Annotated in this window: 48 protein-coding genes and 2 pseudogenes (1 of these 50 running past the window's edge); 16 read left to right on the plus strand and 34 right to left on the minus strand. The window is 59.1% G+C overall.

What is annotated here, in order from left to right:
• Positions 1-68: 68 nt before the first annotated feature.
• Positions 69-2,000 (plus strand): annotated as a pseudogene (locus tag OKC28_RS13890) (HD domain-containing phosphohydrolase); the annotation flags it as partial.
• Positions 2,001-2,132: 132 nt separating this feature from the next.
• Complete coding sequence (locus tag OKC28_RS13895; RefSeq protein WP_256687510.1) at positions 2,133-2,483, plus strand: hypothetical protein; 351 nt, start codon at positions 2,133-2,135, stop codon at positions 2,481-2,483.
• A 63-nt stretch (positions 2,484-2,546) separates the two neighbouring features.
• Here OKC28_RS13895 and OKC28_RS13900 read toward each other — a convergent pair whose 3' ends face one another.
• From OKC28_RS13900 to rplU, 5 genes are all read right to left on the minus strand, one after another.
• The gene (locus OKC28_RS13900; protein WP_270689821.1) at positions 2,547-4,241 is read right to left on the minus strand and encodes an AMP-binding protein; all 1,695 of its coding nucleotides are present in this window, start codon (positions 4,239-4,241) and stop codon (positions 2,547-2,549) included.
• A gap of 173 nt (positions 4,242-4,414) precedes the next feature.
• Positions 4,415-5,785 (minus strand): YjiH family protein, encoded by a 1,371-nt coding sequence (locus OKC28_RS13905; RefSeq protein ID WP_096120093.1) that lies wholly within the window; start codon positions 5,783-5,785, stop codon positions 4,415-4,417.
• A gap of 408 nt (positions 5,786-6,193) precedes the next feature.
• Positions 6,194-7,396, minus strand: coding sequence for an Obg family GTPase CgtA (gene cgtA / locus OKC28_RS13910; RefSeq protein WP_005311680.1), 1,203 nt, complete (start codon positions 7,394-7,396; stop codon positions 6,194-6,196).
• 192 nt (positions 7,397-7,588) lie between these two features.
• Positions 7,589-7,846 (minus strand): 50S ribosomal protein L27, encoded by a 258-nt coding sequence (gene rpmA / locus OKC28_RS13915; RefSeq protein WP_005311678.1) that lies wholly within the window; start codon positions 7,844-7,846, stop codon positions 7,589-7,591.
• Positions 7,847-7,863: 17 nt separating this feature from the next.
• Positions 7,864-8,175 carry a 50S ribosomal protein L21 gene (gene rplU, locus OKC28_RS13920; RefSeq protein WP_005304210.1) on the minus strand — a complete coding sequence of 104 codons (312 nt, stop codon included), beginning with the start codon at positions 8,173-8,175 and terminating at the stop codon, positions 7,864-7,866.
• 242 nt (positions 8,176-8,417) lie between these two features.
• Here rplU and ispB point away from each other — a divergent pair, with 242 nt between their 5' ends.
• Positions 8,418-9,389, plus strand: coding sequence for an octaprenyl diphosphate synthase (gene ispB / locus OKC28_RS13925; protein WP_219593453.1), 972 nt, complete (start codon positions 8,418-8,420; stop codon positions 9,387-9,389).
• A 92-nt stretch (positions 9,390-9,481) separates the two neighbouring features.
• On the opposite strand, the gene OKC28_RS13930 is transcribed toward ispB, so the two are convergent.
• The 10 genes from OKC28_RS13930 to OKC28_RS13975 form a co-directional block, all read right to left on the minus strand.
• Positions 9,482-9,670, minus strand: coding sequence for a DUF2065 domain-containing protein (locus OKC28_RS13930; protein WP_005311672.1), 189 nt, complete (start codon positions 9,668-9,670; stop codon positions 9,482-9,484).
• A gap of 102 nt (positions 9,671-9,772) precedes the next feature.
• On the minus strand, positions 9,773-10,657 hold the full coding sequence (gene hflC, locus OKC28_RS13935) for a protease modulator HflC (protein WP_270689826.1): 885 nt from the start codon (positions 10,655-10,657) through the stop codon (positions 9,773-9,775).
• 3 nt (positions 10,658-10,660) lie between these two features.
• On the minus strand, positions 10,661-11,812 hold the full coding sequence (gene hflK, locus OKC28_RS13940; protein WP_270689828.1) for an FtsH protease activity modulator HflK: 1,152 nt from the start codon (positions 11,810-11,812) through the stop codon (positions 10,661-10,663).
• A 92-nt stretch (positions 11,813-11,904) separates the two neighbouring features.
• Positions 11,905-13,191, minus strand: coding sequence for a ribosome rescue GTPase HflX (hflX, locus tag OKC28_RS13945; protein ID WP_021138373.1), 1,287 nt, complete (start codon positions 13,189-13,191; stop codon positions 11,905-11,907).
• Positions 13,192-13,254: 63 nt separating this feature from the next.
• Positions 13,255-13,518, minus strand: a complete 264-nt coding sequence (gene hfq, locus OKC28_RS13950; protein ID WP_005311664.1) for an RNA chaperone Hfq — start codon at positions 13,516-13,518, stop codon at positions 13,255-13,257.
• 70 nt (positions 13,519-13,588) lie between these two features.
• Positions 13,589-14,506 carry a tRNA (adenosine(37)-N6)-dimethylallyltransferase MiaA gene (gene miaA / locus OKC28_RS13955; RefSeq protein WP_080697378.1) on the minus strand — a complete coding sequence of 306 codons (918 nt, stop codon included), beginning with the start codon at positions 14,504-14,506 and terminating at the stop codon, positions 13,589-13,591.
• A gap of 98 nt (positions 14,507-14,604) precedes the next feature.
• Positions 14,605-16,488, minus strand: a complete 1,884-nt coding sequence (gene mutL / locus OKC28_RS13960) for a DNA mismatch repair endonuclease MutL (protein WP_270689832.1) — start codon at positions 16,486-16,488, stop codon at positions 14,605-14,607.
• A 72-nt stretch (positions 16,489-16,560) separates the two neighbouring features.
• Entirely contained in the window at positions 16,561-18,285 is a 1,725-nt protein-coding gene (locus tag OKC28_RS13965; RefSeq protein WP_270689834.1) for an N-acetylmuramoyl-L-alanine amidase, read from the minus strand.
• Positions 18,276-18,749: a tRNA (adenosine(37)-N6)-threonylcarbamoyltransferase complex ATPase subunit type 1 TsaE gene (gene tsaE / locus OKC28_RS13970; RefSeq protein WP_005311656.1), complete on the minus strand. Its 474-nt coding sequence runs from the start codon at positions 18,747-18,749 to the stop codon at positions 18,276-18,278. The genes OKC28_RS13965 and tsaE overlap by 10 nt, the downstream gene beginning before the upstream one ends.
• An 8-nt stretch (positions 18,750-18,757) precedes the next feature.
• A complete protein-coding gene (locus OKC28_RS13975; RefSeq protein ID WP_270689837.1) occupies positions 18,758-20,269 on the minus strand; it encodes an NAD(P)H-hydrate dehydratase in 1,512 nt (503 codons plus the stop codon).
• 190 nt (positions 20,270-20,459) lie between these two features.
• On the opposite strand from OKC28_RS13975, the gene queG reads away from it, so the two are divergent.
• Both queG and ppgK read left to right on the plus strand, forming a co-directional pair.
• Positions 20,460-21,614, plus strand: a complete 1,155-nt coding sequence (gene queG, locus OKC28_RS13980) for a tRNA epoxyqueuosine(34) reductase QueG (RefSeq protein ID WP_265456383.1) — start codon at positions 20,460-20,462, stop codon at positions 21,612-21,614.
• A 92-nt stretch (positions 21,615-21,706) separates the two neighbouring features.
• Positions 21,707-22,456, plus strand: a complete 750-nt coding sequence (ppgK, locus tag OKC28_RS13985) for a polyphosphate--glucose phosphotransferase (RefSeq protein ID WP_005311650.1) — start codon at positions 21,707-21,709, stop codon at positions 22,454-22,456.
• Between the two features lie 80 nt (positions 22,457-22,536).
• Here ppgK and OKC28_RS13990 read toward each other — a convergent pair whose 3' ends face one another.
• On the minus strand, positions 22,537-22,992 hold the full coding sequence (locus tag OKC28_RS13990; RefSeq protein WP_270689841.1) for a hypothetical protein: 456 nt from the start codon (positions 22,990-22,992) through the stop codon (positions 22,537-22,539).
• Between the two features lie 474 nt (positions 22,993-23,466).
• Between OKC28_RS13990 and metN the strand changes: the two genes are divergently transcribed.
• The 4 genes from metN (at position 23,467) to rfaH (ending at position 26,660) form a co-directional block, all read left to right on the plus strand.
• Positions 23,467-24,510, plus strand: coding sequence for a methionine ABC transporter ATP-binding protein MetN (gene metN, locus OKC28_RS13995; RefSeq protein WP_270689843.1), 1,044 nt, complete (start codon positions 23,467-23,469; stop codon positions 24,508-24,510).
• A 76-nt stretch (positions 24,511-24,586) separates the two neighbouring features.
• Positions 24,587-25,240 carry a methionine ABC transporter permease gene (locus OKC28_RS14000; protein ID WP_017411745.1) on the plus strand — a complete coding sequence of 218 codons (654 nt, stop codon included), beginning with the start codon at positions 24,587-24,589 and terminating at the stop codon, positions 25,238-25,240.
• 26 nt (positions 25,241-25,266) lie between these two features.
• Entirely contained in the window at positions 25,267-26,067 is an 801-nt protein-coding gene (metQ, locus tag OKC28_RS14005; RefSeq protein WP_005311642.1) for a methionine ABC transporter substrate-binding lipoprotein MetQ, read from the plus strand.
• A gap of 95 nt (positions 26,068-26,162) precedes the next feature.
• The gene (gene rfaH / locus OKC28_RS14010; RefSeq protein ID WP_005311640.1) at positions 26,163-26,660 is read left to right on the plus strand and encodes a transcription/translation regulatory transformer protein RfaH; all 498 of its coding nucleotides are present in this window, start codon (positions 26,163-26,165) and stop codon (positions 26,658-26,660) included.
• A gap of 151 nt (positions 26,661-26,811) precedes the next feature.
• Here the strand turns inward: rfaH and OKC28_RS14015 are convergent, their stop codons facing one another.
• From OKC28_RS14015 to arcB, 6 genes are all read right to left on the minus strand, one after another.
• A complete protein-coding gene (locus OKC28_RS14015; protein ID WP_270689847.1) occupies positions 26,812-28,788 on the minus strand; it encodes a methyl-accepting chemotaxis protein in 1,977 nt (658 codons plus the stop codon).
• A gap of 38 nt (positions 28,789-28,826) precedes the next feature.
• Entirely contained in the window at positions 28,827-30,038 is a 1,212-nt protein-coding gene (locus OKC28_RS14020; protein ID WP_270689849.1) for an EAL domain-containing response regulator, read from the minus strand.
• Entirely contained in the window at positions 30,019-34,299 is a 4,281-nt protein-coding gene (locus OKC28_RS14025) for an ATP-binding protein (protein WP_270689851.1), read from the minus strand. Before OKC28_RS14025 ends, OKC28_RS14020 begins: the two co-directional genes overlap by 20 nt.
• A gap of 147 nt (positions 34,300-34,446) precedes the next feature.
• On the minus strand, positions 34,447-34,650 hold the full coding sequence (locus OKC28_RS14030) for a hypothetical protein (RefSeq protein WP_005311635.1): 204 nt from the start codon (positions 34,648-34,650) through the stop codon (positions 34,447-34,449).
• A 322-nt stretch (positions 34,651-34,972) separates the two neighbouring features.
• Positions 34,973-36,337: a dGTPase gene (gene dgt, locus OKC28_RS14035; protein ID WP_270689853.1), complete on the minus strand. Its 1,365-nt coding sequence runs from the start codon at positions 36,335-36,337 to the stop codon at positions 34,973-34,975.
• A 55-nt stretch (positions 36,338-36,392) separates the two neighbouring features.
• Positions 36,393-38,705: an aerobic respiration two-component sensor histidine kinase ArcB gene (gene arcB / locus OKC28_RS14040; protein WP_270689855.1), complete on the minus strand. Its 2,313-nt coding sequence runs from the start codon at positions 38,703-38,705 to the stop codon at positions 36,393-36,395.
• A 207-nt stretch (positions 38,706-38,912) separates the two neighbouring features.
• Here arcB and OKC28_RS14045 point away from each other — a divergent pair, with 207 nt between their 5' ends.
• On the plus strand, positions 38,913-39,911 hold the full coding sequence (locus OKC28_RS14045) for a DUF2860 family protein (RefSeq protein ID WP_270689857.1): 999 nt from the start codon (positions 38,913-38,915) through the stop codon (positions 39,909-39,911).
• Between the two features lie 69 nt (positions 39,912-39,980).
• On the opposite strand, the gene OKC28_RS14050 is transcribed toward OKC28_RS14045, so the two are convergent.
• The 4 genes and pseudogenes from OKC28_RS14050 to OKC28_RS14065 form a co-directional block, all read right to left on the minus strand.
• The gene (locus OKC28_RS14050; RefSeq protein ID WP_005311626.1) at positions 39,981-40,679 is read right to left on the minus strand and encodes a DUF3334 family protein; all 699 of its coding nucleotides are present in this window, start codon (positions 40,677-40,679) and stop codon (positions 39,981-39,983) included.
• Positions 40,680-40,777: 98 nt separating this feature from the next.
• Positions 40,778-41,215, minus strand: coding sequence for an HIT domain-containing protein (locus tag OKC28_RS14055; RefSeq protein ID WP_270689859.1), 438 nt, complete (start codon positions 41,213-41,215; stop codon positions 40,778-40,780).
• Positions 41,216-41,286: 71 nt separating this feature from the next.
• The gene (locus OKC28_RS14060) at positions 41,287-41,919 is read right to left on the minus strand and encodes a DUF2057 domain-containing protein (protein ID WP_270689861.1); all 633 of its coding nucleotides are present in this window, start codon (positions 41,917-41,919) and stop codon (positions 41,287-41,289) included.
• A gap of 71 nt (positions 41,920-41,990) precedes the next feature.
• Positions 41,991-42,901: pseudogene (locus OKC28_RS14065) on the minus strand (LysR family transcriptional regulator).
• 97 nt (positions 42,902-42,998) lie between these two features.
• Between OKC28_RS14065 and OKC28_RS14070 the strand changes: the two are divergent.
• Positions 42,999-43,601 carry a short chain dehydrogenase gene (locus tag OKC28_RS14070; RefSeq protein ID WP_096120109.1) on the plus strand — a complete coding sequence of 201 codons (603 nt, stop codon included), beginning with the start codon at positions 42,999-43,001 and terminating at the stop codon, positions 43,599-43,601.
• Between the two features lie 128 nt (positions 43,602-43,729).
• Here OKC28_RS14070 and OKC28_RS14075 read toward each other — a convergent pair whose 3' ends face one another.
• The 3 genes from OKC28_RS14075 to dapA all read right to left on the minus strand — a co-directional run bounded on the left by OKC28_RS14075 (position 43,730) and on the right by dapA (position 46,981).
• A complete protein-coding gene (locus OKC28_RS14075) occupies positions 43,730-44,833 on the minus strand; it encodes a phosphoribosylaminoimidazolesuccinocarboxamide synthase (protein ID WP_265456404.1) in 1,104 nt (367 codons plus the stop codon).
• A 143-nt stretch (positions 44,834-44,976) separates the two neighbouring features.
• Positions 44,977-46,101, minus strand: a complete 1,125-nt coding sequence (bamC, locus tag OKC28_RS14080) for an outer membrane protein assembly factor BamC (RefSeq protein ID WP_088814160.1) — start codon at positions 46,099-46,101, stop codon at positions 44,977-44,979.
• Positions 46,094-46,981 (minus strand): 4-hydroxy-tetrahydrodipicolinate synthase, encoded by an 888-nt coding sequence (gene dapA, locus OKC28_RS14085; protein ID WP_265433118.1) that lies wholly within the window; start codon positions 46,979-46,981, stop codon positions 46,094-46,096. The genes bamC and dapA overlap by 8 nt, the downstream gene beginning before the upstream one ends.
• 267 nt (positions 46,982-47,248) lie before the next feature.
• Here dapA and OKC28_RS14090 point away from each other — a divergent pair, with 267 nt between their 5' ends.
• The 3 genes from OKC28_RS14090 to OKC28_RS14100 all read left to right on the plus strand — a co-directional run bounded on the left by OKC28_RS14090 (position 47,249) and on the right by OKC28_RS14100 (position 49,214).
• Positions 47,249-47,782 (plus strand): glycine cleavage system protein R, encoded by a 534-nt coding sequence (locus tag OKC28_RS14090; RefSeq protein ID WP_005311611.1) that lies wholly within the window; start codon positions 47,249-47,251, stop codon positions 47,780-47,782.
• Between the two features lie 22 nt (positions 47,783-47,804).
• Positions 47,805-48,269, plus strand: a complete 465-nt coding sequence (gene bcp, locus OKC28_RS14095) for a thioredoxin-dependent thiol peroxidase (RefSeq protein WP_131731243.1) — start codon at positions 47,805-47,807, stop codon at positions 48,267-48,269.
• 444 nt (positions 48,270-48,713) lie between these two features.
• A complete protein-coding gene (locus OKC28_RS14100) occupies positions 48,714-49,214 on the plus strand; it encodes a YfbU family protein (RefSeq protein WP_017412149.1) in 501 nt (166 codons plus the stop codon).
• A gap of 60 nt (positions 49,215-49,274) precedes the next feature.
• Here OKC28_RS14100 and yfbV read toward each other — a convergent pair whose 3' ends face one another.
• Positions 49,275-49,715 carry a terminus macrodomain insulation protein YfbV gene (yfbV, locus tag OKC28_RS14105; RefSeq protein WP_011899053.1) on the minus strand — a complete coding sequence of 147 codons (441 nt, stop codon included), beginning with the start codon at positions 49,713-49,715 and terminating at the stop codon, positions 49,275-49,277.
• 302 nt (positions 49,716-50,017) lie between these two features.
• Between yfbV and OKC28_RS14110 the strand changes: the two genes are divergently transcribed.
• Together OKC28_RS14110 and pta are read left to right on the plus strand one after the other, a co-directional pair.
• Positions 50,018-51,220, plus strand: coding sequence for an acetate kinase (locus OKC28_RS14110; protein WP_005311607.1), 1,203 nt, complete (start codon positions 50,018-50,020; stop codon positions 51,218-51,220).
• A 70-nt stretch (positions 51,221-51,290) separates the two neighbouring features.
• Complete coding sequence (pta, locus tag OKC28_RS14115) at positions 51,291-53,444, plus strand: phosphate acetyltransferase (protein WP_042467240.1); 2,154 nt, start codon at positions 51,291-51,293, stop codon at positions 53,442-53,444.
• Between the two features lie 405 nt (positions 53,445-53,849).
• Here the strand turns inward: pta and ilvN are convergent, their stop codons facing one another.
• The 4 genes from ilvN to OKC28_RS14135 form a co-directional block, all read right to left on the minus strand.
• Entirely contained in the window at positions 53,850-54,344 is a 495-nt protein-coding gene (ilvN, locus tag OKC28_RS14120; protein WP_005311605.1) for an acetolactate synthase small subunit, read from the minus strand.
• 91 nt (positions 54,345-54,435) lie between these two features.
• Positions 54,436-56,154, minus strand: a complete 1,719-nt coding sequence (locus OKC28_RS14125; RefSeq protein ID WP_096120112.1) for an acetolactate synthase 3 large subunit — start codon at positions 56,152-56,154, stop codon at positions 54,436-54,438.
• A gap of 390 nt (positions 56,155-56,544) precedes the next feature.
• The gene (locus OKC28_RS14130; protein ID WP_010673158.1) at positions 56,545-56,697 is read right to left on the minus strand and encodes a hypothetical protein; all 153 of its coding nucleotides are present in this window, start codon (positions 56,695-56,697) and stop codon (positions 56,545-56,547) included.
• Positions 56,698-56,733: 36 nt separating this feature from the next.
• Positions 56,734-57,671: the 3' portion of an MJ1255/VC2487 family glycosyltransferase gene (locus tag OKC28_RS14135; protein WP_256687449.1), read on the minus strand. It continues 172 nt past the right edge of the window; 938 of the gene's 1,110 nt are visible here — the last part of the coding sequence; its start codon lies beyond the right edge, outside the window — the gene reads right to left on this strand; its stop codon occupies positions 56,734-56,736.

The raw sequence follows: 57,671 nt of genomic DNA on the forward strand, positions 1-57,671 counted from the left end.
GGAAGGGGTGTGAATATCAAAGCGTGTTTGCATGAGGCGCTGGGGCACCCCATGCAACACGTAATTGGGACATAGCCTTTTATATCGCCTTGCTGGTCTCGGCCGACCTGCTCTACCAGCAGGCTCGCAACGAAGCGCTGATCAACCTCGGCTGGGCACTGGCAGGCTTGCTGCTGCTGTTGCCGGTGATCTGGCTGGTCTCCCGCCGCACCGCGACCCCCCTGCTGGCCCTGACTCAAGAGGCGGAACGGATCCAGCACTTCGACTTCGGCGAGAGCCGGGTGCCGGAATCGGCGATCCGCGAGATCGACGATCTGGCCCGTACCATGTCCGGCATGCGACTGACCCTGGGCAACTTCATGAACATGGGCCGGGCACTGGCGGCGGAACACCGCTTCGACTCCCTGCTCAGTCGCATACTGCACGAGACCATAGCCGCCGTGCAGGCCGAAGGGGGCTGCCTCTACCTGGCGCAAGAGCAGAGCATGGTGGCCGTCCAGGCGCTCTGGCGGCAACAGTCTCTGCCCGCCGAGCAGGCTCCCTGGCAGGAGGCGCTGCTCGGCAAGCTGGCTCATGGCGAGCGGCTCACCCTGGCCGTCGACGAACGGGGCTGGCAGCAACATCTGGCGAGCTGGGGCCCCTTCCCCGGCCCTTGCCAGCTGGTCGCCGAGCCACTGTGCAATCATAGACAGGAGCTGATCGGCTGCCTGCTGTTGATCCTGCCCGGCTGCTCTGCCCGCGAACTGGCCTCGCGCATCAGCCTGATCGAGGCGCTGGCAGGCACGTCTGCTTCCGCCATCGAGAACCAGCGCCTGCTGGAGGAGCAGAAACAGCTGCTGGAGTCCTTCATCGAGCTGATGGCAGGGGCCATCGATGCCAAGAGTCCCTACACGGGTGGCCACTGCCAGCGGGTACCCGAATTGACCCGGATGCTGACCGAAGCGGCCTGTGCCCAGCAGCAGGGCCCCTTCGCCGACTTTCGGCTCAATGAAGAGGAGTGGGAGGCCATTCACATCGCGAGCTGGCTGCACGACTGCGGCAAGGTCACCACGCCGGAGTTTGTGGTCGACAAGGCCACCAAGCTGGAGACTATCTACGATCGGATCCACGAGATCCGTACCCGCTTCGAAGTGCTCAAACGCGACGCCTATATCGAGGTGCTGGCGGCCCGTCTGCCGGCGTCAGAACAGGAAGCGGCAAGAGCGGAGGTGGTACCACTCTGGAGCACCCTGGATCAGGAGTTCGCCTTCGTCGCCGAGTGCAACCTGGGCGGGGAATGGATGGCACCGGAGAAGCTGACACGGCTCGATGCCATCGCCAACCGCACCTGGTTGCGCACCCTGGATGACAGGCTCGGCATCAGCCGGGAGGAGCTCAAGCTGCACCAGAACGAACCGGCCCCCCATTTGCCCTGTATCGAGCCACTGCTGGCTGACAAGACAGTCCACCTCATACCCCGCCCCGTCCACGACAGCCTGGATGAACGCAATCCCTGGGGCTTCAAGGTCAGGGTGCCGACCTATCTCTACAACCGGGGGGAGCGCTATAACCTGGCCATCGGCCGCGGCACCCTCACAGAAGAGGAGCGCTACAAGATCAACGAGCACATCATCCAGACCATCCGCATGCTGGAGCGGCTCCCCTTCCCGCGCCATTTGCGCAATGTGCCCGAGATCGCCGGTGGACATCATGAACGCATGGACGGCAAGGGTTACCCCCGCCAGTTGCTGGGGCAACAGATGAGCATCCCGGCCCGCATCATGGCCATCGCCGACATCTTCGAGGCGCTGACCGCCAGCGATCGCCCCTACAAGTCGGGCAAGACGGTGGCTCAATCCCTGGCCATCATGCAGAACATGGTGCGTGAGCAGCACATAGACCCGGCACTGTTTGCCCTGTTCGTCAGCAGCGGTATCTGGCGCGACTATGCCCAGCGTTTTCTGGCGCCGGAACAGCTGGATCAGGTGGATGAAGAGGCTCTGCTGGCCACACAGGCATAGACAGGGTTCATATTTTCTTACATTTGTATGCTGGTTTGAGCAGGCCCGCTTGGTTATAACTGTGCCCTACAGCGAAGGGGGAGCAAAAGACTCCCCCTCACTCTTTATCACACCACATGGTTCAGGTTATTTATGTCAAAACATCTCATCATGCTGGGCGCGCTGGCGCTGTCCGGCTGCGCCCTGTTGTCGCCACCCCCGCCCACCGTCACCCCTGTCAATCTGGCCGATGCCAGCCAGCGGGGTTTCTATATCGAATGCAGCAGCATGACGGCCTGCTTCCAGCAGGCCAACCAGACCTGCCCCCAGGGATACAAAGAGACGGATCGTCGTCAGAAGACGCTCTACTCCACCCAGTACACAACGGGCAGCTATGACGAAGAGAAGAAAATATACAAGGCGGGCACACCCCACCGCATCGCCAATACTGTCCATTCGTTGACCATTCAGTGCCCAAAGGATGTGAGCATCACGCCGCGCTAGTAGCCTGTTGGCAACAACGAACAAAGGGCCCGAGGGCCCTTTTCTCATCGCGGTAACACCACCTCAGCGCGTTGCCTCGGCATGCTGGCGGGCCAGCTCGCGGCTCATGGCCTCCCGCATCTTGAACTTCTGCAGCTTGCCGGTCACCGTCATGGGGTACTCCTCCACGAAACGTATGTATCTTGGCACCTTGAAGTAGGCGATGCGGGCCGAGAGGAAGTGCTTGATCTCCTCCTCGCTGACCATCTGATCCGGCCTCAGCTTGACCCAGGCACACACCTCCTCCCCGTAACGCTCGCTGTCGACACCAAACACGGCGGCATCCTGCACCGCAGGATGATCGTAGAGCCGATCCTCTATCTCGCGGGGATAGATGTTCTCGCCACCGCGGATGATCAGCTCCTTGCTGCGCCCCACTATCTGCACATAACCCTCTTCATCCATGATGCCGATATCACCCGAGTGCAACCAGCCTTCATCATCTATGGTTTCCGCTGTCTTGACCGGGTCCTGCCAGTAACCCTGCATGACCCCCTTGCTGCGGCAGCAGATCTCACCCCGCTCGCCAATGGGCACCAATTCACCGCTCGGGTCAATCAGTTTGATCTCGGTGTGGTCGAGGGCGCGGCCCACAGTGGTGACCCGCTTGTCCAGCGCCGCATCGATGGCGGTCATGTGATTGATGGGGCTGCACTCGGTCTGACCGTAGGCAATGGTCACCTCTGTCATGTGCATCAGGGTCTGCACCTTGCGCATCAAGGGCTCGGGGCAAATCGCCCCTGCCATAATGCCGGTGCGCAAAGAGGAGAGATCAAACTCACCAAAACCGGGCAACTCCAGCTCGGCGATGAACATGGTCGGCACGCCATGCAAGGCAGTGCAACGCTCCTCGCTCACCGTCTGCAGGGTCGCCACAGGATCGAACGCTTCCGACGGAAACAGGGCGCAGGCCCCCACGCTGATGCACACCAGATTGCCAAGCACCATGCCAAAGCAATGGTAGAGCGGCACGGGTATGCAGAGCCTGTCCTGCTCGCTGAACGCCATGCCCCGCGCCACCTGCCGGCCATTGTTGAGAATGTTGCCATGGCTCAGGGTGGCGCCCTTGGGGCTGCCCGTGGTACCCGAGGTGAACTGGATGTTGATGGCATCATCCGGTTTGAGGGTCGCCGCCACCCGGGCAAGCCAGGCCGGATCCTGCACATCCCCCAGGGCCTGCACGGCGCTGAAGTTCAGCATACCCGGCGTTTGCGCCTCCCCGAGCCGGATCACCATCTCCAGGCTCGGCAAGCGGGCGCTGGCCAGCTGCCCCGGCGGCGAGCTTGCCAGCTCGGGGGCCAGCTCATTGAGCATTGCGAGGTAGTCGCTTCCCTTGAAGGCACTGGCACAGATGAGGGCGCGGCAACCCACATTGTTGATGGCAAACTCAAGCTCGTAGTTGCGATAGGCTGGGTTGATGCAGACCATGATGGCGCCGATGCGGGCCGTGGCGAACTGCACCAGGCACCACTCTATGTTGTTTGGCGACCAGATGCCGACCCTGTCCCCCGGCTGGATACCGAGCGCCAGCAAGCCCAGTGCCAGCCTGTCTATCTGGATGAGGTATTCACGGTAGCTCCAGCGGATCTGCTGGTGACGCACTACAACGGCGGGGCGGTCGGGGAAACGTTCGGCTATCTCTTGCAGATATTCGCCAATGGTCTGGTGAAGCAAGGGCTGGTCGCAAGGACCGGTCCGGTAGCTGAGCAGTGAGGTCATGGGGTGACTCCTGGCCACATTCGATGGGTATTGCCTACTGCTCGGCTGGCACGCTTTTTTCAGCTTGTTACGTTAATGTAAAAACCACCCATTAAAAAGACTCACTTTGGTCTAATACTCACCATAAAAAACGGCCAACCCAAGTTGACCGTTTTAAATCCCAGACTCTTGCCTTAGAACAGCAGATGCGCCACACCGGCAATGACCGGCAGGGTCACCAGGGTGCGCAGCAGGAAGATGACAAACAGCTCCCACAGCTTGACCGGGATCTTGCTGCCCAGCAGCAGGGCGCCCACTTCCGACATATAGATGAGCTGGGTGACCGACATGGCGGCAATCACGAAGCGGGTGATGTCGCTCTCTATGGTCGAGGCCAGCACGGCCGGGATGAACATGTCGGCAAAACCAACCATGATGGTCCTGGAGGCGGCCTCGGCCTCCGGCAGTTGCAGCAGCTCCAGCAAGGGAACAAATGGCGCACCCAGCCAGTTGAAGATGGGGGTATGCTCGGCCAGCATCAGGGCACAGGTGCCGATCGCCATCACCACCGGCAACACGCCAAACACCATGTCCAATGCATTCTTCACCCCTTCCCGCGCGACCGCACCAAGATCGGTGACACTCTCCGCCTTGGTCAGCGCACGCTCGTAGCCATAGCTCATCACGCTGTGCTGATGGGGTACTGACTCCTGCTTGCGGCACAGGGGCGTGCCATCGGCATAGATGTCCTTCTTCCAGGAGAGCGGCGGCAGGCGCGGCACCACTATGGCGGCGACCACACCCGCCAGACAGACAGTCAGGTAGAAGGGCACGAACATATGCTCCAGCTTCACCTGGGAGATCACCACCAGGCAGAAGGTGATGGAGACAGCTGAGAAGGTGGTGCCGATGACGGCGGCCTCACGCTGGGTATAGAACTTGCCCTCGTACTGTTTGCTGGTCAGCAAGATGCCAACGCTGCCATCCCCCAACCAGGAGGCGAAGCAATCCACGGCGGAGCGCCCCGGCAAACGAAACACAGGGCGCATGATGCGGGTCATCATGGTGCCAACAAACTCCAGCAGACCGAAATCCAGCAGCAGAGGCAACAACAGACCTGCGAAGATGAACACCGAGAACAGCACAGGCAGCAGATCGTGCAGCACCAGACCGCCGGTAGCACCGGAACGCAGCACCTCTGGCCCCGCATTGAAGAAGGTCAGCAGCACGAACACGCCACCCAGTACCCGCACACTGGCCCAGAAAGGGGAGACGTTGAACAGGCTGTTGAGGAAGGGGCGACGCACCAGGATCGCTGGCTTGAACAGCCAGGCGATCAGCGTCATCAGCATGGTAGTGGTAATGATGGCACTGACCATGGCCACCAGATAATCGGCAAATACCGTTTGCACCAGCTTCGCCAGCACGGCAACCGGAATGGTGACGTTCTCGTCATAGATGACGGGGGTCATGAACAGCAGGATCCCGATGAGTGACGGGACCAGGAACATCAGCACGTTGCGACGAGTATTGAGCGCAGGCGCTTGCAGAGTCTTTTCCAGCATGGTCTACAGCCTTAATGTTACTTTTCCTTAGCCAGGTCAACTTGCATATTCATGCTCTCGCCCGACAAAACGGGCGCAAGAATACTCCAAAAAAATGCACAAACAAGCCCTTAATGGATCATTTCAAGCATAAATATTTTTGCAGGCGAACCTTCCATAAGAACGACCTCAAACAGATACGCATATCAATTCATTACGAATGGTTAGCATATTGTTTCAGCAAGGTTACATTCAGGTGCGCAGTATAATCCGTTGCGGTTGGCAGGCAATAAGTGACATAAGAAATATATCTATGTGGTGATCCGATCGATCCAGATGCGCCCCATAAAAAACCGGAGCCTGTTGCCAGGCTCCGGTTTTTCTCATCGGTGGGCAGAGGTGCTGCACCGATCAGGCAGGACAGAGTGATCAGTCACGAACATAGATGACTTCAACGCCATCATCTTCGTCATCATCCCAGTCTTCCTCATCGAGCCCCTCATCGAAGGCCATGGAGGCGGCCAGCGCTTCGGCTTCAGCTTGGGCCAACTGGTTCTTGTGGTAGTCATCCCACTTGAACTCCACCTTCTCGATGGCGTCCCTGGCATCTTCCGCCAGTTGACGAGGCATGGTATCCAGCAGATCCAGGATGTCGTAGCACACCTTCTTGGTGCCTTCCTTGCTGATGGCGGAGATCTGGTAGACGGGGCCTTCGTAGGCCAGCGCCGTCTTGACGCGCTCCATCACCTCGACCGCCTCTTCTTCCAGGATCAGATCCATCTTGTTGAACACCAACCAGCGCGGCTTGCCAGCCAGCTCGGGGCTGTACTTTTCCAGCTCCTTGACGATAGTCACGGCGTTCTCGGCAGGATCCGAGTCATCGACCGGGCAGATATCGACCAGGTGGATCAAGACCCGGCAGCGCTCGAGATGCTTGAGGAAGCGAATACCGAGGCCTGCGCCCTCGGCGGCACCTTCGATCAGACCCGGAATGTCGGCTATCACGAAGGAGCGGGAGTTCTCGCCACGCACCACCCCCAGGTTCGGCACCAGAGTAGTGAAGGGGTAATCGGCTACCTTGGGACGAGCGGCGGACACGGCACGGATAAAGGTGGACTTGCCAGCATTGGGCAGACCCAGCATGCCGACATCGGCCAGCAGCAGCAGTTCCAGCTTCAGAGTACGCACTTCACCCGGCGTACCGCTGCTCTTCTGGCGCGGCGCCCGGTTGACGGAGCTCTTGAAACGGGTGTTGCCCAGACCGTGGAAGCCACCTTTGGCGACCAGCAGCTTCTGACCATGGTGGGTCAGATCACCCAGCAGTTCGCCTGTGTCTTCATCGCTGGCACGGGTACCGACCGGCACACGCAGTATCCTGTCCTTGCCGCGACGGCCGGTACAGTTGGCACTCTGGCCATTCTCACCGCGCTCGGCCGCGTGAAAACGCTCGAAACGGTAGTCGATCAGGGTATTCAGGTTTTCGTCGGCAATCAGATAGACATCGCCACCGTCGCCACCGTCACCGCCATCCGGGCCGCCGTTCGGGATGTACTTTTCACGGCGAAAGCTCACACAACCGTTACCACCGTCACCGGCATCGACTCGAATCTGGACTTCATCAACAAACTTCATAGGTAACCGTCACCTTAATTCGAAAAACCGATACGCAATTATAGTGGTACAGGCCCCTGCGGGCGATACGCATCTTAGCGATGAATGCCCCGCGCAACACCAGGCACATCTACGTTCCGTTTTTTCGTAAACTGCGTCAGAAAAACAAAAGCCCCGCCTGTTGGCGGGGCTTCGGATCCTTGCGGTCCGTAATTACTCAGCAACGATGCTAACGTACTTACGATTCAGCGGACCTTTAACTTCGAACAGGATCTTGCCAGTCGCTTTCGCGTACAGGGTGTGATCCGTGCCCAGACCAACGTTGGTGCCAGCGTGGAACTTGGTGCCACGTTGACGAACGATGATGCTGCCTGCCAGAACTGTTTCGCCGCCGAAACGCTTAACGCCAAGGCGTTTAGCTTCAGAATCGCGACCGTTGCGGGATGAACCGCCAGCTTTTTTGTGTGCCATTTATCGGACTCCTCTAATTAAGCGCTGATGCCAGTGATTTTGACTTCAGTGAACCACTGACGGTGGCCCGCTTGCTTACGATGGTGCTTACGACGACGGAACTTGACGATAGTCACTTTCTCGCCACGGCCGTGAGCCACAACTTCAGCTACAACCTTGCCACCTTCAACGAAAGGAGCACCTACTTTAAAAGTGTCGCCTGCAGCAACCATCAGAACTTCATTGAAGTCGATAGTAGCGCCAGTCTCAACGTTCAGCTTTTCCAGACGAACGATTTGACCTTCGGCCACACGGTGTTGTTTTCCGCCGCTTTGGAATACCGCGTACATTTGATTAACTCCGTAAAGGCGTGTCTTTTGCTCAAGGCCAGACACGCGCAAAAACCTATAACAATGGGCCGGCATTCTACGCAAATCGATTTGCTCAGGCAAGGCCAATTTAGCAAAAAGTTTATTTTGTGCGCATATCTGCCGCCGTGAATAAACGCTTAACTGTAACCCATTGTGAAATCGTGTAGAATCCCCGCCATTACTAAAACCGCAGTTATTGCTGCCGTCACGTTACGAGACTTATGGACCAACAGACTATCCGTGCGCTCTGTGCTGCCGACATGACGGCGGTGAATGAACTGATCCTGGCGAGACTTCAGTCCGATGTCAGCCTGATCAACCAGCTGGGTTTCTATATTGTCAGTGCAGGCGGGAAACGGATGCGCCCCATGCTGACAGTGATGGCCGCCCGCGCACTGGGATACGAAGGTCAGGATCATCTCAAACTCGCCGCCATCATCGAATTCATTCATACCTCTACCCTACTGCACGATGACGTGGTCGACGAATCCGACCTGCGCCGTGGCCGGGAGACCGCCAATGCGCTGTTTGGCAATGCTGCCAGCGTGCTGGTCGGCGACTACCTCTACAGCCGCTCCTTCCAGATGATGAGCGAGCTTTCCAACCTGCGAGTGATGGAAATCCTGTCGGATGCCACCAATACCATCGCAGAGGGGGAAGTGTTGCAGCTGATGAACTGCAACGATCCGGACACCACGGAACAGAGCTACATGACGGTCATCTACTGCAAGACCGCCAAACTGTTCGAGGCCGCCACCCGCCTCGCGGCCGTGCTGACCCATCAGCCCGAGCCCGTCGAGCAAGCCATGACCGACTACGGCAAGTATCTTGGCACAGCCTTCCAGATCATCGATGACGTCATGGACTACTGCTCCCAGAGCGATGAGATGGGCAAGAACGTCGGTGACGATCTGGCCGAAGGCAAACCGACCCTGCCGCTGCTGCGGGCCATGGAAGTGGGCTCACCCGAAGAGCGCCAGCTGGTGCGTGATGCCATCGAGCATCGCAACGGCATGGAGCATCTCGACCAGATCTTGGCCATTCTGGATCGTACCGGTGCGCTGGAATACTCCCGCATGCGGGCCCGAGAAGAGGCTGACAAGGCGATTGCCGCCCTCGCCATCCTGCCGGACTCCCAGCACAAGCAGGCGCTGGAAACCCTGGCCCAGATGGCGGTACAACGCAGCGCCTGAGTCAACGACTCCTGCTTGCTGAATAAAAAAGAGGCCTCGGGCCTCTTTTTTATTGTCTGCGCTGCAATGGAACTCAGAGCCAGCCACATGATTCAGTGACCCAGCATCCAGAGGATGACGGCGCCCGCCACCACCAGAGATCCACCGATACGGCGCAGTTGTTCCGGTGGCTGTTCGCTCAGCAGCCGCAGCATCTGTTGCCAGGCTTTGGGCATCAGCAAGGGGCCAAGCCCTTCAAACAGCAATAGCAGCCCCAATCCCATTAAAATGGATGTCAGCATCCCCTCTCCTCGCGCAAAAAAGCCGCCAGTATCGGCGGTTGGTCTCATGCCATAAAGCAAAAGGGCCTGAATCATCAGGCCCTTTGGTCTTATGCTTGTCTCTTACTGCTTGGCGCCGTGAGGAGACTTGAGGTAGCGGAAGAACTCGCTGTCTGGTTTGAGCACCATCAGGTCGTTACCACCGGCAAAACTCTTGCGATAGGCCTCCATGCTACGCACGAAGCTGAAAAACTCGGGGTCTTTCTTGTAGCTGTCGGCATAGATTTTGGCGGCTTCGGCATCCCCTTCACCACGCAGCTGACGCGAATTACTCTCGGCATCGGCGATCATGACGGTCACTTTGCGGTCGATGTCAGCTCGCAGGATTTCGGCCTGCTCGCGACCCTGGGAGCGATGCTCACGGGCTACCGCATTACGTTCGGCACGCATCCGCTGATAGATGGAGTTGGAGACCTCGACCGGCAGGTTGATCTGCTTGATCCGCACGTCTACCACTCTGATGCCAAGCTCGGAGGAGCGCGCCATCTTCATCAGGGCATCTTCCATCACGGTACTGCGCTCACCGGAGACGATGTCCTTGATGGTGCGGTTACCGATCTCGGAACGCAGACCGTTGTTGATCTTGCGCTTGAGCAGGTCTTCAGCCTGGATCTTGTTGCCACCACCCGTTGCCAGGTAGTACCGGGAGAAATCCTCGATCTTCCACTTCACGTAGGAGTCGATGATGAGATCTTTCTTCTCGGAGGTCACGAAACGGTCAGCCTGGCTGTCGATAGTCTGGATGCGAGCATCCATCTTGCGAACCTGATCGATGAAGGGCACCTTGAAGTGCAGGCCCGGCTCATAGAGCCGAGCTTCACCGGATTCAACTCGCTTCACCTTGCCAAACTGCACCACTATTCCTTTCTGCCCTTCATCAACAACAAAGATGGAGGAGAAGCAGACCATGGCAGCCACAGCGATGACACCAATAGCTATTTTTTTCATCTATTAGTTTCTCCCTGAGCTGAAACGATCACCGCTACGCAGCGGAGTCGGAGTGGAGTTTGCACCGTCATTGGTGACCGGTGCCGCATCGGCGGCAGTCACTGCACTGGCAGATCGCGCAGGCGAGACGGCATTGGCTTGACCAGACAGCTTGTCGAGAGGCAGATAGATCATGCTGTTGTTGCCATCAGGCATGTCGACCAGCACCTTGTTGGCCTGTTGATAGAGCTCTTCCATGGTTTCCAGGTAGATACGCTCACGAGTCAAGTCAGGCGCGGCCTGGTACTGGGGCAACAGCTCGTTGAAACGGGCAACTTCACCCTTGGCCTTCAGCACAATCTGGGACTTGTAACCTTCGGCTTCCTGTTCCAGCCGCTTGACAGTACCACGTGCTTTTGGCTCGACTTCACGGGCATAGGCTTCCGCTTCACGAATGAAGCGCTGCTCATCTTCCTGGGCGGAGATGGCATCATCGAAGGCGTCTTTAACCTCTTCTGGCGGACGAGCCGGCAAGAAGTTGACGTCGACAATCTGCAAACCCATTTGATAAGGCGTGACTATTTTTTCGATGCCATCCCAGGTTTCACGACGAACTTGCTCACGCCCTGTGGTCAAAATATCATCCATACGGGTATGGCCGATGACATAGCGCAGTGAACTGTCGGTAGCCTGGCCCAGACTCTCTTCAGCATTGGTCACGCTGAACAGATACTGTTCGGGATCGACGACACGGTACTGCACGTCCATCTCGACCCGCACCACGTTTTCATCCTGAGTCAGCATAAAACCTGAAGCAGGCAGAGAACGCACTGACTCCACATCCACCGGGATCACCCGATCAATGAAGGTCGGCTTCCAGCGCAAGCCGGGCTCTACGTTGTGAGAGTACTCGCCAAAACGCAGAATAACCCCTCGTTCAGCTTCGCGAATGGTGTAGAAGCCGCTGACGACCCACACCACCACAGCGATCACCAAAGCGATAGAGAGACCAAAACGGCCCATCTCGCCACCTGACTTGCCACCACCCAGCAAACCACCAAAACGGCGGCTTACCTTGCGCAACATCTCGTCCAGATCAGGGGGTCCCTGATTCTTGCCGTTGTTCCCCCAAGGGTCACGGTCTTTGCCGTTGTTTCCAGGCTCATTCCAAGCCATCAGCATCTCCATTAATACAAGCGGATGGATATCACCTCTATCTGATCATCGATCGTTGATGAAGCCTGTAAGCATTCATCTTCATCCACGACTCAATGCCTGATAAAGCGTTGTAAATTCTCGCCTTCCTGTTTCACGAGGCGGTTCCAGTCGGCCAATTGCAGCCGAACTTGCAACACAAAATCCCCCTCCTCGCTAAAACCTTCCTGCTCAATGCCTTTGAGACGATAGAGCGCACTTCGCAATCTGGCGGCCGAAGGGGGCAACTGCAAGGTGTGATGCACCATGGATCCGGCCAGCAACTCGGTCAGGGCCGTAAACAGGTATTCACAGCCTTCACCGCTCTGGGCAGACAACCAGAGTCGCACCGGGCGCCCCTCATCATCCCGCTCCAGACCTGCCGGACGATCCGCCAGCTTGTCTATCTTGTTACAGATCATCAACTGGGGTCGGTCATCGGCCTCAATTTCAGCCAACACTTGCTGCACCGAATCGATATTCTCTTGCATCTGTTCGTCGGCACAATCCACCACGTGCAGCAACAAGTCCGCTTCGCGGGTCTCCTGCAGCGTCGCTTTGAAGGCCGCGACCAGATCATGGGGCAAGTGTCGAATAAATCCAACTGTATCCGCCAGAATCACATCACCCACATCCCGGATCACCAATTTACGCAAGGTGGGATCCAGTGTTGCGAACAATTGGTCGGCAGCATACACGCTGGCAGCTGTAAGTTGGTTGAACAAAGTGGACTTTCCGGCGTTGGTGTAACCAACCAGTGATACGGTCGGCACCTCATTGCGGTTACGGGCACGACGGCCCTGTTCCCGCTGTTTGGCCACTTTGTCGAGCCGACGCAAAATCGCCTTGATGCGCTCACGCAACAGGCGACGGTCGGTTTCCAGCTGGGTTTCACCCGGGCCGCGCAGACCGATCCCGCCCTTCTGACGTTCAAGGTGGGTCCAGCCTCGCACCAGGCGAGTAGAAAGATGGCGTAACTGGGCAAGTTCGACCTGCAACTTGCCTTCGTGGGTTCGGGCGCGCTGGGCAAAGATATCCAGGATCAGGCCGGTTCTGTCCACGACACGGCACTGGAACAGGCGTTCCAGATTGCGTTCCTGGGCAGGGGTCAGGGCATGGTTGAAGATCACCACGTCTGCGCCCAGCATCTGCACCTGGGACGCGATCTCTTCAGCCTTGCCGCTGCCGACAAAGAGTTTGGCGCTGGGGGCACTGCGGTTGGTGGTCACCACCCCCAATGCATTGACGCCGGCCGAGCTCACCAACATCTTGAGCTCTTCCAGATCCTCCCGCTCACCCTCATCACTGAAGTTGACGTGCACCAGAACGGCCTGTTCGCCGGCTTCATAACGGTCAAACAAGCGCTTGCTCCTTGACAGGAATCATGACGAATCTGAATTGGCGAGTCGTCTCGCCTCGAGATATCACGCTTCAGCTTCACCCTGTTCTTCGCCAGCTGCGCCAGGGACGTGCTGGTGATGGTTGACGGCGCGGGCCGGCACCACGGTGGAAATGGCGTGCTTGTAGACCATCTGGCTCACGGTGTTCTTCAGCAAAATGACAAACTGGTCAAACGATTCGATCTGACCCTGCAGTTTGATGCCGTTCACCAAATAAATAGAAACAGGAATCCGCTCACGGCGCAGCGCATTCAAAAACGGGTCTTGGAGAGATTGCCCCTTAGCCATCTTCTTTTCCTTATAGTTTGTTGTTTTTAAACACCGGATATCAATATAACAACCTGATTATACAGGAGTGTCAAGCCACTCCGGCACGGGCAACGACCCTTGCCAGATTGCCAGACTCACCAGATTCCAGCCAGGTGACTTCAGGCCAACCGCGCAACCAGGTCATTTGACGCTTGGCCAACTGGCGGGTGGCAACAATACCGCGATAGCGCATCTCATCATACTCCACTTCCCCTGCCAGGTAGTCCCACATTTGGCGGTAGCCAACGCAGCGAATAGCTGGCAGGTCGGGGGTGAGATCGCCTCGTTCATAAAGCGCACGCACCTCTTGCTCGAAGCCGCTTTGCAACATCTTGTCAAAGCGCTGTTCGATGCGCTTGTGCAACAGGGCGCGATCACTCGGGGCAATGGCAAACTGGTGCACCCGATATGGCAACCCTTCCCCCTGCACCTGGGTAAGCTCGGTCAGGGTTTTGCCACTGATGCGATACACCTCCAAGGCCCGGCTAAGACGCTGCGGATCATTGGGATGAATGCGCGCGCCGGCGACCGGATCGATCCGCACCAGCTCATCGTGCAGCGCCTGCCAGCCGAGGCGTGCCGCCTCCTCTTCCAGCTCGGCGCGAATGGCCGGATCGGCGGATGGCAGCGGAGAAAGCCCCTCCAGCAGTGCCTTGAAATAGAGCATTGTGCCCCCCACCAGCAGCGGAATGCGGCCGCGGGCGACAATATCGTTCATCTCCCGCAGGGCATCGCGGCAAAAGTCGGCGGCCGAATAGCTCAAGGCAGGATCGATAATATCGATCAACTTGTGGGGAGCCAGAGCCAACTCTTGCGCCGTCGGCTTGGCAGTTCCTATATCCATGCCGCGATAGATGAGCGCAGAGTCCACGCTGATGATGTCGCAAGGCAGGGTTTGGCACAGGGCGATGGCGAGATCCGTCTTGCCGGAGGCCGTTGGCCCCATCAAAAAAATTGCATTCGGCAACTCAGCCACGTTCAAATTCCTCGATCAGATTTACCAGTGACAGCGAGCACATCACGGGCTTATTGCCAGATTGTGTGTTGGAACAAGCACTCGGCAACTCAGCCACCATCTGCAAACGCCTCCAGTACTGTCGTCAGCGACACGGAGCGCACCATGCGAATATCTGCCAATTGGTCACTGAAATCGGCCACAAGTTCCGTCAGCAAGCGATTGGCTGTTGAAAAATCGTATATTTTTTCGTGGCTTATCCCCTGCTCAACCAGCCATTGGCATAATACTTCAGCCAGCTGGCTCGCATCACTGTCAGATCCGCTCTCGATAATTTGCAACAATTCGGGTAATAGCCGCACCAGATCGGTCTGGCGCAGCAAGGCTGGCACCCGAGTCAGGATCATGGTGTCACGCCCCCCGCTTTTCAACTCCAGCCCCATCCGTTTGAGCAAACGTTCCTGCGCTTCAACCAGCGCTATCAGGTTTTTCGGCAGCTTGAACGAAACTGGCAGCAACAGGGGTTGCGCAGCCAGCCCCTGGCCCCAGGCTTCCAGCAACCAGTTGCGCAGCAGCAGGCGTTCGGCCCGCACCAGGGAGAGCAGCGCCAGCTGGCCATCTCGCACCAGCAACAGATAGGCCTGCTCCACCAGAGTGAGTGCCTGCCAGACTCCGGGTGTGGTCTGAGCTGCTGCACTGGGCACCATTGCAGCGGTACCGGATACAGCAGACGCGGGCCCGGCACCGGGCAAGGTGGTGAGCAGTGCGCCCATGCCCCGCATCGCCTCCCGGCTGGGTGGCTCGGGCAGTTGGTAGTTGCCGGCACGCGCCGCGCCCCCTTCTCGCACTTCATTCGTCGAGGCAGGAGCCCGATAGCTGTGCTCGGCGCCATACCACTCGGGACGAGGCGCCTGCCCTGGGTATTCAATCTGCCCGCTGACAGGCAGCTCGACCAGGGTTTCGGCCAGCGGCTCTTCCTGATGAGCGGCGCTGACCCCTTCGCGGCGCAGCGCAGTAAACAGCGCCTGAAAGATAAAGTCGTGGATCAGCCGCGCCTGATGAAAGCGCACCTCGTGCTTGGCAGGATGGACGTTCACATCCACCTGGTGTGGATCCAGCTCGATATAGAGCACATAGGCGGCGAAGCGGTCGGTGGGCAGCAGCTCGTCATAGGCCTGGCGGATGGCATGATTGATGAGCTTGTCGCGCATCATGCGACCGTTGACATAGGTGTATTGCAAGTCGTTCTGCGGTCTGGCCCCCTCAGGCAGCGCCAGCCACCCCCACAGACGTACGTCGCTATGTTCGCTCTCCACCGCCAGCGCATGGTGCATGAAGGGGGTGCCACAAACGGCGGCGAGCCGGCGCTCCTGCTCAGGCACCGTATTGGCAGCCTTGTACTGGCGCATTACCTTGCCGTTGTGACGCAGGATCAGGGTGACATCGAAACGGGAGAGCGCAATGCGGCGTACCAGCTCATCGATATGGGCAAATTCGGTCTTTTCACTGCGCATGAACTTGCGCCGCGCCGGGGTATTGAAGAAGAGATCCACCACTTCCACTGTGGTGCCCACCGGGTGGGCCGCTGGTTTGACGGTAACGTCCATCTCTCGCCCTTCCGCCTGTGCCTGCCAGGCTTCGGACTGCTCCTGGGTGCGGGAGGTAAATGTGAGGCGAGAAACAGAGCTGATGGAGGCGAGCGCCTCGCCGCGAAACCCCAGGCTGCAGATCCCTTCCAGATCATCCAGGGTCGCCACCTTGGAGGTGGCGTGGCGCGACAGCGCCAGCACCAGCTCGTCTTTGGCGACGCCGCAGCCGTTGTCACGGATGCGAATAAGCTTGGCACCGCCCTTGTCGATGTCGATCTCGACCCGGTCGGCGCCCGCATCCAGGCTGTTTTCCACCAGCTCTTTCACCACAGAAGAGGGCCGCTCCACCACCTCTCCGGCTGCAATCTGGTTGGCCAGGATAGGGGGTAATATACGGATCGGCATCACTTACTCCTGAGTTTCAATCTTGCGATGGTGTACGCCAACACGGGGAGCGGCATCACCAGCTCCCGCGCGTCAGTTTTGGGGAATGTAGAGCACCTGCCCTACCTGGATATCCCGCGACTTGAGCTTGTTGATCTCCACCAGCCGCGCCTGACTCACCCCATTCTTCTCGGCAAGGCGGGAGAGACTTTCGCCCCGCTTGACCACATGGCGGATCATCTGCGACTTGTCGTCACTGCGAACGGGGGCGGCACTGCGGCTCTGTCCCTGCTGGGGGATATAGATTGTCTGACCAATCTGAATATCCCGGCTGCGCAGCTGGTTGATTTCAACCAATGTGGACTGACTCACCCCATGCCTCTCGGCAAGGCGGGAGAGGCTCTCGCCCCGTTTGACCACATGGCGGAGCATCCGCGATTTGTCATAGTCGCCCACATTACTGACCGGCGCACCAGTCTCTTGCGCTGCCGCCGAGTAAGGCTTGATCACCCCGGCTCCGGAGCTGGTCGCAGCACCACCGTCGCGGGCAGTGGCGGGCATCTTGTTGGTCACGACCGGCTGCGACTGTACTTGCCTGGGCTGGCTCACCGACTGCTGGGCCACAGGCGCAGGGCGAGTGGTAGCTGCCGGCCGACTGGCCTGTCCCTTGCCAGTCAGCATGGCGCCCTTGGTCGGATGAGCACGGTAGTAATTGCGGATCCCCTCGAAGATGGCGCGGGCCAGCTTGTCTTGATAGGCGGGGGTAGCCAGCAGCTTCTCTTCAGCATGGTTGGAGATAAAACCTGTCTCTACCAGCACGGAGGGAATGTCCGGGGCTTTCAGTACGGCCAGACTGGCATGCTCCGGCGCCTTTTTGTGCAATCTGGCCACCTTGCCCATGGAGCGCAGGATCTGGCGGCTGACGTCATAGCCCTCGGCACGGGACTTGTCCATGGAGAGATCGAGGAAGGTCTGTGCCAGATAGGGATTCGGGTCGGATTCGGCCAATACCTTGCCTACCCCGCCCAGCAGTTCCCCCTGTTTCTCCTGCTTCTCCAGCCAGCTGCCCATCTCGCGGTTGGCTCGGTTGGTAGACAGCACCCAGACAGAAGCGCCGCGCGGCGTCGAGTTGTGGAAGCTGTCCGCGTGGACGGAGACCAGCAGATCCGCCTTGGCCTTGCGGGCAATTTCGGAGCGCTTGTTCAGATCCACGAAGTAGTCCCCGCGGCGAGTCAGCACGGCGCGCATGCCGGGTTCCCTGTCAATGAGTGCCGCCAGCTTCTGGGATACCGCCAAGGTAACTCGCTTCTCATAGGTGCGACGGGGGCCGATGGAGCCCGGATCTTCCCCGCCATGGCCCGGATCGATGGCGATCACCACCCCCTTGCCCTTGCCCCCCACAGGAGTGGCTTGCACGGCGGCGGCAGAGCGTTTCTCTTCATAAGGCAGGTCTATCACCAACCGGTGGCCATAGGGGCCTGCCGGCGCCAGCGGAAATACCACGGGTTTGATGGTGGAACTGAGATCCAGCACCAGCCGCAGTCCACCCTTCTCCAACGGCGAGCTCTCGCGGATCTTGCGCACCAGCTCGCTGTTGTTCCCGATACTGGCCAGATTGGCGACGTTGTTCGCCCCTTTGAGGTCGATCACCAGTCGATCCGGGCCGGTCAGGGTGAAGTAGTTGTAATTGGGAGCACTGCTCATGTCGAGCACCACCCGGGTGTTATCCGGCGATGGCCATACCCGCACACTCTTGAGCTGATTCGCCCAGGAGGGTAAGGCCATCAGAGAGAGGGCAATAACAAGGATCAAGCGCACGTAGATGACAACCGTTCCAGAATGGCTTCGCCAATAGCAGTGCGGGCTTCTATCAGAGCCTCACGCTGCTCGTTTACATAAGTCAGGGTAATGTCCAGATCGGGCGCCGGCAGCCAGCCTTCCCCCTTCTCCGGCCACTCCACCAGGCAGAGGGTATTGGCAGCAAAGTAGTCCCGGATCCCCATGAACTCCAGCTCTTCCGGATCAGCCAGACGATAGAGATCAAAGTGATAAACCTGCCAATCGGCCAGTTCATAGGGTTCAACCAGTGTATAGGTCGGGCTCTTGACCTTGCCCTGATGCCCCAGCCCTTGCACCCAGCCACGGGTCAGGGTGGTTTTTCCGGCCCCGAGGGAGCCGTGCAAGAACACCGTGGTCGCCTGCAGGCAGGCATGTGCCAAACGGCCACCCAGTGCCACTGTTGCTGCCTCATCCGGCAGTGTCATCATCAACTGTTTTGCCATGTTCTTCTTTAACTTGTTATGGAGTCGGGATTAACCAGTCGACGGATAAAGGGCAGCAGGTCTGATGCCAGCATACCTCTCTCTCCGTCTGCGGCGGCCAGATCGGCCGCTTCCCCGTGGATCACGGCTCCCAGCCGGGTTGCCTCGACGGCAGACCAGCCCTGAGCCAACAGGGCGGCGATTATACCAGACAAGAGATCGCCCATGCCGCCACTGGCCATGCCGGGATTGCCCTCATCACAGAGCGCGATTTGCTTGCCGTCATCAATGAGCGACCCCGCGCCCTTGAGCAGCACTACGCCGCCAAAGCGTTGCTGCAGGCGCCGCACAGCGGCAAAACGATCCGCTGCAATGTCAGCAATGGAGCAGCCCAGCAGGCGTGCCGCCTCACCCGGGTGAGGCGTGAGCACCCAATTATCCTGATGACGGGGACATAGCGCCAGCCAATTCAATTCATCGGCGTCCAATACCAGCGGTAACCTGTCATTGACCAATAATTCAAAATGGCGCCGCCCCCATTCGTCCTGACCGAGTCCCGGCCCCACCAGCCGCACCGTGGCCCACTGCTCATCCGGATCAATCACTGAGTTCATCAACTCGGCTTGATAGAGGCTGACGGGCCCATGACTCGGATGCTGGCACACCCGTACCAGACCCGCTCCCGCCCGCAGGCAGGCAAGACCCGCCAGTACTATGGCTCCCTGCATGCCCACATTGCCCCCGGCCAGCAGCACCTTGCCGTGGGAGCCCTTGTGAGCCGAGCGCTGGCGCGGGGTAAGCAGGTGTTTGAGGCCGGGATAATCAATCCGCTCAGCCGCCGCTTGCAGCGTCTCCTCTGGCATGACTCCGAGGGGATCGCAGTCGAGCTGGCCCACCCCATCCACACCATCGCAGGTAAGCATGCCCTGCTTGATGCCAATGAAGGTGAGGGTGCGAGTGGCGCGCACCAGCGCCCCCATGGCGCAGCCGGTATCGGCATTGAGGCCGGAGGGCAGATCCACCGCCAATACAGGCGCGCCCAAGCTATTGATTGTTGCGACGATCTTTGTCAGAAGCGGCGAGAGGGGGGTATGGACACCCGTGCCAAGCAGTGCATCTATCACCAGGTCCGGCGGCGGCAGTGAATCCAGCTCGCTGGCGCCTGCCATCAGCACAGTCTCCCCCAGCGCCAGCCAGTCATCGGCGGCTCGCCTGGCATCCCCTTTCAGCTCGTCAGGCGCCCTGGCGGCGATCACCCGGGGTTCAAGGCCTATCTGTCTGGCGAGACGCGCCAGCACATAGCCATCTCCGCCGTTGTTGCCCGGGCCGACAAAGATCCACCAGCGGCAGCTCCGTGGCCAATGATGGGTGGCGTAGGTACGCAGCGCCGCACCGGCACGCTCCATCAGGGCGTAGAGTTCCTGCCCTTCTCGCTCGGCCCAGCGCTGCTCCAGCGCGCGGATCTGTTCAGTCCGCCACAGTGATTGTGGTAAACTGCGCACCTCTTTCCCGCTGATAGCATCCCCGATGACCTTTACCATGACGGCTCCTGACTTTCATCCATTAGCCCTGGCTGAGACGCTTCGGGCACGCGATGCGACATGACCACATCTGATTTTCACTGCCGGTTGACCCAGGACATCAAGCCTTTCGGACCAGATGCAGCATGACCATACCTGATTTTCACCGTCGATTGACTCTGGATATCAAGCCTGTGGGGCTCGATGCCGCATGACTACGCCTGATTTTCAGCAGTTGGCTCACGATATCAAGCTATGGGCAGGCGAGCTAGGATTTGACCAGGTCGGTATCACGGACACGGACCTTACCCTCGAGGAGCCCAGGCTGCAGGCCTGGCTGGATGCAGGCCATCACGGCAGCATGGACTACATGGCCCGACACGGCATGATGCGGGCCCGCCCCCATGAGCTGCTGCCGGGCACACTGCGGGTAGTGTCGGTGCGCATGAACTACCTCCCCTTCGAGGCGGGTTTTGCCGCCACCCTGCGCGATCCGACCCTCGGGTACATCAGCCGCTACGCTCTCGGCCGCGACTACCACAAGGTGCTGCGCAACCGCCTCAAGCAACTGGGGGAGCGGATCGAACAGCGTTGTCAGGCGCTGTTTCAAACCACCCAGGACACAATGGGAGAGTGGCGCCCCTTCGTCGACTCGGCCCCCATACTGGAGCGGCCGCTGGCCGCCAAGGCGGGACTGGGCTGGGTCGGCAAGCATTCGCTACTGCTCAACGAATCGGCCGGTTCTTTCTTTTTTCTGGGGGAGCTGCTCCTCGGCCTGCCCCTGCCCATCGATGCCCCGGTGGAAAAAGAGCAGTGCGGCAAGTGCGTGGCCTGCATCAATATTTGCCCGACCGGTGCCATAGTCGCGCCCTATGTGGTGGATGGGCGCCGCTGCATCTCCTACCTCACCATAGAGAACGACGGTCCCATCCCGGAAGAGTTCAGGCCGCTCATGGGCAATCGCATCTATGGTTGTGACGACTGCCAGCTCATCTGCCCCTGGAATCGCTATGCAGATGCAAGCCCGGAACCCGACTTCAAAGCGCGTCCCAACCTGCACCGCCCGCCCCTGCTGGAGCTGTGGCGCTGGGCCGAGAGCGAATTTCTCAAGCACACTGAGGGGAGCCCGATCCGGCGCATCGGCTATCAACGCTGGCGCCGCAACCTGGCGGTGGCGCTTGGCAACGGCCCGGCTACGCCAGAGGTGATCGCCGCCCTGCAACTGGCGCTCACCAGCGCCGAGCCCATGGTGGCCGAACACATAGCGTGGGCACTGACGACCCTGGCCAAACGCCAGCAGGATGACAACAAAAAGACACGCTTGCTGATCCGTTGTATCGAAAAAGGTCTGCCGGATCACGCATAAGCGATCTGCCCCTTGCCGGATGCACACCATTTTTTCATGCTCTGTCGGCGGTTAACCGTCGGCACCATAAGCACTATAAAAGGAACAATCTGATGCAGATGTTGGGAGTGGATATCGGTGGCTCAGGGATCAAGGGATGCCTGGTCGATACCGAAACAGGCGAGCTGATTGGCGAACGCCACCGTCTGGCAACACCGCAACCGGCGACCCCGGCGGCCGTGGCACATACCCTCAAGGCACTGGTAGAACACTTCCAATGGAAGGGCCCTGTGGGTTGCGGCTTTCCCGCCACCATCCACAACGGCATTGCCAAGAGCGCGGCCAACATCGACAAGAGCTGGATCGAGACCGATGCAGCACACCTGTTTTCGGATGTGACCGGCCTGCCCTGCCATGTGCTCAACGATGCCGATGCGGCGGGTCTGGCCGAGATGCGCTTTGGTGCCGGCAAGGATCGCAAGGGGATCATCATCCTCATCACTGTTGGTACCGGCATAGGTACAGCCGTGTTCGTCAACGGCCAGCTGCTGCCCAACACCGAGCTGGGTCACCTGATGCTGGAAGGCATGGTTGCCGAGCACTACTGCTCGGATGCGGTGCGCAAGCGGGAGGATCTCTCCTGGAGCCGCTGGGGAAAACGCTTCAACAAGTATTTGGCCAGACTGGAGTTTCTGTTCTCCCCCGACCTCTTTATCCTGGGGGGCGGCAGCTCAGCCAAGCTCGACAAATTCATCGATCGCATCGAAACCCGGGCTCCGCTGGTGGCAGCCGCCAGTCTCAATCAGGCTGGCATCATAGGGGCTGCCCTTCATGCGGCCGAACGCAGCGCCGAACAGCAGTAAGGCGGCATCCCCTCTTTGGGTCGATGATAGAAAAGAGGCCCGGCAAATGCCGGGCCTCTTTCGTTGCACCTTTACCGCGGCTAGATGTCGTCGAGCCGATGCACACCGTGTACCAGTCGGGTCAAGCGGGTTTGTTCCAGCGACGCCAGCGAAGTCAGCAAGGCAGCCGTCTCGTCGGTCGGGCACTCGCGGGCCAGATGGCTCAGCTCGCCGATGAGTTTTTCTTCCTGACGACACACCTGCTGCACTATGTCCTGAGTCTGGGCACTGGCAGGTAGTGCCAACCGCTGGATCTCGGGCAGCAGATCCTCGCTGAAGCCCCGCTCCAGCCAGGTTTCCTTGACCCCCTGACTCAGCTGTCCCTGATAATCGTGCAGATGGGCACTCGCTTCATCCTCCCGCCCTTGCAGATACGCCAGCAACATGCGGCTGCGCTCGCCATCCACTTCTGCCATCCATCGCCCATAACAGAGTCCGAGCTGGTGATGAACCTGTTCGAGGTAAGACAGCAAATCCTTGATCTGTTGAAATCGCATCACTCACTCCTCCTGCCACGCCACACCTGTTGAGTATAAAAAACAACCACACATATCCCAAACCAAAGGAGGTCGCTTTTTGTGCTGCATCAAGGGGATGGATAACAAAAGAGATAAAGGAACAAAGTGGAACGATTTGTGCCATCTTGGTGGCAGCCAAAGAGTGCGAACAGCACTCCTGCCTTCATGACCAACAAAACAGATAATTAAAGCAGATTATCCAGGCTATATTCGGAAAAAATCAACAATAGCCAAATACAATATTGCGGCCTGATAAACCACTGTCGTCGTTAGTCATCCAGCGGGAATCCTTATCAGTTTTTTAGACGTCTAGACGTAGAAACATGCGTTGACATAGCCATCCAGACATCTTAGCATCATCCTCCATGATGACAGAGTAACCCAGTGGAACCTCTGCCCAATTCACCCGCCTGTAGCGCCCTGTGCTTTAAGGCTGTTAGCACGGAAGAATCCATGATTAAGTTGATCGGTCTCAACAAAGTCTACGGTAAAGGCAGTGATGCCGTGCACGCCCTGCGTGACGTGAGCCTGCATGTGCCACAAGGCAAAATTTTCGGGGTGATCGGTGCCTCCGGTGCCGGCAAGAGTACCCTCATCCGTTGTGTCAACCTGCTGGAGCGCCCGACAGAGGGGCAGGTCATCGTCGACGGCCAGGACCTGACAGCGCTGCCGGAGCGGGAGCTGACCCAGGCCCGCCGCCAGATCGGCATGATTTTTCAGCACTTCAACCTGCTATCCTCCCGCACAGTGTTCGCCAATATCGCGTTCCCGCTGGAACTGGCAGGCTGGAGCAAGGCCCAAATCCAGACCCGGGTCGGCGAGTTGCTGGCGCTGGTCGGGCTGGAAGCCCGCGCCCACGCCTATCCGTCCGAACTGTCTGGCGGCCAGAAGCAACGTGTCGCCATCGCCCGCGCCCTGGCACCGGCTCCCAAGGTATTGCTGTGTGACGAAGCCACCTCGGCCCTCGACCCGCAGACCACACGTTCGATCCTGAGCCTGCTCAAGGAGATCAACGTCAAGCTGGGGCTCACCATACTGCTCATCACCCACGAGATGGATGTGGTGAAGGGGATCTGTGATGACGTGGCCATCATCAGCGACGGCAGTCTGATCGAGCAGGGCGAGGTCGCCTGGTTCTTCAGCAATGCCAAGACCCAACTGGCCCGTGATTTCATCCACTCCACCATCCATCTGGAGGTGCCGCAGGAGTATCAGGACCGCATGAGTAGCGAGCGGGTGACAGGCAGCTATCCGCTGGTGAAACTCGGCTTTACCGGCAGCACCGTCGATACACCGCTGATTTCAGAGGCGAGTCGTCGCTTCAACATCGATATCAGCATACTGAGCGCCGATATCGAGTACGCCGGGGGCGTCAAGTTCGGCTTCCTGCTGGCAGAACTGTTCGGGGATGAGGCCCAGTGCGAGGCGACTCAGCAGTTCCTGATAAACAACCATATTCAGCTGGAGGTCATGGGTTATGTCCGCAGCAACGACTGATCTGCTCATCACTGCCCTCAAGGGCTGCCAGACGCAGTCCCTGATCACAATCGCATTCAGCTGGAGGTAATGGGTTATGTCCGAAGCCATGATTAATCTGCTGGTCACCGCCCTCGGTGATACCCTGCTGATGGTGTTTGCCTCCGCCCTGTTTGGCTGCCTGCTTGGCCTGCCCCTTGGGGTAGCATTGCACGTCACCAAGGCGGGCCAGATCCTGGCAAACCCGGCCCTGAACAAGCTGCTCGGCATCCTTGTCAACATTGGCCGCTCCGTGCCCTTCATCATTCTGCTGGTGGCCATCATTCCGCTGACCCGGCTGATCGTCGGCACCAGCATAGGCACCATAGCCGCCATAGTACCGCTGACCATAGGAGCCGTGCCCTTCATCGCCCGTCTGGTGGAAGGTGCTCTGATGGAGGTGCCGGACGGCTTGCTGGAAGCGGCCAAGGCCATGGGTGCCAAACCTTTGCAAATCATCACCAAGGTGCTGCTGCCAGAAGCCCTGCCCGGCATCATCAACAGCGTCACCATTACCCTGGTCACACTGGTGAACTACTCCGCCATGGCCGGTGCCATCGGAGGGGGTGGCCTGGGCGATGTGGGTATTCGCTACGGTTATCAGCGCTTTGACCCCACAGTCATGCTGGCAACCGTTGTGATTCTGGTTTTACTGGTTCAAATCATCCAGAGCGCGGGTGAGCGCCTGGTCAACACATGTGATCATCGTTAATCGTCGATTTCTGACAGGAGGTTTTTATGAAATTTGGCATTAAATCCGTTGCGGCTGCCTTGTTGGCTGGCCTGGTACTGGCCGGTTGCGGTCAAAAAGAAGAGAGCAAGACCCTGAAAGTAGGCGCCATTGCCGGGGCGGAATCCCAGCTGGTGGAAGCCGCGGCCAAGGTCGCCAAAGACAAGTTCGGTCTGGATGTCGAAGTGGTCACCTTCTCCGACTTTGCCACCCCGAACGTGGCCCTGAACGATGGCAGCATCGATCTGAACGCTTTCCAGCACAAACCGTATCTAGATAGCCAGGTCAAGGATCGCGGCTTCGATCTGGTACCGGTTGGCAACACCTTCGTCTACCCCATCGCTGGCTACTCCAAGAAGATCAAGGCCCTGGCCGATCTGAAAGAGGGCGCGCAAATCGCCGTGCCGAACGACCCGACCAACCTGGGCCGCTCTCTGATCCTGCTGCAAAAGCAGGGCCTGCTGACCCTGAAAGAAGGCACAGGTCTGGAAGCGACAGTGCTCGACATCGCCAGCAACCCGAAAAAGCTGAAGATTGTTGAACTGGAAGCGGCACAGCTGCCACGCTCCCTGGAAGATGTGGACCTGGCCATCATCAATACCGTGTATGCCTCCCAGATCGATCTGCTGCCAGGCCGTGACGGTCTGTTCGTGGAAGACAAGGATTCTCCCTATGTCAACCTGCTCGTCTCCCGTGGCAACAACAAGGATGACGCCAAGGTGAAGGAGTTCGTCCAGGCCTTCCAGAGCGACGAAGTGTACAAAACTGCTGACGAATTGTTCAAAGGCGGCATCGTCAAAGGTTGGTAATCACTCACTCAGCAAAAAAGGCCACGCCAAGCGTGGCCTTTTTTATTGCCGCGGTTATCATAACCGGGAGCACGGCAACACGAACGTAACAGAACATGAAAAAATGGTATCTGGCCTACTGCAAGCCAAAGGAAGAGGCCCGCGCACGCGCCCATCTCGAAGCCCAGGGGATTGAGTCCTATTACCCCATGGTCGAGATCGAGAAGCTGCGACGGGGCAAGCGTGTCCCTGTGCGGGAACCCATGTTTCCCAACTATCTGTTTATCTATGTGGATCTGGAGGAGGTCACGCCGGTCACCCTGAAGTCGACCCGTGGCATCAGCCGCATCATCCACTTCGGCAAGGAGTGGACCGCCATCAGCAGCCAGCTGGTTTATCAGTTGATGAGCCGTGACGACAGCGACGAGGCGAGAGCCAGCTACGCCAACCTGCCGACCCAGGGCGACAAGGTATTGATCGAATCGGGCCCATTGGCCGGATTCGAGGCGATTTATCTGGAACCGGATGGGGAGAAACGCGCCATCCTGCTGGTCAGCCTGCTCAACCAGGAGACCTCCAGCAGCTTCGACAATCAGGCTTTTCGCCGCCTGTAATGACCCTCATCAAGCAGGCGTTCATGACAAGCAACGCCTCATTCCTTCAGCAGCTTCGATAATCAGGCTGCCTGCCGCCTGTACCAATGCTGAGGCGGGCCATCTGGCCCGCCTCATTTATTTATCCAGATCATCCGCCTTGGCGGCGTTATCAGGCTCCCAGTTCGAAGCGACTGATGACGGACGTCAAACGACCCGTATCCTGTGCCAGTCTGGCCACTATCTCTTCCCCCTGCTGGCTGCGCTGGCTCGATTGCCGGCTCAGCCCGGCGATCTCTTCCACTGTGCCCGCCACCTCCTGGGCAACCCGCGACTGCTGCTCGGTAGCGGTAGCAATAGCCCCCAGCTGACCGGACAGATCCTGCACCAGCTGCAGCATGGTATCCAGGGTCTGCGTCACAGAGGCAACGGCGTTGCGGCCCTGTTCGACCAATTGGGTACCGCTGCCGACCGTGCTCACCGTCTGGCGGGTCTGTTGCTGAATGCTGGCGATGGTCTGACTGATCTCCTCGGTTGATTGACTGGTGCGACTGGCAAGCAGACGCACCTCATCGGCCACCACGGCAAAGCCACGCCCCTGCTCCCCGGCCCGCGCCGCCTCGATGGCAGCATTGAGCGCCAGCAGATTGGTCTGCTCGGCTATGGTAGCGATCACCTCGGTCACCCGGCCGACCTGTTCGCTCTGGGCACTGAGCAGCCCCATGGCCTGATTGGCCTGAGCTATCATGGCGGCAATCTCCTGCATTGTGGTGGTCATGCGACCGAGGGCACTGCCCCCTTGCTGTGTCTGTCCCTCAGCCTGGTGGGCCACTCGAGCCGCCTCGGCTATGTTCCCCGCCACATCACGTGTGCTGACCGACATCTGTTCGATCGCCGCCGCCACCGTATCCACCCGCTGATTCTGACTCGCCAGATCGTCGACGATGGCCCTGGTGGTGTTACCCACCTCGACACACGCCCCCTCCACCTGCCCCACGGCGCCCTGGATCTCGCCGACCAGCTGACGCAGCTGCAGCGACATCTGGTTGATGGATCCCGTCAATCCACCCAGCTCATCCTGACTCTGCACCGGCAGAGGGCGGGACGGCAGACGGCCATTGGCTACCTGATCGGCCCGCACCACCAGACTTGCGATGTCCCGGGTCAGACGGCGACTGAACAGCAGGGCGACCAGGGTGCCCAGCACTATGACGGTCAGGGTAGCCAGCAACAGGGTACGGTTGATGGTCTGACCGGCACTGGCCATCTTCTCCCCCATGCTGTCCACTTCAGAGCGAGTCTGGGTCACCTGGGCGGCCAGCTGACTGGCCAGCTGGGTCAACGCAGGTTCTATGTCGGTTGCCATCAGATGATTGGCCTGATCCCAGTCCGGGGCCTGACGCTTGCTTATCACCTGACCGACCAGTTCGGCAAAGGGCGCTGACATCTCTTCAAACAGCGACCAGAGGCTCTTCTGAGCCTCGGAGAAATGGGCCTTCTGCTGTTTCAGTTCGGCAACCCGCTGCTGATGGAACTGGTAGTAATCCTGATACTTGGTGCCATATTCGGGGTCACCCGAGATGAGGAAGTCGCGCAGGGCTGAGAGGGCATTGGAGAGGCTGTTATACGCATCCCCCACCTGCTTGAGCAGCAGACGGCGATCCCCTGGCAACTGATCCTGCGGGGTGGCCACCTCTTCATTGGCGAATGACTGCAACTGATCGAGGGCCGCTTCTGCCAGCGGACCCGCCTCCAGCAGCATGAGCGTGTGGGCGGGCAGGTTCTCCTCTGTGTGGGCGATGGCCCATACCTGCTCCTGGCGTCCTTTGAAGGCCTTGAGCGACTGGGCAAGCGCGGGAGTGAACTGCTGCTGCTCGATGGCATGCCAGGCCTCTTCCCACTCCTGTTTGAGGCGGGAGGCCTGGGCCGGATCCTTGCCGAGGATGAGATAACCACGCAGGGAGGAGACGGTGGCCACCAACGCCTTCTGGCTCGCCTCATCCCGTTGCAGGGCAGGCAGCGCCTGCTCCAGCAGCGCTGTCTCGACCTCGCCGATCCGGCCGAGCTGGTGATAGACAAGGCCGGAGGAGAGGATCACCAACAGATTGATAAAACAGAAACTAAACAACAACTTGCTTGAAATTTTCATGAACGTCCTTGTTCAACTGCGGGCATGCCGCCTGGCGATCAGTCCCCGATCAGGCCGGGTAACCGTTCGCGCCAGGTGTCGTGCCACCCCATCAATTCATCCCGCGGCATGGGCCGGGCGGAGAAGAAGCCCTGACACACATCGCACCCCAATCTGGCCAGCAGCCGCCAGGTCAATTCATCCTCCACCCCTTCGGCGACCGACTTGAGTCCCAACTTGCGGGCCAGTTCGATACTTGACTCTATTATGGCCAAGCGGGAGGGGTCCTCATAGCAGCGATCGACGAAAGAGCGATCCAGTTTGAGCTCGGTGAAGGGCAGCAGCGCCAGCTGCTGCATGGAGGAGTAGCCAGTCCCGAAGTCATCGATGGAGAGGCCAAAGCCGTGCATCCGCAGCCGGGTCAGCACTTCCAGAGACTTGCCCAGATCCTTGACGAACGAGCTTTCGGTCACCTCCAGGGTGATGAGCTCGGGGTTGATGCTCCAGCGCTGGCACTGGTTGATCAGGGTATTGCAGAGATCCCCCTCGATGAGGGAGGTGGTTGAGAGGTTCATCGACAGATTGAGGGAGAGGCCTATCTGCTCCCACAGGTGACCGTCACGCAACGACTTGCTGATGATCACCTCGGTCAGTTGATCGATGAGGCCGTTGTTCTCCGCCAGGGGAATGAAGCGCACCGGCGAGATGAGGCCGTAGTCCGGGTGCTGCCAACGGGCAAGCGCCTCCATGCCGACCCAGTGCCCCGAGCCAAAACTCACCTTGGGCTGATACCAGGGCAGCAGTTGATCCTGCTCCAATGCCCGGCTCAGCTCATCCAGCGTCAGGCTGTGGCCATCTTCCTCCTGGGCCCGCTCCTGCTGTGGGCGCCAGGCGCCGATCAACTGGCTGATCTGCTGCTGGCTGGAGGGCTTTTCGATGCGCCCAAGCACCTGCAGGCCATAGGCGGCACTCATCCGCAACACGGCCTCGACCACGTCATCTTCCAGTGCACTGGAAAGGATGATACCGCCACGAAAGCCCCCGAGGGACAGACGGCGCAGCAACGCCATGCCATCCATGCCGGGCATGCGCAGATCGCAAAACAGAATGTCGACCTGATGGCGCTGACACATTGCCAGTGCCTCCACGCCATCCTGAGCCTCCAGCAGCGAGGTATAACCGAGCCCACGGATCTGGTGCATCAGTGCCTTGCGCTGAAACGCGTGGTCTTCCACCACCATGATCGCCAACTCATGCTGTGTCTTGTTCATCGAGCCATAGTCCAATTTCGCGTGTTATAGAGTTCATCAGCGCCTGTACTGTCTGGCTCAACTCGGTGAGTTCTTCCAGCTGTTTCAGTCGGGCCGCCGCTTCGAGTCGGGCAGCTTCCTCTGCCAATGGTAGCTGTCCTACCATGCGGGCAGCCCCCTTGATGCGGTGCGCAGTCTCTACCAGAGCATACGTATCCTGACGGGCCAATGCCTGCATCATGTCATCACTATCCTGGCGGTTGGAATCCAGATACTCCCGCGCCATGCTGCGGGCCACCGCCTCATCGCCAAACAGCGAGATCCAGCATGCCCCCAGATCCGCAGCGGGTTCGGCAGGCACCGGTATCACCTCGGCGACCGGTGCAACGACCGGCAACCAGTCCTCCAGCATCTGGCGCAAGGTATCCAGGGTGTAAGGCTTGAACAGCATGTCGTTCATGCCGGCCTCCTGCATCTGCAGACTGGCTTCTTCTGACGTATCCGCCGTGACGCCAATGATGGGCGCCGGTTCCCCCTGCCCTCGCAGGGTCCGCGTCAGGGTATAGCCATCCATCACCGGCATGTGGCAATCGGTGAGCAGCAAGGCAAAATCTTGCCCCTGCCAGGTGCGCAGCGCCTTCTCACCATCATCCACCACCTCGGCATCCACCCCCAGAATGGCGAGCTGACGGGCCAGCAGGGCCCGATTGATGGGATGATCATCGGCCACCAGCACGCGTCCTTGCAACTTGGCCGTATGGGCCTCGACCGGATTGATCGCTTTCTCTCCCAGCAGCTGATGGCAGGTTTCCAGCAACAGATCCGGATAGAGCGGAGATTGCCCCAGGCGCCACCAGGCATCCGATCCCATGCGGCCGCGCAGAGCCTCCAGCGGGGAGAGCACTATGCCCTTGAGCGCGGATTGCTGTAAACGTGTCAGCCAGTCACTGCCCAGGGCCTGTTCCAGCCAGCCCTCCTCCGCGAACAGCAAGCCACTCAGTGGCTGTTGCCACTGCTGAGGATCCAGACGATTCAGCCTGGCCCCCAGCCGCTGCATGGCAGACTGCAAAGCGGCATCCTCGCCAAACAGCCACCATTCCTGACCCGCCAGCGCAGGTGCATCCCATCGACTCTCGGTCAACGGAAAGCTGAACGTCAGGCGGGTTCCCTGGCCGGGTTTGCTCTCAAGGGCCAGGCTGCCTCCCATTTTCTGCGCCAGCTGATGACAGATGGCCAGCCCCAGCCCTGTGCCGCCAAAGCGTCGATTTATGTCGGATTCTACCTGCTCGAACGGGGTAAACAGGCGATCCTGCTTCGCTTCGGCAATGCCGATACCGGTATCACTGACGGCGATGAGCAGTTGCTCGGCGCGATAACTGACCTGGATGCGGATCTCCCCCCGCTCGGTGAACTTGACCGCATTGTTGAGCAGATTGGAGAGCACCTGTCCCATCCGCACAGCGTCGATACGCGCCTGGTCCGGCACATCTGGCGCCCAATCCAGTGTCACTTTGAGCCCCTTGCCATGGGCCAGAGTGGCATGACCACGGATCACGTCACAGATCACGGAGGCGAGGCGGCAGGCTTGATAATGCAGTTGCAGCTGGCCCGCCTCTATCTTGGAAAAGTCGAGCACATCGTTGACCAGATAGAGCAAGTTGTTGGTTGAGGTGATGACGTTGCGCAGCATGTAACGCTGATCTTCATTCAATTCGCTCATCTGCAGCAGCTCCAGCATGCCGTGCATGCCGGAGATGGGGGTTCTGAGTTCGTGGCTCATGGTGGCGAGGAAACGGCTGCGCACCTGCATCGCCTGCTCCGCATAGGCGCGCGCCTCCCTCAGCTCATGCTCCTGACGCTTGAGGGCAGTGATGTCCTGGATCACGCCGTTGAGGATCAGATTCCCCTCTTCCTGCGGCACGAAACTGCCGCGCACCTGCAGGTAGCGATCACCCTCAGGGCGCTCTACCTTTACCTCCAGGTCGAGCGGTGCCAGTGTCTCGGCGTGGTTGGCGACCTTGCTGACAAAATCCTGCAGCGCCTCTTCGGTAAAGCCGAACACCTCGCCCCCTGACTCCGCCGACAGCATCTCCTGCTGGCTGGCCCCCAGGATCTCGTTCGCCCCTTGCGAGGCATAGAGGAAGCGCCCCTGGCCCGGCCCCTGCCACAGGTACTGATATACGATACCTGGCATGCTGTCGGTGATCTGGGTGAGCCGGGTCTCCGCTTTGCGGGCCCGCGCCTCGGCTTCCTTGATACGGGTCACATCGGTGAGCACCGTCAGTACACCCAGCATATCGCCACTCGGTGAGCGGTAGGGGCGCTTGGCATAGATGACGTGAAACAGGGTGCCATCCTGGCGGCGACTGTAACCAGCCCCTTCCAGCTGCTTACCGCTGTGCCACACATCCTGCTCCTCTTTGAGCACCCGCTCACGCTCCTGGGGCGGCATGCCATCAAGATCGATACACTCATCGCCCACGCAGGCACCAAGGAAAGCATCCCGATAGGCCTGGTTGCACAGCGTGATGCTCTGCTCCCGGTCACGCAGTGCCACCATGTTGGGTAGGGAGTTGAGCAGGGTCTGCACAAAGGTCAGCTGCTCGTTCAATTTGCGCTCGGCCAGCTGGCGCTGGACTATCTGGCGACGCAGCGTGCGGTTCCAGCCCATGAACAACAGCACGCAGAGTAGAAAGGCCCCCATACCGAAAGAGGACCAGAGCAGCACGGTCGCCGGGTTGATGCCGGTCTGGATGGTGAGGGAGAGCCACTTCTGCTCCAGCCTCGACAACTCGTCAGGCCGGATGGAGAGCAAGACCTTGGTCAGGATCTGCTGCAACATGGGATCTTGCTGATGGGCCGCCATGGCGATGGGCACTCGCAACTCGTTGCCGGAGAAAACTACCTGATAGCGGTTGTTGAACCCTTTCTGCAACGCCAGTTGCAGCGTCGTCATGCTCATCAGCACATAATCGACCTCATTCTGATCGAGCAGGGGAAGCAATTGGGTGTCACTGCTGGCCGTCACCGGATAAGCTCCCACCTCCTTGAGCACCAGCTCCTCCACAGAACCACCGACTATGCCGACCTTGCGCCCTTTGAGCTGATTGAGATCCTCAAGCTCGGCCACCCCCTGTCTGGCCGCGATCACTCTGTGGATGAAGGCGTACTCAGGGGTAAACAGAGAGAATTGGCGGCGCTCGGGCGTCGGCGTCATGGCCGGAATGAAATCCAGTTTGCGCGCCTGGAACAGCGCCTGGGTTTCGGTCCAGCTGCTGGTCGGTACCAGAGTGAACTTGAGACCGGACCGGGTGCTCATCACATTGAGCAGGTCGGCGATGAACCCCTTGAGCTGACCCGCACCGTCGATCTCGCTCACCGCTGGCCAGTCAGGTGCAACGCCGAACTTGAGCGAGGGATGCAAGGCCAGCCAATTCAGCTCGCTCTGGTTGAAGACAATCTGGCGAGGGCCATGAGCCAGTTCATAGTCGACTATGCCCCCCGTCTCCAGAATGCGGCGCCGATCCTCAAGGGGGATGTCGTTGAGCGCCAGCTCCAGCAGTTCCAGCAGTCCCTGATTATTGGGTCCCACTGCCATGGCCAGCGAGGTATCCGTCACCCAGTCCGGGGTGATCACTTTCAGGCCGGCCTGCTGCTGCAGGCGTTGCAAGCGTACCAGGGCAGGCAGATCGGCCAGATAGGCGTCTGCCAACCCTTTTTTCACCATGAAGACGGCCTCGTCGCTGCTGTCTGCCTGTGCCAGCTGGTCCATGCCCAGCTTCTCAAGGTCCTCACAGGAGCTGAATCCCTGTTCACACACCCAGCGTAATTGACGAGCCTCCGCCAGGGAGAGGGTGTCGTTCCCCTTCGCCAGCAGCACACCGCGAGGCAACCCCATGAGATCCGAGGTAAACCGCATTTTCTGTTGCCGTGAGGCACTGGGGGTCACGCCGATCAGCATGTCGACCTCGCCATCAAGCAGCGCTTGCTGGGCACCAGCGTAGTAGGGATAGGTCTTGTAGCGCAGCGTCAGTCCCAGCCGACCTGCAACCAGAGAGGCAAAATCATCCAGCGGACCACTGAACCCCCCCCGGCTATTGGCATAGACGTAAGGGGGCCAGGCCACAGAGGGCATGCCGACAACCAGATCGCTGCGCGAGGCGAGCCACAGGCGCTCAGACAGCCCCAGCCGGTCCTTGTCCAGACTGGTTTGTGCCACAGCCAAATGGCCCCAGCAGGCAAGCCAGCACAGCAGGAAGGCGCGATAGCAAAGACGCAACATGGATAACTCCTGAACAGATCGGAGAGCGATAATAGGGATTTTGGCAAAATGTGCGAATGAAAATTCGTAATCAAACTCAACCGGATACAAAAATGGCAGGCCCAAGCCTGCCATTTTCCTGCAAGAAGGGGGCCAAGCCCCTTCTTGTCAGGTTATTCGATTCCCAAGTCGGAAGCCGGTTTGATATTCCTGCTCACGGATGTGGGCGATCTGCACATTTTGCCCTTCCAGGCCGATATCTTTCAGCAAGGCAGGTGAGAGATGCAGGTAGCTGATGCGGCGTTCCAGCCGGGTGATCCGTTTCTGAACCAGGGATTCGACAGTGCGCAGCAGAGCCAGTTCGATAGACATAATATTCTCCAGTTGAACGTGCGGTTCTCCCGGAGAGAAGAGATCACCCTGCGGGACAACCGCGGGTGATAAAAAGACAGGGGTTACCTGTTTCCTCCACGCGGTAAAAAAAGAGCACGAGTCTTCGCGCTGCCAATGCAGCGATCGGACGCAACGTTTAGCATTGAATGTTGCATATTCGTCTCCTTACCAAGTGAAAGTTGAACAAGTTGCCACAGTCTAAAAAAAGACCGAATTTTATACAACAACCTCACCCCCATATGGGTGGTGAGTCATCTATCAATGCCTGTGCGCGTTCATTCCTGCCCTTCTCGCGGGCGTATCAGATCCCGGACAGCAAGCGGAACTCTTCCAGCGCATAGGTATCCGTCATGCCGCTGACATAGTCGAGCAGCAGCCGCACCCTGTAGTACCACTCCTGCTCTGCACCGCTGTCGAAACGGGGATCCCTGCTGGCCACAGCCAGCCGGTATGCCTTGAGATGACGGGCCGACAAGCGGTGAAACAGGCGACGGGCGAAGAAGAGCTCGCTGCCCCCCTGCCCGGCCAGCAGGCGCTCGAATTGACTGGCGGGCAATGCCAGCAGGCAGGCATAGGTAGAGAGCACACCGCGCAAGGCGGCATAGCCTTCGAGCTCCAGCGCCTCGACCTCGGGGCGCATGAAAACCTGCTCGCGAGCAACCTGCTTGAGAGTTTCGAGCACCATGGCAGCCGGAGCCTGACCGTGCAGCAGGGCCTGGGGATAGGCACCGCTCAGTATGATCTCGTGCTCGCTCACATAGGTGTGGGCGGCCAGCGCGATCAAGTCGTGAGTCAGATGCTGGCGAAAATGGGGGAAGAAGCCTCTGTCCGAGGCGGTGGCATCAGTCAGCAGTCCGGCCATGTAGCTGCCTTCATCGGCCAGACGCAGCGCCTGTTGCAGCTCGCTCAGGCTGAGAATGCGTCTGTCCACCGCATCTTCGAGATCGGCGATGCAGTAAGAGATGTCGTCAGCCGCCTCCATGATGTAGACCAGCGGGTGGCGGCAACCGGGTGCCAGCCCCAGGCTCTGGCTCAGGGAACGGTAGAGAGGTTGCTCACTGAAGAAGATGCCGCGCTTGCTGGTCCAGCCGTGATGCTGGCCGTAATGAAGCCCCGGTAGGGGTTGCTGCGGATACTTGCACAGGGCGGCCAGCTGCCCCAGGGTCAGGTTCAGCTCATGCAGACTGTGCACCAACCGCAGGCTCTGGGCATTGCCGTCAAACACCAGCAGATCCTGGCGCAGCTCAGCCCACTGCGGACTGGGCGCTTGGCCAAGGGCTGCAGCGAACAGGGTATCCAGCTCCTGTGCCAGCCACTGGCTCATCACCTGTTCGCCAAAGTGGCCGAACGGCGGGTTGCCGACATCGTGCAGCAGGCAGGACATCTCCACCAGATTGATGAAGGCCCCCTCGCACACCGCACCCGCAGGCAGCGCCGCCAGAATGCGGCGGCTGATCTGGCGGCCTGTCTCCTGCACCTCCAGCGAATGGGTCAGACGGCTGCGTACCGAGGCCTTCACATCGAGCGGGAAAACCTGGGTCTTCTGTTGCAGCCGGCGCACCGGTGCCGCCTGTACGATGCGGGCACGATCCAGCTCTGTCGCCTCAAGCAAGTCTTCCTCACCCCAGGGGTGACTGCGCAGTGACGGGATCAGGCGCTGATACATATTATTCATCTCCTTTTGTGCCTGAAGCGGCAACGTAATGAGGCGGCAGACAGGCTCAGGAGAGCAGCCAGCGCTTCAGCCGGGCTATGTCACCCGGGCACTCGCGGCGCAGCGACTCTATCCAGTCCTCCACGTTCTCCCACCAGGCGGGGTGATCCGGACTCTGGATCAGCTGGGCCAGCTGTTGCAGCCGGCGCAGACCGATGGAACCGGCCGCGCCCTTGATCTTGTGCGCCTCTTCCACCACGCCTGCCTGATCCTTGGCAATCATGTTGGAGTCGAGCACAGCCATGTAGTCCGGCATCATTTTCTCGAACAGTTCGACGCTGGAGAGCAACACCGGCTTGCCCACCGTATCGGCGTAATCGGTGAGGAAGGGCAGGTCAAGCAGCGCATCCTGATTGCCTGCATCGGCTTGCTCGTCGGCCTCATCGTCGGCCAGATCCGCAAACAGGTGACCAATCACTTCGCGCACCGCCCGGGAGCCCAGCGGCTTGCTGATCACATCCTGCAGGCCGCGATCCCGATAATACTGGCGATCGCCGGTGGCATTGGCGGTGAGCGCCACCATGGGCGGCAAACTGTCGCCGTAGCGCGCCAGCAACTGGGCCGCCACATCGAAGCCGGTCATGTCCGGCAACTGAATGTCGAGCAGGATCAGGTCAAAGTCATCGGGATTGGCCATGGCCAGCGCCTGGGCGCCGTCCCGGGCCACCTTGACCTCATGCCCCAACTTGTTGAGCAGGGCGCAGGCCACTGTCACATTCAGCTCCACGTCTTCCACCAGCAGGATATCGAGGGTCGGCATCTCCTGCTCGGAAGTGGCCACCTGAGGTTCGACGCAATCCACCTCCAGCTCGGCGGTGAAGCAGGATCCTTCACCCGGGTCGCTGTCCACATAGAGCTGACCACCCATGGCCTGCACCAGCTGGCGGGAGACGGCCAGACCTATGCCGGTGCCGGTGGCGTGCTTCTTGCCTTGCACCTGATAGTACATGGCAAAAATTTTCTCCTGCTGGGCGCGAGGTATGCCGACACCGGTATCCTCCACCTCGAAGTGCAATGCCAACTTGCCCGGCACATCGGCCGCATGGGAGAGGCAACGCACAGTCACGCCGCCCTCATCGGTAAATTTGACCGCATTGCCCACCAGATTCCACAGCACCTGGCGCAGGCGGGTGCCATCGGCCATCACGAACTGCGGCATGTCGCCATCCCGATCGAAATGCAGATAAAGCCCCTTCTGCTCCGCCTGGATGCGCGACAGCGTCTCCAGCTCGTCCAGGAAGGCGGGCAGATCGATGGGGGTCGGCGCTATCTCCAACCGGCGCCGGTCCAGCTTGTCCAGATCGATGATGTCATTGAAGATATTGCCCAGGGTCACGGCACTCAGGTGGATGGTCTTGAGCTGCTGATGCTGCCGGGGATCGAGGGGAGTATCCATCAGCATGCGACTGAGGCCCACTATGCCGTTGAGCGGAGTGCGCAGCTCATGGCTGATGGTGGAGATGAACGTGGTCTTGTCGCGGCTCGCCTTCTCCAGCTTGTCCTGATATTGCTTGCGCTCTGTGATGTCGCGGCCAAAGCCTAGCAGGCCGAGCCGTTTGCCAAAGCGATCGAAGAAAGGCACCTTGCGCAGCTCGAAGTAGGCCTTGCGACCATCCGGGTATTCCAGCCACTGCTCATAGGTGAGCGGCTCGTTGCTGGTAAAGACCTGCTTGTCGGTCTCCACCACCTTGTTGGCAATCTCCTGCTTGTAGACATCGAACGGGGTCAGCCCGATGAGCTCGGCCTCCACCTTGCCGGTCAGCTCCTCCATGGCGCGATTGCAGCCGGAGAACTGCTCGTCTTCATTGCGGTAGTAGACCAGATCGGGGGAGCAGTCGATGAAAGAGCGCAGCAAGGCGGTACGCTCGCCCAGGTGCAACTGGGCTTTTTCGCGCTGGAACACCTCGTTCTCCAGATCCTCGATCGCTTGCTGACGCAGTGTCTCGGCCCGGTTGGTTTCGGCAATCTGGGCGTTGAGGCGGCTGATGTTCTCCTGCAGCTGGCTGTTGAGTTCCAGATCCCGTTCGCGCATGTCTTGCAGCTTGCGCACCATACGGGTCAGTCGCTGGCGGGAATCCTCCAGCTGATCCACGACGATGGAGAGAAAATAGACGGCCCAGGGGGTCACCAGCAGGCCGAAGAAGACGGAGCGCACCAGGTCGACTATGTCTACGGTGCCGCGCAGAAACAGGGTTACCCCCATCTGGATGGAGACGGCCAGCACTATGATGCCCGTCGCCAGGAACATGCTGAAGCGCACCAGACCCAGCTTGGTCATCAGATCGACGTAATATTGCGCCCAGGATTTGATTTGTTTCATCTTGTTGTTTTCTCCCCGATATTCGCCGAACAGAATACCAGCACGGCGCGCCGAACTCTTGTGCCGTCACGCTATTAATTATTGATTAACGCCATCTGCCAACTGGGATAGCATGCGTTGGTGGACTCAGTCAGCCGCAGTTCAGCTTGCTGTCCTATCATCCCGAGCCATTTCATCCAACAGCTTGTTATTTCAGGAGTCTTACCGATGCGCACTCTCACCCTGCTGAGTCTTGGCCTGCTGGCAGCCAATGCCGCCCACGCCGATCTGGGGGAGATCCCCAAGCAGTCCGGCTGGTCCGGTTTCCTGCTCGGCGGGGTCAACGCCGTCAGCTACAAGTCCAACTTCTATGCGGGCGATGACAGCAACAGCCGCATCAATGACCTCGGCTCTCCCGACAGCGAAAGCGGTCTGACTCCCCTCATCAACGCTGACATTCGCTACACCTTTGCCGACACCCGTACCCAGGTGTTTCTCGGCAACCTGATCCAGGATGCGATCCGCTTCGACTTCACCCAGCAGCTGGGTCTGCGCCAGGAGATGGGCGACAAGGGAATCGTCGCCACCTCCCTGGTGTTCAACGCCATGCCGGTCGAGCTGTGGAGCGATCCCTTCGCCACCAATGTGGATCGCAGCTCCACCGATGTGAAATCAAAAGGGGTTCGCTTCACCTGGGACAAGATCTGGGGCAGCAACTTCCACGGCAGCCTCACCAGCCGGGAAGTGGATCTGGATGAAGAGCGCAGTGGGCAGCAGTATGACCTGACCCACGGCACCCACTATGCCTCCATGCTGGATCGCAACGGCAAGGTGCACGACATGGAGATCTCCTATCAGTGGCACTTTGGCGGCAACCAGCTGCTGGAACCCGCACTCCTCTACAAGCAGGCCAGGCTTGATGGCAGCGCCGAGAGCTTCAAGAACACGGGTCTGCAGCTGACCTACGCCAAGCGTGGTCCCCAGTGGTCCATCGCCAGCAACGTCTATGCCGGCAAGCGCAACTATGACGAGGCGAATCCCATCTTCGGACAGAGTGCCGATGCAAACGAGTTTGCCATCAACGGTACCTTCTTCTGGCACAGTCTGTTCGGCGTCAAGGATCTCGCCGCCACCTTTACCGCAGCCTACTCCACCGCCAACTCCGACATCAGCTTCTACGACAGTCAGGCCACCCGCGTCAGCACCGGTCTGCTCTACAACTTCTAAACCGGTCCATCCCAGCAACAACAAGGCCACCCCATGGGGTGGCCTTGGCATTTGTGCGCGTGGCTGACGTCAGATACCGAGCGAATCGAGCAGATCGTCGTGCTCATTGGCCACCTTGGCGGCAACCGGCGTCGGCTTGGATGCCGCCAGCTTGGTCTGGGCGATCAGCGCATCCGGATCCAGCTCCTCTTCGTCCATGCCATCACTGTGAATGCGGATGAACTCTGTCCTGTCCATCGCCAGCTCCAGATAGAAGATGTTGTTGCGGGAGGTGAAGAAGGTAACCCGGCGCGCTTCCGGGTTGTCGAGGTTGGTGTCGACGCTCAACATCACCTGCTTGTTCAGCGCCAGCATTTTCGGCTGGTTCTGGGTAATATGAGTCTGCAGATCACGGCCCACCTTGACGGTGAAACTGCCGACGATCTGGTTCATCAACTCGCCCATGACGTTGCTCACCTCGTCCGAAGTGTGGGAGATGGCGAGATCTTCCTTGGAGAGGCCCATGCTGAGCATGTAGCTCTCGTACAGCTCCATGGCAGCAGAGGCGGAGAAGTTGATCACGACCAGGCCGGAGAAACCGCCGTCGAACAACACGAAACAGCCGATATCCGGCTTGAGGCAGGTCTTGCTGATGCGCTGCACCATGCCGGAGAAACGCACCTGACTCTGGGTCGCCGCACTCAATACCCCCGTGACCGAATGGCACAGACTCAGCAACACATCCTCTGTGGTCAATACGGCGTCGTTGTCGGCTCTTGTCACTATCATGGGACCTTCCTGAACATCGAAAATGGGCTTATCTATACCATAACTCTAACAGATAGCGCGGCTTGAGCTCTGAAATAGCGAGCCGCCTCTCACTTGACTCAATTATCAACGCAAAGCGGGATGAAACCGGCCAGATGGGCAAGCCGGGCACGCCAGCTATCGGCTTGGGTCCGCAAGGCCTGCGGGTCATATGGCAAAGCGGGGTGAGCCCCCCAGATGGGGCCGGGCCAGGCTTTGTCCGTGGTGAAGCGGGCGACATGGTGCAGATGCAGTTGCGGCACCAGATTGCCCAGCGCCCCGATGTTGATCTTGTCCGGGCAAAGCGCTTGCTCCATCAGAGTGGCGACGGCGCAGGACTCCTGCATCAGCTGTTGCTGCTGAGCGGGCGCCAGATGGTGGATCTCGCGCAAGTTGTCTACCCGTGGCACCAGGATGAGCCAGGGATACTGGCTGTCTTTGGCGAGCAGGACACGGCAAAGCGGCAGATCCCCGAGCAGCTGGGTATCCGCCTGCAGGCGAGTGTGCAATTCAAACATGAAGACCTCGTTGGATAAGGTGGGCGCTATGCACGATGAGAGCCCCCACGTTACTGCAACGGGCTGCAAACTTAAAGTCGCGGCACGGCCCAGCCGACGAAGCGCTTGCGAAGCTCCGGGTCCGCCTGCAAGAAGAGTTGCTGCAACCGCCCCTCCAGTTCGCTGGTTGCCACAGCAGGCACAGCCTTGCCCGCTGCCACTGTGGTTGCCACTCCGGCCATCGTCAACGCTGCCTTGCCACCGCTGCGGTTGTACTCCTCGAGCCGGGCTCGCCAGTCCATACCGATCAGCATGCCGCTGGTCATCAGTGCATCCTGCTGAGTATCGAGCGCCTGACCATTGGCCTGCAGCGTCACAACTGGCGCCTTGGCATAGGCCACCATCGCCTGCTCATCGGCTGGCTGTTGGGCCACCAGCGTCAAGCGCTGGTTGCTGGCCTGATAGCGCACCACCTGGGGATCGGATCGCACCTGACGATCGTTCTCGCTGCCATTGCGACTCGGGATCACCCCCTCATATCGCACCAGCAACTGCTGCTCCCCATCCGCCAGGGTAGCGTGCTGCTCATCTTGCAGCTTGCCCGCACTGACCGCCAGGATCTGGAAATCCGGTGGCACCACCACCTCGACGGCGGCCTGCGCCGTACTCATGCCCAGCGCCGACCAAAGCAGTGTCAAACCACTCCACTTCTGATAACTCTTCATGCTCGCTCATCTTCCTGATCGCTGTGATGGGTGCAGGGTAGCAGCCGAAGATGACAGAAAAATAACGCCGGTCAGAGCAAGTAGCGGGGCCGCTCGGCAAACCACTGGGCCAGCACCTGCTTGAACAGCCGGATCTTTCGTGGCACCCGCCGCTGCTGGGCGTGCAGCACATGGAGCTGATGCAGGCCACTCTGCCACCCGTCGAGCACGGTCACCAGCTCTCCCGCAGCCAGCGCGGGCTCCACCAGCATCAGAGGGCACTTGGCATATCCCATGCCGGCGCGGGCCAGTTGCAGTACGGTACTGTAATGATTGGCCCGCACCTTGCCTTGCACCAGAATGTGGGCCTCTTCCTCTCCTCTGCGAAAGTGCCACTGCTCCCAGGCGGGGTTGCTCCCCTGCAACAGGCAGGGGCGGCTACTCAGCTCATAGGGGGTGGCTGGAATCCCTTCCCGCACCAGCAGAGCGGGGCTTGCCACCACCACGTCCTTGAGCTGACCGAGTGGCAACGCCACCAGGTTGTCGGGGATGCTGCTCATGGCGCGCAGCGCTATGTCGTTCTCCCCCTGACTCATGTCGACCATGGCATTGGTGAAGTTGAGTTCGACCTCGACACCCGGGCAGAGCACTGCAAAATGGCCAAGCAGCTCGCTCACCATGCGATCCCCTGTGCTGACCGCACAGGTAAAGCGCAAGCGGCCAGCATCCTCCTCGGTCAGTGCCTGGATATCCTCTTCCGCCTGCCGGACTAGCGCGAAGATCTGCCCCGTCTGCAAATAGAGGGTCTTGCCCGCCTCGGTGAGGCTGAGCCGGCGGGTAGTGCGCTGCAACAACTGGGCATTGAGAGCGGCTTCCAGGGCGCTGACATGGCGCTGACATGGCGGCTCAACATCCCCTTGCTCACCCCCAGCACATCGGCAGCGGCAGAGAAGCTGCCTCGCTGCACCACCTCGTAAAAGCTGGCCAAATGGGCGATATCCATCATTAGCTCCAATATGGAAACAATGAGTTTATTTTACGCGCTTTTTCCCCCGTTTCATCGCGCTAGAATCGACCTATCCCAACCAGGAGTGAAACAGATGAAGATTGTGATTGTGGGTGCCTCCGGCACCGTCGGCTCTGCGGTCAGTGAACTGCTTGCCAAGGACCATCAGGTGATCCGGGTCGGTCACAGCCGTGGCGATGCCACTGTCGACATGCGCGATCCCGCCTCCATCAAGGCGCTGTTTGCCCAGGTGGGCCAGTTCGATGCGCTGGTCGTCGCCAGCGGCAGCGTGGCCTTCAACGGTCTGACCGAGATGACCGACGAGCAGTGGCAAGTAGGGCTCCAGAGCAAGCTGATGGGCCAGATCAACCTGACTCGCGCCGCCATCCCCTATCTGAATGACAAGGGCTCCATCACCCTGATCAGCGGTATTTTGAGCGAGGAACCCATCAACTGGGGAGTCAGTGCAACCACCATCAATGGCGCCATCGAGCACTTTGTGAAGGCCGCCGCCTGCGAGCTGCCAAAGGGCTTGCGCATCAATGTGGTGAGCCCGACCGTGCTGACCGAGTCGATGGACAAATACGCCGACTTCTTCCCGGGCTTCGTGCCGGTGCCCGCCGCCAAAGTGGCACTGGCCTACCAGAAATCCGTGCTGGGCGTGCAGACCGGGCAGGTGTTCAAGGTCAACGGCTGATAGCCGCCCCCTTGCCGCCAGACCACCAATAAAAACGGGCCCCGCACTGGGGCCCGTCTGTTGGTCGGCTTGTGCCTTTTGTCACCAGCAAACGTTTGTTTTTCGATGACAAAAAAAGGCGGCAACCCTTAGTCGATCAGACCGTACTGATCCCGCAGCACCTCGATGATCTCCTGCTTTGGATTGGCGGAGCGCACCAGCGGGTGACCGATGATCTTCTCGGCGATCCCGACGTAGGTGTTGGAGATATCCATCATCACTTCGGTGGGCAGCTTGTTGCCTTTGGCCAGGGCGAAGCGTTCCGACATGCGGTTCTTGTTGAGCAGTATGTCCGGATCCGGGAAGTGGTTGAGCAGCCACTGACGGAAACCCTCTTTGGACTTCTCGACGATCTGGCCATCACGCAGCGCCGCGCCATCCCAGATGCGGGAGCTGTCGGGGGTGCCCACTTCATCCATGTAGATCAGCTTCTCGTTGCCCGCCGCATCCTGGACATAGCCAAACTCGAACTTGGTGTCGACGAAGATCTGATCCAGCGAGGCCAACGCATCGCTGATGACGTTGAAGCCCTCTTTGAGCAGCACTTCGTAGCGATCGATGTCAGCCGGTTTGCTGAAGTTGAAGCCTTGGTAGTGGCGTTCGATATCGGCGCGGGAGACGTTAACGTCATCGGCTTCCGGCACACCATCCAGCCCGGTCAGCACACCCTTGGTGGAGGGGGTGATAAGGATCTCCGGCAACTTCTGATCCTTTTTGAGCCCTTCTGGCAAGGTGATGCCGCAGAACTCACGCTCGCCATCCTTGTAGGCACGCCACATGGAACCAGTGATGTACTGGCGGGCGATCGCTTCGATCATCACGGGGCGGGCTTTTTGCACGATCCAGACGAAGGGGTGCGGAATATCCAGGATGTGGCTGTCGGCCAGTCCCTTCTCCTTGAACAGCTTGAACCAGTGGCTGGAGATGGCGTTGAGCGCAGCTCCTTTGCCCGGTACGCCATTCAGCCCGTCGACACCTTGCCAGATGCAGTCGAAGGCCGAGATGCGGTCGCTGATCACCATGAGGGCGAGCGGCGCATCGGCAGGCACATCATAGCCTTTCTCTTTTATGAGCCGGGCACTGTCTTCGGGGGTCAACCAGTAGACGCTGCGCACTTTGCCGGAATGGACAGGTTTATCGGTACGGATCGGCAAATCGTCATTCACCGCCAATACTTGATCTGCAAGACTCATGGCTAATAACACTTCCTGTTTGTGGGAGGAATAAAACAGGGGCACCAAGCCCCTGTTTCTGGGGGGTTAACATATCAAGCGCATCAGACCCTGTATTTACAGGGAGATTAACCTAACAAAACAGGGGCACTAGGCCCCTGTTTCTATTCTGTTTTTGCTGCCTGGTCAGCCAAGCCCTTGGCAAAGGCCTCGGACAGGCTGATGTACATCTGGGAGATGACGCCGGACGCCACTGGCTTCTTGTCCTTGTCGAACAGGGTAATGGAGGTCTTGCCCCCCGCCATCTCGCCCAACTGGAAGCGATACTTCTCCTCTTCCAGCTTGAATGGCTCACCGCCCTTGGCTTTCCAGAAATCGCTGCCCGGTTCGTCGTATTCGACGTCGATCCAGCCCAGGGACTGCTGGGTATCCTTGATGGTGAAACCATAGGCCGGCAGCACCTGATTGAGGCGACGCCAGACCAGATCAAAGGAACCGTCCGCAATCCAGGCACTCAGCTCGTTGTTGTCCAGACCCAGCTGCAAGCCCATGCCATCGTTGGCCTTGTGCTGCTCGCGGGACTTGAGCTGCTTGTCGTAATAGAGGGAGAACTGGTTCAGGGCGCGGGTCGCGTAGCGCTGGGCATCGGCTGGCGTCAACACATTGGTGGTCTCGCCATCAATGGTCTCTTCGTGATCCAGCACCCGTACCGACATGTTGACGGCATGACGCTGGGCATCGTTGCGCACTGTGAACTGGTAACGCTGGCGGATGTTGAAATCATCATCCTCTTCACTCCAGCCATCGAGGGCCTTGGTGTTGTCAAACCAGCCGGTCTGCAAGACCCCAGCCTGCTGATCCAGCTTCTCTGTGGTCACCTTGTACTGGGCCAGGAAGTTCATCAGGAAGGCCCAGGTATCGCGCTCCACGCTCTGATTGGTACTCAGGGCATAGAAGGCCACTGTGGGTTCGCTGGCATTGGGCACGACCTGGCTGCCCGGTACCACTGTCAGCAGCTGGGCAGGCGGACGCACGTCAATCTTGGCGCCAAGAGCACCGTCACGGCTGCTCTCTGGCAATGCCGGGATGTCGAAATTGCTGTTAAAGGCGGGGGTACTCAACCCGGACGGCACCAGAAACGCACGACCTTCAAGGCGGGCATCCTCGTACTCGAAACCACGGTTGGCCATCTTGCGATCCTGGGGTGAACTACAGGCTGCCAACACGGCAACGGTCGCTACACTCAGCACCAGGCGCACTGCATTTCCCTTTCCATTTGCTTTAAACACTCGCCATCAACTCCGCAGTCGTCAGTGCTCGCGTCATCGCTTGTTCGCCCTCTGGAGTGAGGTCGGTGAGCGGCAGACGCAAGGTCGCCGTCGCAATCAATCCCAGTCGGGCGCAGGCCCACTTCACCGGGATGGGACTCGGTTCGCAGAACAGAGTCTGATGCAACGGCATCAATCGATTGTTGATGTCATGCGCCTGCCCGGCATCACCGGCCAGCGCAGCACGACACATGTCGGCCATCTGGGCCGCTGCAATATTGGTGGTGACCGAAATGACTCCGTCTCCCCCTTGCAGCATAAAATCACATCCACTGGCATCATCGCCACTATAAAGCGCGAATTCCGCTCCGCACAGCTCACGCAGCAGCGGAGTACGGCTCAGATCCCCGGTGGCCTCTTTCAGACCTATGATGCCGGGTACCCTGGCTAACCGGGCTACCGTCTCCGGTTTGAGATCGCAACAGGTGCGACCGGGCACATTATAAAGAATTTGGGGCAGACCACTAGCCTCGGCGATCGCACAATAGTGACGATAGAGGCCTTCTTGGGTGGGTTTGTTGTAATAAGGGGTAACCGAGAGACCCGCCACCACGCCCGTTTCGGCGAATCGTTTGGCAAGGGCGATGGCATGGGCGGTATTGTTGGATCCGCAACCGGCGATGACAGGAATGCGTCCGGCGGCCAGTTCCACGGTTTTTTCCACGACGGCAATGTGCTCTTGCTCGCTCAGGGTCACCGATTCCCCTGTGGTACCGACCGCAACGATGGCGGCTGTACCCGCGCTGACATGATAATCGACCAAGGTGGCCAGACTGGCCCAGTCGACTTCACCTGAAGCCAGCATGGGGGTAACGAGCGCAACAAGACTACCGCGTAACATGGATATTTCTCCCGATTTTCAGGGGCGTTATGGTAAAGCTGCACCCTTGGAAAAACAAGGGAGGCAGGGGGCAAGCCATGATACCATCCGGCACAAAACGCTGTGCGCGAGCGCAACAGCATGCGCCAAATCGTGGTCGTGACCACCACAGGCAGGGCTCGCCGCAACAACATTCTCAACAAGGTTGTCATGTCAGGGTGCAGAGAGTGGCCAGAACGCTCCCGCTCTACTCACATTCACAACCAGCTAATGGACGAGAGAAGATTTATGACTCACTACCTGGTCGTAACGGCCATAGGCACGGACAGGCCTGGCATCGTCAATGAAGTCACTCGCCACGTCAGTGGGTGTGGCTGCAACATTGTCGATAGCCGTCTTGGTATCTTCGGTAATGAATTCACCTTCATCATGCTGCTGTCCGGTGACTGGAACAGCCTGATGCAACTCGAGATAAGCCTGCCCCTGCGCAGCCAGGAGTGGGAGCTCATCACCATGATGAAGCGCACCGAGCGCCACCATTCTCTGCAATACGACATCAGCGCCAACGCCGAGATCCTGATCCGGGATCAGCCTGGCATCGTAAGCCAGTGCACCCAGTTCTTCAGCGACCACGGCTGGGACATCCAGGCCATGCAGACCATGACGCTGGAGCAACAGCCCTACAACCTGCTCAAGGCAAGCTTCCAGCTCAATCTGGCCAAGCAGGGAGAAGCCGCCGGTTCGGATACGGCCTTCGCCGGATTCTGTCGTGAACTGGGCGCCGAATCGTTCGAATTCATCGTCAACAACAAACACGCCTGACGACCAACCCCAAGGAGAATCCATGCAACCTTTATCCGCTGGCACCCTGGCCCCCGACTTTTCCCTGTCAGATCAGGATGGCAATCCAGTTCGTCTATCCGACCTGCGCGGCAAGAAAGTGCTCATTTATTTCTATCCCAAGGCGATGACCCCTGGCTGCACCACCCAGGCCTGCGGTCTGCGTGACGTCAATAGCGAGCTGGCCGCTCTCAACGTGGTGGTGCTCGGCATCAGCCCGGATCCGGCCAAGCGCCTGAAGAAGTTCGAGGAGCGCGACAGCCTCAACTTCCGCCTGCTGGCCGATGAAGATCACGCCGTCGCCGATGCTTTTGGCGTCTGGGGCCCGAAGAAGTTCATGGGCAAGGAGTATGACGGCATTCACCGTCTGAGCTTCCTCATCGATGAAGAGGGCAAAATCGTCCACCGCTTCGACAAGTTCAAGACCAGCGACCACCATCAGGTGGTGCTCGACCTCATCAAGGGTTGAGCCCAAAGACATATAAAACACACTTCATGCAAAAGGGCCTGCAACTGCAGGCCCTTCGCTTGTCTCGCTCGCCGAGATAACAGTGTGATGATGGCATCACCTGATGAGTCAAGGCCGGGTCGCCATCTTGGCGGCCCCGTTTTCGTTGCCCCGTCTGCAGGGACCTGTGGCCACAGCGACGGAGTCATGTTTGTGATGGTCTGGCATGCACCTGTGTCGGGTGCCTTGGTGGCGAGTCATCCGGGCACAAGCCAGATGACTCCTTTATTGTTACCAGCTCGAGCAGCAATGCAAGCACGCAACCGCTGCTTTTAATTAACCAGAAACCGCTCCGTTTTGATTTCCCGATCCAGCTTTCTCACCAACCTCCCCTGCCAGATCAAAAAATTCATCTGAGATATGGGTTAACGTGACCCCAGTTTCATTTTCCAGTGAGAAAAGCCCATGAACATGAGCCACACCGAACGCCTGATCCTGAGCAACCAGTACGAGATCCTGGCCAAACTCAATCCGGAGAAAGCGGCGTCTTACCAGCGGGCCAGCACCATCATAGCCCGCGGCTACTGCCTGCAGATCCTCGAACTGGAGAAGAGCTTCGGTCATCTGGATCTGGCCACCTGTCAGGAGGTGATCGACACCCTGGAACTTCACCATGCGCTGGCCATCTCCTGGGGCAATCTTGATGGGGCCGATCAGAGTGAAATCACCGCGAGCCGGCTGGAATTCAACGGCTACAGCCGCAGCCAGGAGCGGGAGCTGGCCGACTACGTCTGCTTCCTGCTGGAAGTGGACAAGCGCTTCCCCGAGCTCAAGTGCCCATGTGACGAGCTTTCGAGCGACATTGCCATGCGCGACAAGTACCAGCGCATGCTGACCGTATGGCGCCAGTGCCCCCGTCAATACAAGCTCTCCATCCAGGAGATCCGCAAAGTATTGGCAGCCTGATCGACATGGATGGAAAAGGCGCCTCTGGGCGCCTTTGTCTGATTGGAAAACCTTGTTCGCCTATTCGTAGAGAAAAGATTTGTCCAGCTGCTTGAAAGCAGCATTGAGGGTATCGGCCAGCTCTTCGTAACGGGGCTGGGCCACCAGTTGGCGATGACTGCCCTGCTCGTTCATCTTGCCGTTGATCTCGCGATACCAGCTGGCAAGGGAGGGAGGCAAACGGGTATCGGCACGCTGACCGAGCCAGTAGTAACCTTGCAGCGGCAGACTGAGCAGAAACAGCACTGAGGTCATGACGGAAGGCCAGTAGTGCAGCTCACCGAGCTGGAACTGCAACATGACGCTGAGCACCGCCAGCGCCGGAATGATCTTGAGGGCGAATTCGGTGGCCTTGATCACCCGATTCTCCGGAAACATGGAATTAAGCTCGGGACGGCGGGGCCAAAGGGTCATATAATGACGGCCTTGCTGTAACTTAGTTCCAAAAATGTTCATGCTCATGCTACCTCCGAGCTTTTTTTGAACGTATTAACGGCAAAACCTCGACTATATTTGATGCGCAATAACAAAGGTTGAGGATGACTTTGTTATTTTTCAACAATCGAGTTATCCTTTGTACGCCCAATTTTTGCACCAACGGCCTGCCGTTGAGCTGTCAGGGACGTCTGGATTTCGGGTCTTGTATCACTATACAAGGGGCAAGCAACAGATTGCCAACCCTCATAAGGATAAGTTGAAAGTTTTTGGACGCAACGCGTCCAACGCATCCTCCTACACAACCCAATCTGCGATAGGATTTATTCATGAGTAAGCTGGTTCTTGTACTTAACTGTGGCAGCTCGTCCCTGAAGTTTGCTGTCATTGACGCAACCACCGGTGATGACCTGTTGTCCGGCCTGGCCGAGTGTTTCAACCTCGACGACGCCCGCATCAAGTGGAAACTGAATGGCGAGAAAGGCAGTGCCGATCTGGGCGCTGGTGCCGCTCACCAGGAAGCGCTGGACTACATCGTCAACAAGATCCTGCCGCTCAATCCGGAACTGTCCCAGAATCTGATCGCCATTGGTCACCGTGTTGTTCACGGTGGTGAGCGCTTCACCTCCTCCGTTGTGATCTGTGATGACGTCATCGCCGGCATCGAAGCCGCCGTACCTTATGCACCGCTGCACAACCCGGCTCACCTGATCGGTATCCGTGAAGCACGTCGTATCTTCCCGGCACTGGCCGACAAGAACGTGGCCGTGTTCGACACCGCCTTCCACCAGACCATGCCGGAAGAAGCCTTCCTGTACGCCCTGCCGTACAAACTCTACAAAGAGAACGGCATCCGTCGCTACGGCGCCCACGGCACCAGCCACTACTACATCAGCCTGGAAGCCGCCAAGCAGCTGAACAAGCCGGTTGACGAGCTGAACATCATCAACTGCCACCTGGGCAACGGCGGTTCCGTCTGCGCCATCAAGAACGGCAAATCCGTTGATACCTCCATGGGTCTGACCCCGCTGGAAGGCCTGGTCATGGGTACCCGCTCCGGCGATCTGGATCCGGCCATCATCTTCTTCCTGCACGACAAGCTGGGCATGAGCGTGGCGGATATCAACACCATGCTGACCAAAGAGTCCGGCCTGCAGGGTCTGACCGAAGTGACTTCCGACTGCCGTTTCGTTGAAGACAACTACGACAGCAAAGAAGAAGCCAAGCGTGCCATGGATGTCTACTGCTATCGCCTGGCCAAGTACATCGGCGCCTACGCCGCCGCCATGGACGGTCGTCTGGATGCCGTGGTCTTCACCGGTGGTATCGGTGAAAACTCCGCTCCGATCCGTGAAATCACCCTGAACAAGCTGGGTCTGCTGGGCTTCGACGTCGATCACGACGCCAACCTGGCTGCCCGCTTCGGCAAGGGGGGCGAGATCACCAAGGCTGGTTCTACCAAGGCCCTGGTTATCCCGACCAACGAGGAGTGGGTCATTGCCCACGACGCGCTGGAACTGGTCGGCGCATAAATTCGCTGTAGAGCAAGGCCGCCCCAGGGCGGCCTTTTCCTGATCCCAAAAAATGAACAAGGGGTATTAAGTGGCACGCACTATTATGCTTATCCCGGTCGGCACTGGTGTCGGCGTAACTTCCGTGAGTCTTGGCGTTGTTCGCGCCATGGAACGTCACGGTGTCAATGTCAGCTTCTTCAAACCGGTCGCTCAGCCGCGTCCGGGTGAAACCGGTACCGAGCGTTCCACCGCCGTGATCCGCGCTGCTGCCAACATCAACCCGCCCGAGCCATTCGCCCTCTCCTACGCCGAGAACATGATCACCTCCAGCAACACCGACATCCTGCTGGAAGAGATAGTGGCTCGCTTTGAAGAGCACGTGAAGGCCAGCGGTGCCGAAGTGCTGGTCATCGAAGGCATGGTACCGACCGACAAGCAGCCGTTTGCCAACAAGCTGAACTATGACGTCGCCAAGGCGCTGGATGCCGACATGGTGTTCGTGACCCATCCGGGCAACGACTCCAGCCAGAAGCTCAAAGAGCGCATCGAGCTGGCCTGCTCCAACTTCGGTGGCGTCAACAACCCCCGTATCGTGGGTTGCGTCATCAACAAGGTAGGTGCTCCGGTTGACGAGCACGGCGTGACCCGCCCGGACCTGACCGAGATGTTCGAGGCGCACCACCACGCTTCTGAAGCGGCCCACAATCTGGAAGTGCTGCAAGTGTTCGGCAAGAGCCCGCTGCGCATCCTGGGTTGCATCCCCTGGAATACCCAGCTGATCGCCCCGCGCGCCAAGGATCTCGCCAAACATCTGGCCGCCAAGATCCTGCACAAGGGTGAGCTGGACAGCCGTCGCCTGCAAACCGTGACCTTCTGTGCCCGCTCCATCCATAACATGGTTGAGCACTTCCGTCCGGGCAGCCTGCTGGTCACCTCCGGCGACCGTTCCGACGTCATCGTCTCCGCCTGCCTCTCCGCCATGAACGGCGTCAAGCTGGGCGCACTGCTGCTGACCGGCAACTATCATCCCGAGCCGCAAGTGATGGCCCTGTGCCAACAGGCCATGGCCACCGGCCTGCCGATCATGATCACTGGCACCAACACCTGGCAGACCGCCGTCAGCCTGCAAAACTTCAACGTCGACATTCCGGAAGATGACCGCGAGCGTATCGAGCTGGTGCAGGACTATGTGGCTGGCCACATCGACAAGCACTGGATCGAGTCTCTCTCCGCCAAGTCTACCCGTTCCCGTCGTCTGAGCCCGCCGGCGTTCCGTTATCAGCTGACCGAGCTGGCCCGTCAGGCCAACAAGCGTGTCGTGCTGCCGGAAGGCGAAGAGCCGCGTACCATCAAGGCAGCTTCCATCTGTGCCGAGCGTGGTATCGCCCGTCCTGTGCTGCTGGGTAACCCGGAAGAGATCCGTCGCGTTGCAGAGCAGCAGGGTGTGGTGCTGACCGACCGTGTCGAGATCATCGACCCGCTGGAAGTGCGCGAGCGCTATGTGCCGCGTCTGGTCGAACTGCGCAAGAACAAGGGCATGACCGAAGTGGTTGCCCGCGAACAGCTGGAAGACAACGTGGTGCTGGGCACCATGATGCTGGAGCGTGGCGAAGTAGACGGTCTGGTATCCGGCGCGGTACACACCACCGCCAACACCATCCGTCCGCCGATGCAGATCATCAAGACTGCCCCGGGCTCTTCCCTGATCTCCTCCATCTTCTTCATGCTGCTGCCTGATCAGGTGCTGGTGTACGGTGACTGCGCCATCAACCCGGATCCCACTGCCGAGCAGCTGGCCGAGATTGCCATCCAGTCCGCCGACTCCGCTGCCGCCTTCGGCATCGAGCCGCGCGTCGCCATGATCTCCTACTCTACCGGTACCTCTGGCGCCGGTGCCGATGTAGAGAAAGTGCGTGAAGCGACCGAGCTGGCCAAGGCCAAGCGCCCCGACCTCATCATCGACGGTCCGCTGCAATACGACGCGGCCATCATGGAGAACGTGGCCAAGTCCAAAGCCCCTAACTCACCGGTTGCAGGTAAAGCCACAGTGTTCGTCTTCCCGGATCTGAACACAGGCAACACCACCTACAAGGCGGTACAGCGCTCCGCTGATCTGGTCTCCATCGGCCCCATGCTGCAAGGCATGCGCAAGCCGGTCAACGACCTGTCCCGTGGCGCCCTGGTTGACGACATCGTCTACACCATCGCCCTGACCGGTATCCAGGCAGCTCAGGCCGAGTAATCGACCTTCAGCCAACCCTGTGAAAAACCCGCCGAGAGGCGGGTTTTTTTATAGTGGGCGGGCGACATGTTGATCCGCAAGATCAAATCAGGATCCTGACCGGATCACTATGCCTCTCTCCATGGCTTGTCTGGCAAGGCTGGCAGGATAAGCAAACACTCACACCCGCCACAGGGGATTGCACAATTGCACCCCAGCAGAGATCAGATCCAAATACCCCTTTAAGATCAGCTCACTAACACTAGACACACCGCTAATCTACAGAGTTTTCCACAGCTTTTGTGGATAGTTTACTGATCATTTGAAAGAAAATGACAGACTCGCTCTTCCCCCTGGCCCAGCTTGCGCCCGTGAAAAAGGGCTCCGAAGAGCCCCTTTGGGATAACAAATCCACCTGCCGAACAATCAGGGGCGCAGTGCCTTGTCCGCCCGGGAGATACCGCACACCCCGGAACGCACCACCTCGATGATCTCGTTGGTCTGGGCTGCGGTCTTGATGAAGGCGTCCAGCTTCTCGCTGGTGCCCACCAGCTGCACAGTGTACTGCTCCGGGGTCACGTCGACGATCTGGCCACGGAAGATGTCCGCCAGCCGTTTCAGCTCGTCGCGAGCACCACCGGCGGCGCGCGCCTTGACCAGCGCAATCTCCCGCTCGATATGCTCCCCTTCGCTCAGGTCACACACCTTGAGCACATCCACCAGCTTGTGCAGTTGCTTCTGGATCTGCTCCAGCACCCGCTCGTCACCCATGGTGACGATTGTCATGCGCGACAGGGTGGGATCCTCGGTCGGCGCGACCGTCAGGGTCTCGATGTTGTAGCCGCGCTGGGAGAAGAGGCCCACCACGCGGCTCAGGGCGCCGGACTCGTTTTCCAACAGCACGGAAATAATATGTCTCATCAAATCTCCCCCGCCTTGCTCAGCCACATCTCGTCATTGATGGAACCAAACTTGAGCTCCATGAGGACGACCGAAATAATGTGTCCCATTGTCAGGTCCTCTCCGTCTTGCTCAGCCACATCTCGTCCATGGCACCAAACTTGATCTGCATCGGATAGACGTGCTCATCCGGATCGACCGAGATATCCATGAACACCAGCCGATCCTTGATGGCGAAGGCTTTCTCCATGGCGCTCTCCAGCTCCGCCGGATCGCTCACCGCGATACCGACGTGGCCGTAGGCTTCCGCCAGCTTGACGAAGTCGGGCAGGGATTCCATGTAGGAGTGGCTGTGACGACCGCCGTAGAACATCTTCTGCCACTGCTTGACCATGCCAAGGGCACGGTTGTTGATGGAGATGATCTTGATGGGCACACCGTACTGCAAACAAGTGGAGAGTTCCTGAATGTTCATCTGTACCGAGCCATCACCGGTCACGCAGCAGACCACGGCATCTGGGTTGGCAAACTGGGCGCCCATGGCGGCCGGAATACCAAAACCCATGGTGCCGAGGCCTCCGGAGTTTATCCACTGGCGCGGCTTGGCAAAGGGGTAGTAGAGGGCGGCGAACATCTGGTGCTGGCCCACATCGGAGGCAACGAATGCCTCCCCCTTGGTCACCTTGTACAGGGTCTCGATCACCTGCTGCGGCTTGATCAGGGTGGGGTGTGTCTCATAGGCCAGGCAGTTGCGGGAACGCCACTGGGCGATCTGGCTCCACCAGTCTGCCAGCGCCTGCTTGTCGTTATCAAAACCGCACTCGCGGATCACTTCCAGCATCTGCTCCAGCACGGTTTCCACCGAGCCGACGATGGGCACATGGGCCTGTACCGTCTTGGAGATGGAAGTGGGATCGATATCGATGTGCACTATGGTGGCATTGGGACAAAACTTGGCCACGTTGTTGGTGACGCGATCATCGAAGCGGGCACCCACGGCAAAAATCAGATCCGCATTGTGCATTGTCTTGTTGGCTTCGAAGGTGCCGTGCATCCCCAGCATGCCGACAAACTGCGGATGGGTGCCAGAGAAGGCTCCCAGCCCCATCAGGGTGGTGGTCACCGGCAGGTTCAGCAGCTCGGCCAGCTTGGTCACCAGATGATCCGCATTGGCATTGATGGCACCGCCGCCCACGTACATCACAGGGCGCTGGGCATCTACCAGCAATTTGGCGGCCCGCTTGATCTGGCCCTTGTGTCCGGCCTTGGTCGGATTGTAGGAGCGCAGCGAGACGGACTCGGGATACTGATAGGGGAATTTCTCTTTCGGGTTCTGCACGTCTTTGGGCAGATCCACCACCACAGGCCCCGGGCGGCCGCTGGCGGCAATGTAGTAGGCCTTCTTGATGGCATCGGGAATGTCGCTGGCTTTCTTGCACAGGAAGCTGTGCTTCACCACAGGACGGGAGATGCCGATCATGTCGGTCTCCTGGAATGCATCCTCCCCGATCATGCTGGTCGGTACCTGACCGGACAGGATCACCAGGGGGATGGAGTCCATGTAGGCGGTCGCGATCCCCGTGATGCAGTTGGTCGCGCCAGGACCCGAGGTCACCAGCACTGTGCCCACCTTGCCGGTGGAGCGGGCGTAACCGTCCGCCATATGCACCGCGGCTTGCTCGTGCCGCACCAGGACATGCTCCATCTTGCCGTTTTCAAAGAGAGCGTCATAGATGTCGAGCACTGAGCCACCAGGGTAGCCGAAAACGTGCTCAACTCCCTGATCTTCCAGCGCTCTAACCACCATCTGGGCGCCTGATAACATCTCCATGATAAAGCCCTCCAGGCTTTGCTCCGTTAAGCGAAAGCTATCGACAGTCCGCTGCTTCCCGGCAGCGCCGGCCCCGTGTCTTGTTGTTGTCTGAATACGGGCCAGGCGAGTTCGGTGCCGTCGATAGTAGAAAAATAGGTTTTTTCCATCATTCACCCGAAAAGCGGGTGAAAATCCAACTTAACCCGCTTGCGAACGCTTGTCCACGGCTTTGTCTGACCAGAACAGTCATAAATTTCAAACAGCTATTAACATTCAGTGACTTGGTGAAAAGGGTGGGAACAAAGCGGGGAAGATGGGGGACTGGCTAGCGGATCATGCTGTCACTATGAGAAAAACAAGAAAAAAATAGCCCACCCATAGGGGTGGGCCGTCGAGCAGAGCACAGACTTACTGTTCGTCTTCCGGCTCCGCCAGCCAGATCTGTTGATCCGGATCCGTCTCTTCACAGACCGAGATGCTGACCCCCATGTCCAGCAGCTCGTGCAGCGTAAGATTGTCTGCCAGTGTCATGGTATCGCCGTTTTCATTGGTAAAGCGCATTGTGTCCGTCCTCTCCTTGGTGGGATCCCTTTCAGTCTAGTCAAAGGCGCTCACTTGCGATAACCAAGTGCTGTTTAATGCGCAGCCCCCTTCCAGCTCGCTCAAGCGATCACACACCTCTTCCGGAAACAGGGTGCGAGCCCACAGTCGGCGCGAGAGCTGTGCCACGCTCTCCTCTGCCCCATTCGCAAGCCAGCTCGCCAGCTCGCCCGCCACATCGGGATAGAGGATCTGGCCCGGAGCCGACGTATCCAGCCAGGCCCGCACCGCATTGGCATCCAGTCCATCCATCAAGTGGGCCAACCCCATCAGCTCCAGCGTCTTGCTGTTGGTCAGTTGCTCGAACTGTCCTCCCAGCGGCTTGGCCAGCAGCTTCTTGCCAAGGGAAAGCGCCTCCGACGCCAGCTCAAATCCCCCGTTGGTAATGACACCGCGGCAACCTGCCAGCACCTGCTTGAATCCTTCCCGCGCCTGCGGCTCGAAACGTATGTTGCGCCACTGACTGGCGCTGCGAATGGCCGGGTGAAAGCAGACGAAACGCTGTTGATTGAAGCGCGACAAGAGAGCGGCGATGGCTTCAGTCTGTTCAAACGGCAGATAGACCAGGATCTGCTGATTGTCGGGCAGTGCAACGATGGGATCTATGATGGGGGGCAGCAGTGGCTGACCGAAGTGAAACCAGTGCAGTCCGAGGGACTGGCGAACCGGGGCAAAATGGCGCATCAGCTGGCGATTGAAGCCGCTCTCCCCCCAACGCGGGATCGGCCAGTCAAAACTGGCCTGATGGCTGATGGTGAGGCTGGGCTTGCCCCAGCGATGGGCCGCGTGAGCACTGAGCGGTTCGAAATCGCTGATCACCAGATCGTAATCGCGGCAATCCAGGGCCCGCATATCCCGCCAGAAGCGCAGGGGTGAGAGCCCCTTGAGGGTACGCCAGCCAGAAATGGCACCCTCGTGGCTGACAAAGGTGATGC

Source organism: Aeromonas sp. D3, assembly GCF_027705025.1.
GTDB classification, from domain to species: Bacteria; Pseudomonadota; Gammaproteobacteria; order Enterobacterales; family Aeromonadaceae; genus Aeromonas; species Aeromonas salmonicida.

Excerpts from the sequence above, each read along its gene's own strand:
- OKC28_RS14075 (WP_265456404.1), bottom strand. The coding sequence starts at position 44,833 with ATGAGTCTTGCAGATCAAGTATTGGCGGTGAATGACGATTTGCCGATC.
- OKC28_RS14000 (WP_017411745.1), top strand. The coding sequence starts at position 24,587 with ATGTCCGAAGCCATGATTAATCTGCTGGTCACCGCCCTCGGTGATACC.
- OKC28_RS13990 (WP_270689841.1), bottom strand. The coding sequence starts at position 22,992 with ATGCGATTTCAACAGATCAAGGATTTGCTGTCTTACCTCGAACAGGTT.
- ispB (WP_219593453.1), top strand. The coding sequence starts at position 8,418 with ATGGACCAACAGACTATCCGTGCGCTCTGTGCTGCCGACATGACGGCG.
- OKC28_RS14100 (WP_017412149.1), top strand. The coding sequence starts at position 48,714 with ATGAACATGAGCCACACCGAACGCCTGATCCTGAGCAACCAGTACGAG.
- OKC28_RS14050 (WP_005311626.1), bottom strand. The coding sequence starts at position 40,679 with ATGATAGTGACAAGAGCCGACAACGACGCCGTATTGACCACAGAGGAT.
- arcB (WP_270689855.1), bottom strand. The coding sequence starts at position 38,705 with ATGAAACAAATCAAATCCTGGGCGCAATATTACGTCGATCTGATGACC.
- OKC28_RS14060 (WP_270689861.1), bottom strand. The coding sequence starts at position 41,919 with ATGAAGAGTTATCAGAAGTGGAGTGGTTTGACACTGCTTTGGTCGGCG.
- OKC28_RS14055 (WP_270689859.1), bottom strand. The coding sequence starts at position 41,215 with ATGTTTGAATTGCACACTCGCCTGCAGGCGGATACCCAGCTGCTCGGG.
- rpmA (WP_005311678.1), bottom strand. The coding sequence starts at position 7,846 with ATGGCACACAAAAAAGCTGGCGGTTCATCCCGCAACGGTCGCGATTCT.
- OKC28_RS14090 (WP_005311611.1), top strand. The coding sequence starts at position 47,249 with ATGACTCACTACCTGGTCGTAACGGCCATAGGCACGGACAGGCCTGGC.
- OKC28_RS14020 (WP_270689849.1), bottom strand. The coding sequence starts at position 30,038 with ATGAACAAGACACAGCATGAGTTGGCGATCATGGTGGTGGAAGACCAC.
- ppgK (WP_005311650.1), top strand. The coding sequence starts at position 21,707 with ATGCAGATGTTGGGAGTGGATATCGGTGGCTCAGGGATCAAGGGATGC.
- hflK (WP_270689828.1), bottom strand. The coding sequence starts at position 11,812 with ATGGCTTGGAATGAGCCTGGAAACAACGGCAAAGACCGTGACCCTTGG.
- hflC (WP_270689826.1), bottom strand. The coding sequence starts at position 10,657 with ATGAAAAAAATAGCTATTGGTGTCATCGCTGTGGCTGCCATGGTCTGC.
- rfaH (WP_005311640.1), top strand. The coding sequence starts at position 26,163 with ATGAAAAAATGGTATCTGGCCTACTGCAAGCCAAAGGAAGAGGCCCGC.
- metN (WP_270689843.1), top strand. The coding sequence starts at position 23,467 with ATGATTAAGTTGATCGGTCTCAACAAAGTCTACGGTAAAGGCAGTGAT.
- OKC28_RS14030 (WP_005311635.1), bottom strand. The coding sequence starts at position 34,650 with ATGTCTATCGAACTGGCTCTGCTGCGCACTGTCGAATCCCTGGTTCAG.
- OKC28_RS14125 (WP_096120112.1), bottom strand. The coding sequence starts at position 56,154 with ATGGAGATGTTATCAGGCGCCCAGATGGTGGTTAGAGCGCTGGAAGAT.
- OKC28_RS14070 (WP_096120109.1), top strand. The coding sequence starts at position 42,999 with ATGAAGATTGTGATTGTGGGTGCCTCCGGCACCGTCGGCTCTGCGGTC.
- mutL (WP_270689832.1), bottom strand. The coding sequence starts at position 16,488 with ATGCCGATCCGTATATTACCCCCTATCCTGGCCAACCAGATTGCAGCC.
- OKC28_RS14045 (WP_270689857.1), top strand. The coding sequence starts at position 38,913 with ATGCGCACTCTCACCCTGCTGAGTCTTGGCCTGCTGGCAGCCAATGCC.
- tsaE (WP_005311656.1), bottom strand. The coding sequence starts at position 18,749 with ATGGCAAAACAGTTGATGATGACACTGCCGGATGAGGCAGCAACAGTG.
- cgtA (WP_005311680.1), bottom strand. The coding sequence starts at position 7,396 with ATGAAGTTTGTTGATGAAGTCCAGATTCGAGTCGATGCCGGTGACGGT.
- metQ (WP_005311642.1), top strand. The coding sequence starts at position 25,267 with ATGAAATTTGGCATTAAATCCGTTGCGGCTGCCTTGTTGGCTGGCCTG.
- OKC28_RS14025 (WP_270689851.1), bottom strand. The coding sequence starts at position 34,299 with ATGTTGCGTCTTTGCTATCGCGCCTTCCTGCTGTGCTGGCTTGCCTGC.
- ilvN (WP_005311605.1), bottom strand. The coding sequence starts at position 54,344 with ATGAGACATATTATTTCCGTGCTGTTGGAAAACGAGTCCGGCGCCCTG.
- OKC28_RS13975 (WP_270689837.1), bottom strand. The coding sequence starts at position 20,269 with ATGGTAAAGGTCATCGGGGATGCTATCAGCGGGAAAGAGGTGCGCAGT.
- OKC28_RS13895 (WP_256687510.1), top strand. The coding sequence starts at position 2,133 with ATGTCAAAACATCTCATCATGCTGGGCGCGCTGGCGCTGTCCGGCTGC.
- rplU (WP_005304210.1), bottom strand. The coding sequence starts at position 8,175 with ATGTACGCGGTATTCCAAAGCGGCGGAAAACAACACCGTGTGGCCGAA.
- OKC28_RS13905 (WP_096120093.1), bottom strand. The coding sequence starts at position 5,785 with ATGCTGGAAAAGACTCTGCAAGCGCCTGCGCTCAATACTCGTCGCAAC.
- OKC28_RS14110 (WP_005311607.1), top strand. The coding sequence starts at position 50,018 with ATGAGTAAGCTGGTTCTTGTACTTAACTGTGGCAGCTCGTCCCTGAAG.
- queG (WP_265456383.1), top strand. The coding sequence starts at position 20,460 with ATGACTACGCCTGATTTTCAGCAGTTGGCTCACGATATCAAGCTATGG.
- bcp (WP_131731243.1), top strand. The coding sequence starts at position 47,805 with ATGCAACCTTTATCCGCTGGCACCCTGGCCCCCGACTTTTCCCTGTCA.
- dgt (WP_270689853.1), bottom strand. The coding sequence starts at position 36,337 with ATGTATCAGCGCCTGATCCCGTCACTGCGCAGTCACCCCTGGGGTGAG.
- OKC28_RS13900 (WP_270689821.1), bottom strand. The coding sequence starts at position 4,241 with ATGACCTCACTGCTCAGCTACCGGACCGGTCCTTGCGACCAGCCCTTG.
- OKC28_RS14130 (WP_010673158.1), bottom strand. The coding sequence starts at position 56,697 with ATGCGCTTTACCAATGAAAACGGCGATACCATGACACTGGCAGACAAT.
- yfbV (WP_011899053.1), bottom strand. The coding sequence starts at position 49,715 with ATGAGCATGAACATTTTTGGAACTAAGTTACAGCAAGGCCGTCATTAT.
- dapA (WP_265433118.1), bottom strand. The coding sequence starts at position 46,981 with ATGTTACGCGGTAGTCTTGTTGCGCTCGTTACCCCCATGCTGGCTTCA.
- OKC28_RS14015 (WP_270689847.1), bottom strand. The coding sequence starts at position 28,788 with ATGAAAATTTCAAGCAAGTTGTTGTTTAGTTTCTGTTTTATCAATCTG.
- hfq (WP_005311664.1), bottom strand. The coding sequence starts at position 13,518 with ATGGCTAAGGGGCAATCTCTCCAAGACCCGTTTTTGAATGCGCTGCGC.
- OKC28_RS13930 (WP_005311672.1), bottom strand. The coding sequence starts at position 9,670 with ATGCTGACATCCATTTTAATGGGATTGGGGCTGCTATTGCTGTTTGAA.